This window comes from Streptomyces sp. NPDC006510 (assembly GCF_040611955.1).
Taxonomy (GTDB): domain Bacteria; phylum Actinomycetota; class Actinomycetes; order Streptomycetales; family Streptomycetaceae; genus Streptomyces.
On record NZ_JBEXPH010000047.1, the window covers coordinates 1 to 48,619 of the forward strand.

A 48,619-nucleotide genomic window follows, 5' to 3' on the forward strand; every position below is an offset into this window, starting at 1 on the left:
CGGTGGGGGTAGGGTGCCGGAGCCCTCGGGGGTCGATCTGGCGCGGGTGGCGTTGCGTGCGGCGAAGGAGCAGGCGCGGGCGCGTCGGGTGGTGGACCGGCTGGCCGGACTGCGCCCGGAGGCCGGCCTGCGGTGCGGCGTGGGTTCACCGCACCGGGGCCCGCTGGGCATCCGTACCTCCGCCCGGGAGGCCCGTGCCGCGGTGCCGCGCGGTGCGGGGTCCACGGTGGCGGCGCATGACGCGGTGGGCCTCGACCGGATGCTGCTGGAGTGGTACGCCTCCGACACGGCACGCGAGGCGGTCAGCGAACTCCTCGCCCCGGTACTGGCATTGGGCCCGGAACGCGCCGAGCCACTGCTGCGCACGCTCCAGGGATACCTGGACCACAACAACTCGCCCGCCCGCGCCGCGGACGCGCTCCATCTGCACCGGAACGCGGTGGGCGCCCGCATCCGCAAGATCGTCCAGCTGACCGGCGCCGATCTGAACCAGCCGGATGTCCGCCTCGCCCTCCAACTGGCCTGCCGCGCGGGCCTGTCCGCCACCCCGAACGAGCCGGGCACACCACGGACGGCCCAGGCCCCGCCCAACAGGACCTGAGGGGCGACCGTGCCGACAACCTCCCCCGTCCTCACCCGCGTCCGGGCCGCCCACGCCCGGATCGAAGCGGTGGACCGCCCCGAACTCTGGATCGATCTGCGCCCCCGGGACGAGGTGGAGGCGGAGGCCGAGCGGCTCGACGCCCGCCTGACCGCGGGCGAGCGCCTCCCCCTCGCGGGCCGCCTGCTGGCCGTCAAGGGCAACATCGACGTGGCCGGCCTCCCCACCACCGCGGGCTGCCCGTCGTACGCGTACGAGCCGGGCTCCGACGCCCCGGTGGTGGCCCGGCTACGGGCCGCCGGAGCCCTGGTGCTCGGCACGACCAACATGGACCAGTTCGCCACGGGCCTGACCGGCACCCGTTCCCCGTACGGCGCGGTGGCCTGCGTGTGTGATCCGGACCGGGTCGGCGGCGGCTCCAGCTCCGGTTCCGCGGTCGCCCTGGCCCTGGGCATCGTGGATCTCGCGCTGGGCACCGACACCGCGGGCTCCGGCCGTGTCCCCGCCGCGTTCAACGGCGTCTTCGGGCTGAAGCCGACCCGCGGTCTCGTCCCGACGGACGGTGTGGTCCCCGCCTGCGCGAGCCTGGACTGCGTCGCCGTCCTCGCCCGTACGCTCCCCGAGGCCGAACAGGCGATGGCCCTGATGGCCGACCCGGCCGCGCGGCCCGGTCGCTCCCGTGTCCCGGGCCCCTGGCGGATCGCGGTCCCGCCCACCGGGCAGCTGGGCGAACTCGCCCCGGGCTGGGCGGCGGCGTACGAGTCGACGGCCGCCCGGCTCCGCGCAGCGGGCGCGACGCTCGGGCCGATCGACCTGACGCCGTTCACCGAGACCGGCGCGATGCTGTACGGCGGTGCGTTCGTCGCCGAGCGCTACACCGCCGTCGGTGCGTTCATCGACCGCGCGCCCACCGCACCCGGCCTCGACCCCACGGTGGCCCGGATCATCACCGAGGCCCGCGACATCCCGGCGCACCGGCTCTTCGCCGATCAGGCCCGGCTGGTCGGCCTCCGTACCGGCGCGACGGCCGCACTCGGCGACGCGGACGCCCTCCTGCTGCCCACCGCGCCGGGGCACCCCACGCTCGCCGAGGTCGCCGCGGACCCGCTGGGCACCAATGCCCGCCTCGGCCGGTTCGCCGCCTCCACCAACCTGCTCGACCAGTGCGCGGTGGCGGTCCCCGCCGCTGAGGTGGACGGCCTGCCGTTCGGCGTGATGCTGATCGGCCCGGCGCACACCGACGCACGCCTGGCCCGGATCGCGGCCCTGCTGACACCGGATCAGGTCCCGGCCATTGATCCCGGAAACGGTTGACTGGTCACCAACACACCTGTTCCACTGGGCAGATGCGCCCTCAGCTGCGGCTGGTCACCCGCGACCACATCGACTTCGGTCGAGTGTGGTCCGCCTCGTGTTGCCGCTGACCGTTCCCGCGTCAGCACTTCACCCGACCGGTTTTCCGCAGCACGAGATGAGGCTTCGCCATGCCCGTCGAATTTCTCGGCATCGCAGCAACGAACGAAGGTTCCGAGGTGACCCCCCGCTCCGGGGCGTCCTTCGACAAGGAGTACACCCTCAAGCTGGCCCGCGCACACGAGGACCACGGCTGGGACCGGGTGCTGTTCGCCTACGGCTCCGGCTCCCCCGACCCGTCTCCGGCCGCCGCCTACGTCGCGGCCCGCACCGAGACGCTCCAGATCCTGGTGGCGCACCGCCCCAACGTCTCGTACCCGACGTTCGCGGCCAAGACCTTCGCGACCCTGGACCGGATCAGCGACGGCCGCCTCGCCGTGCACTTCATCACCGGAGGCAACGACCACGAGCAGCAGCGCGAGGGCGACTTCCTGACCAAGGACGAGCGGTACGCGCGCACCCGTGAGGCCATCCAGATCATCAAGAGGGCCTGGACCTCGCACGAGCCCTTCGACCACGAGGGCACGCACTACCGCTTCAACGACTTCGTGAGCGACACCTTCCCCGTACAACAGCCGCATCCGCGGGTCTCGTTCGGGGGTTCGTCACCGGCGGCGTACGCGGCAGGGGGCGCCGAGGCCGACATCTACTGCCTGTGGGGCGAGCCACTGGCACAGACCGCGGAGCAGATCGCCTCGGTGAAGGAGGCCGCGAAGGCGGCGGGCCGTACGGACGTGCCGAAGATACAGGTCGCCTTCCGCCCGATCATCGCACCGACCGAGGAACTGGCCTGGGAGAAGGCCCACCGCACCCTGGCCCGGATCAAGGCCCGAAAGTCGGGCAGGCCGCTGAACAACCCGGAGAACACGGGCTCCCGGCGACTCCTGGCGGTGGCCGCCGAGAGTGACCGCCACGACCGCGCCCTGTGGACACCGACCGCGGCGGAGACGGGCGGCGCCGGCAACTCGACAGCCCTGGTCGGAACGCCGGAGACAGTGGCACAGGCCCTGCTGGACTACTACGACCTCGGCGTGGAAATCCTGTCGGCCCGCGGCTACGACCTCCTGGACGACGCGATCGACTTCGGCCGGCACGTCATCCCGATAGTCCGCGAGGAAGTAGCCAAACGAGACGCGACCCGCGTAGCCGCCTGACAACACCCGACTCCCGGACGGACCGACCACAACCGGCCCCTCCGGGAGTCGGGTTCCAGCCCGCCCGGCGTTCGAGGACCGGGGTCCGGGGCAGCGCCCCAATTACGGGAAAGGGCGGGTAGGGGAACAGACCCGCCGCAGGCGCACCCGACCCACACCGCACCGCAACCCCCGCCCCGGAACTCGCACCCAGCGGACACCTCACCCCACAGAGCTGTACGCCACAACCCCCCGCAACACCGCATCCACCGCCTTATGCGCATTCCGCGCCACAGAACTCCCGTCCCGAGGCGCCGCAGCCGCAATCTGCCCCAGCACGTCGATCACCTGCTTGCACCACCGCACGAAGTCCCCGGCCGGCATCTCCGCCTCGCCCAGCACCTCGTCCAGCGTCCGCCCCGACGCCCACATGTAGACCGCCCACGCAAAGCCCAGATCGGGTTCGCGCTGCCCGACGCCCTCCGCCTGGTTGATCTTGAAGTCCTCTTCCAGGACATCGAGCCGGCCCCAGATCCGGACCATCTCGCCCATCGCGGTCTTCGCGGGGCCCGACGGCAGCTTCGGCGCCACCGCGTCATCGGCCTGCCGCGCCTCGTACACCAACGCCGAGACACACGCAGCGAGTTCGGCAGGGTTCAGCCCCTCCCACACCCCCGCCCGCAGGCACTCGCTCGCCAGCAGATCGAGCTCGCCGTAGAGCCGCGCCAGCCGGCGCCCGTGCTCGGTGACCTCGTGGCCCCGCAGATAGTCGAGCTCGGTGAGCAGCGCGACGATCCGGTCGAAGGTGCGGGCGATCGTGTTCGTCCGCCCCTCGATCCGCCGCTCCAGCTGCCTGGTGTCACGCTGCAACCGGTGATAGCGCTCGGCCCAACGCGCATGGTCCTCGCGCTCGTCGCACCCGTGGCAGGGATGCGCGCGCAGCTCCGCCCGGTAGCGGGCGATCTGCCGGTCGTCGGCCGCGACGGACCGCCCCTTGCGGTGCCGCTCGGGGGCTATGTGCCCGGCCTTGGTCCGCAGCGCGGAGGCCAGGTCGCGGCGCGACTGCGGAGAGCGCGGGTTGAACGACTTCGGCACCCGCATCCGCTCCAGCACCTCCACCGGAACCGGGAAGTCGATCGAGCCGAGCCGCTTGACCTGACGCTCGGCCGTGAGCACCAACGGCCGTGGCCCGTCGTGGTATTCGAGCCCGCGGTGGCCGTGCCCGTTGGTCCGCCCGGCGGGCAGTCCGGGGTCGAGGACCAGGGCCAGCCCGGCGAACTTGCCGGTGGGCACATGGATGACATCGCCGGGCTTGAGCCTCTCCAGGGACGCCGCGGCCTCGGCCCGCCGCTGCGTCGCCCCCTGCTTGGCGAGTTCGGTCTCCCGGTCCTTGAGGTCGCGGCGCAGCCGCGCGTACTCCTCGAAGTCGCCGAGGTGACAGGTCATGCCCTCCCGGTAGCCCTCCAGCCCCTCTTCGTTCTTCTGGACCTGCCGGGAGATACCGACCACCGACCGGTCCGCCTGGAACTGTGCGAAGGAGGTCTCCAGCAGCTCGCGCGAACGGTGCCGCCCGAACTGCTGAACCAGGTTGACGGCCATGTTGTAGGAGGGCCGGAAGCTGGATCGCAGCGGATACGTGCGGGTGCCCGCGAGTCCGGCCAGCGCCCCCGGGTCCATGCCGCGCTGCCACAGCACCACCGCGTGGCCCTCGACATCGATGCCGCGCCGCCCGGCCCGCCCGGTCAGCTGGGTGTACTCGCCGGGTGTGATGTCGGCGTGCTGCTCGCCGTTCCACTTGACGAGCTTCTCCAACACCACCGAGCGCGCGGGCATGTTGATGCCGAGGGCCAACGTCTCCGTGGCGAAGACGGCCTTGACGAGCCCGCGTACGAACAGCTCCTCGACGACTTCCTTGAACGTCGGCAGCATGCCCGCGTGGTGCGCGGCGATGCCCCGCTCCAGCCCTTCGAGCCACTCGTAGTAGCCCAGGACATGGAGGTCCTCGCCGGGAATGGACGCGGTCCGCTCCTCGACGATCTCGCGGACCAGGCGCCGCTTCTCCTCGTCGTTGAGCCGCAGTCCGGCCTGCAGACACTGCTGCACGGCGGCCTCGCAGCCGGCCCGGCTGAAGATGAACGTGATGGCGGGGAGCAGCCCTTCGGCGTCCAGCCGGTCGATGACCTCCGGCCTCGCCGGGGTCCAGATCCGGCTGCGCTGGCGCCGCTCGCGCTCACGGTCCGCCTCGCGGACCATCTTGCCGCGGCGCCGCTCACGGGGGTTGTAACCGCGCTGGTTCTCCATCCGGGCGAGCCGGATGAGATCGGGGTTGACCTCGCGGCGGCCGATGCCGCGGCCGCCGTGGTCGGTCTCCTCCTCGAAGAGGTCGTACATCCGGCGGCCCGCCAGCACATGCTGCCAGAGCGGCACGGGGCGGTGCTCGGAGACGATCACCTGAGTGTCACCGCGGACGGTGTCCAGCCAGTCGCCGAACTCCTCGGCGTTGGACACGGTCGCCGACAGTGACACGAGGGTCACGGAGTCCGGAAGGTGAATGATCACTTCCTCCCAGACGGCACCCCGGAAGCGGTCGGAGAGGTAGTGCACCTCGTCCATCACCACATAGCCGAGGCCCCGCAGCGCCTGCGAGCCCGCGTACAGCATGTTCCGCAGCACCTCGGTGGTCATGACGACCACCGGGGCATCGGCGTTGACGCTGTTGTCGCCGGTCAGCAGGCCGACCTTCTCCGGTCCGTAGCGCTTGACCAGGTCGGCGAACTTCTGGTTGGACAGGGCCTTGATGGGGGTGGTGTAGAAGCACTTGCGGCCCTGTGTCAGGGCGAGGTGCACGGCGAATTCGCCGACGATCGTCTTGCCCGAGCCGGTCGGGGCCGCGACGAGCACCCCCTTGCCGGCCTCCAGGGCCTCGCAGGCCTCGATCTGATAAGGGTCCAGATCGAATTCGTACAACTCGCGGAAGGGCGCGAGTGCGGTGGCCAGCTCGGCGGCGCGGATCCGAGAAGCCTGGTATCGCTCAGCTGGGGAGAGGTCCTCTGTCATCTTGCTTACGAGCCTACCCGCCACCTCTGACACCAGGCACGATCTTTAAATCCCGCCGGAAGAACCCGGTGCGAGCACTCGCGCGGCGCCCGGCACGCAGTGCGCGGTGAGCGGCAGCGCCCCGAGTTGCTCACCGTCCGCGTACGCGGTGACACCGGCTGCGGTCAGTTCGATGGAGGAGACCCGGTGCACGGTGACCTTGGGGTGGTCGAGGTGCGTTCCCTTGTAGACGCGGGGGAAGACCTTGAGCAGGGTGGTGCGGCTGCAGTCCCCGACGACGGTCACGTCGAACAGCCCGTCGTCCATCACCGCGTCCGCGCAGATCCGCATGCCGCCGCCGTACGTCGATCCGTTGCCTACGGCGATGAGCGTCGCCTCGATCTCCCTGACCGGTCCGCCGTCCAGCCTGACGCGGTACGGAATGGGCTTGAACGCGGCGAGTTCGGCGAGGATCGCCAGGTCGTACTTGAACCGCCCGCCGACCCATCTCATCCGGTTCCCCCGGTCGTTGACCCGGGAGTCGAAACCGGAGGCGAGCACCGACCCGAACCACCGCTCACCGACCCGGCCCAGGTCGATCTCACGGACGGCGCCGCCCTTGAGTACCTCGGCGGCCAGCCGTCCGGCGGCGGCCGGATCCCGTATCGGCAGTCCGAGCGCGCGGGCGAAGTCGTTCCCGGTGCCGACGGCCACGACCCCGAGCGGGGTCATCGTTCCCGCGACGGCCTGCAGGGCGAGCGACATCACGCCGTCCCCACCCACGGCTATCAGGGCACCGGTCCCGCCCGCGACGGCCTCACGGGCCCGCCGCAGGGCGTCGTCGGCGTCCTCGCCGAGGACCGTACGCACGGAGAATCCGGCGTCCCGCAACGCGGAAGCGGCCGGCTGCGCGGCGTGCGCGCCCCGGCCGCGTCCTGCGGTGGGATTGACAAAAAGGGTGATCTCGCTGGTCACCCGGGGACCCTACAAGGTCAGGTGATGTCGTCGTAACCGTTGCCCCGGTCACGGTCCGAGCTCGCCTGCGTGGGCAACGACCGGCTGGACGAGACCGATTCGATCTCACCGATGTCCTCGGGGGTGAGGTCCAGCTCCGAAGCCTCGTCGTCGTCAAGGCCAGCATCGGGATTGGAACGCTGCCTGCGCTTGTCGTTGAGAAGGGAGAAACCCACCGCGATGAAGTAGAGCACCGCGAGCGGACCCGAGAGCAGAAGCATCGAGATGGGATCGCCGCCCGGTGTCGCGATGGCCGCGAACGCGGTGAGTCCGACGATCATCCCGCGCCACCAGCGCAGCATGCGAGCGCCGGACAGGACCCCGGTAATATTGAGCAGGACCAGCAGCAGTGGCAGCTCGAAGGCCAGCCCGAAGACGATCACCATGCGGGTGATCAAGTCGAGAAAGTCGTCAAGCGGCAGCAGGTTCTTCACGTTGTCGGGCGTGAACCCCAGCATGATCTGGGCCGTCTGCGGCAGGATCTCGTACGCCAGGTAGGCGCCGGCCAGGAAGAGCGGCACCCCGGCCGCGACGAAGGCCACCGCGTGGCGCTTCTCGTGCTTGTGAAGGCCCGGGGCCACAAATGCCCACAGCTGGTAGAGCCAGACGGGGGTGGCCGCCAACACACCCGTCATCAGGGACACCTTCAACGCGATGGTAAACGGTGACAGCAGACCGTTGGTGGTCATCTCCGCGCACGGTCGACCATTGATCATGGTCACGGCGCCGTTCTTGCAGCCGACCGAATCCAGGATCGGCTTCATCAGGAACTCGAAGATTTCCTTCTGGAAGAACGCTGCCGCGATCACGGCAATCACGATGGCCAGGACCGACTTCAGCAGTCGATCGCGCAGCTCACGCAGGTGATCGAGGAGAGGCATCCGCCCCTCGTCGTCTTTCTCCTGCTTGCGGGCAGACTTGAGCAACCCACTTCCCTCGTCTCGTGCGGCAGCTGTCGGTGGAGCGGGTCAGCTGTCAGTTCTGGGTGGTGGGCTTGGCCTCGCTGACCGGACGGGCGCTGCTGACGTCTCCCGGAGCGGCCTGAATGGTACGGGCGGGTGCTGCCTGCGGTGCGGTGTCCGCGGCGGTCTCCGTGGTGGGCCCTGCAGGCTCCGCGTCGTCCTTCTTCATGGCCTTGGCCTCACTCTTGAGGATGCGGGCCGACTTGCCGAGCGAACGCGCCATGTCGGGAAGCTTCTTGGCACCGAAGAGCAGCAAGATGACGGCGATGATCAGAACGATCTCGAGGGGCTTCAGATTGCCGATCATGTGCGACTTCCTTCTCACTGAGGCGACTGGAGGGCGGGCTCGCTACCCATTCGGCCGGACACACGTCCAACCTGCGCGCTGACAGCGATCGTAACCCGCAGGGGTAAACGCAAGGCAATGCCCGTGCATACTCCCGCTTGCGGCCCGCGCCTCCCCCTGGGCCGATGCCCAGCAGCGTACCTCCGTGCCAGTGGATCAAGAGCCCGCTCCCCTGCTAGCGCAGTGCCTCGCCGGTCGCGGCAAGGTCCGTCGCCGCTCTTTCGAGGTCCTCCGCCGCCCGGTTGATGCGCTGGGTGGTCCGCGTCACCTGGCTCCCGAGCCGCTGGGCCTCGATGAAGACCTTGACGGCCAGCACGCCGAGTACGGCGATCCCCAGAAATCCCAGGGCGATGGCGAGCATGGGCCAGAACATGGGCAGAGCCTCGATGTGTCTAGGTGTCCGACGGTGTGGAAGAGGTCTAGATGCCGGTGTGGAGGCGCAGCGTCCGCACCCCGCCCCTGCTGAGGAGGTCGACTATCCGTTCCCCCGCGGGTTTGCGGACGGCCGCACCGCACTGCGGGCAGGTGAAGGAGTAGAAGGTCGTCCGGCGGCTCGCCCCCACGGCGAGGCGAATCGCACCCGCGGCGAGTTCGAACCGTTCACGGCAGTCCGGGCAGGCGGCCTTGAACCGTACGGACTCGGGCACCACCACGGTCGGCACACCTGACACCACAGACATATTGCTCATATCTCCCTCAGGCTTCCGCTCAGACCGGTTCGTCGTACGCGGCCAGTGCCGCACGGGCCGCCTGCTGTGCGCTCCGCGCCAGCTCCGGCGGGGAGACGATGCGGCCCTCGCCGCCCAGTCGCAGCGCGAGCCTGCGCAGCGAGGCCGGGTCGGGGGTGCGCAGGGCGATCCGCAGCCCGCCGTCGGACAACTCCTGCGCGCTGTCGTGCGGGTAGTACTCGGCGACCCAGCGTCCGCCGGGGCCCACCTCGACGACGACTTCCGGGTCCTCGGCGGCCGGCTGGACAAGCCCCTCGGACAGATCCCGCAGTTCCAGCTCGGGCGGCGCGGCGGGCTCGTCCAGCAGCCGGATCTCGGCCACCCGGTCGAGCCGGAACGTACGCCGGTCCTCGGACGACCTGCACCAGGCCTCCATGTACGTGTGCCCCACGGCGAACAGCCGGATCGGGTCCACCTCGCGCTCGGTGAGTTCGTCGCGCGCGGGCGAGTAGTAGCGCAGCCAGAGCCGGCGCCGCTCGGAGATCGCCCGGTCGACATCGGCGAAGACGCCGCCCTCCGACTCGAAGGTGACCGAGAGCCGGGAGCTCGCCGCCCCCACCTCGCCGGCCGCGGTCTCCAGCTTCGCGGTGGCCCGCAGCAGCGCCTGCCGGTCGCTCTCGCGCAGCCCCGGCAGCGTGGCCACGGCACGGGCGGCGACCAGCAGGGCCGTCGCCTCGTCGGCGGCGAGCCGCAGCGGCTCGGCGACGTCGTCCGGGTTGTGCCACCAGATGCGGTCGCCGTCGGTGTCGATGTCCAGCAGATCCCCGCCGCGGAAGCTCGTCCCGCACATGGGCAGTACGTCGAGGTCCGAGATCAGTTCGTCCTCGGTGATCCCGAAGGCACGGGCGACGTCCTGGACATGGGCGCCGGGGCGCTCGCGCAGATACGTCACCAGGGAGAGCATCCGGCGGGTCTGGTCGATCGCGTTCGTGGCCATCAGTGCCGTCCCTCTCTCAGTCCTTGGCCACGGCGCGCAGCCGGTCCACCACATCGGCCCGCAGATCGGCGGGTTCCTGCACGACGACGTCCGGACCGAACTCGACGAGCCAGGCGTCCAGCCCGTGACCGTACGGAATCTCCAACTCGTCCCAGCCGTTCCCGAGTTCCCGGACCGACACGGCGCGCGAGCGCAGCGGGTAGCCGGCCCCGGTACGCAGCCTGATCAGCGCGGTCCGGGTCGCCGTCTCCCCCGCCCAGCTCTCGACGGTCTCGCGCACGGTCACGACGTCGGGCACCTCGGCGGTGAACGCCCCGGCCCGGGAGCGGACCCGGCCGGTGATCCGGGAGAGCCGGAACACCCGCTCGGCGCCGCGGTCCCGGTCCCAGCCGGCCAGATACCAGTGTCCGCGCCAGCACTCCAGGGTCCACGGCTCGACCTGGCGCTGTTCGGGCTTGGCGGCATTGCCCTTGCGGTAGTCGAAGGTGACCGGACGGCGGTCGCGGCAGGCCAGCATCAGCGGCTCGAACGCCGCCTCATGGACGGGGATGCGCGGTTCGAGGGCGCTGTGCACCTCGTACGTGTCCTCGGCCTCCGGCATGCCGGCGGCCCGCAGCTTCTGGAGCGCACCGCTGGCCGCACCGGCCAGCCGCGCCTGCTGCCAGACCTTGGCGGCCAGTCCGAGCGCGGCGGCCTCCTCGGCGTCCAGCGTGATCGGGGGCAGCCGGTTGCTGTCGCGGCGGGCGAGATATCCCGTCTCGCCGTCCAGGTTCTCCACGGTCTCGATGATCAGTCCGAGCTCGCGCAGATCGTCCTTGTCGCGCTCGAACATCCGGTTGAAGGCGTCGTCGGAGCCCGCTTCCAGATAGGCCTCGATGGAACCGCGCAGTTCGCGCTTGCTGAGCGGTCGGCGGGTCCCCAGCAGACACAGCGCCAGGTTCATCAGCCGCTCGGCCTTGGCAATCGCCATCGACGCCCTTTCTGTTTCGCTCTACGACCGTCGACCGTACCGCTACGCGGTGTCGGGACAAAAGCGAGGGCCCGTGCCTGGCGGCACGGGCCCTCGTATCGCACGGAGGCGGATCAGACGGCGACCAGGTCGCAGACGAAGATCAGCGTCTCGCCGGGCGCGATGCGGCCGCCACCGGCGCCGCGGTCGCCGTACGCGAGGTGCGCGGGAATGGTCAGCTGACGACGGCCGCCGACCTTCATGCCCTGCACGCCCTGGTCCCAGCCGGCGATGACCTGGCCGGCACCGAGCTGGAACTGCAGCGGGGTGCCGCGGTTCCAGGAGGCGTCGAACTCCTCGCCGGTGGAGAAGGCCACGCCCACGTAATGGACGGAGACAGTGGCGCCCTTCTCGGCAACCGGTCCGTCGCCTTCCCAGATGTCCTTGATCTCCAGATCGGCCGGCGGCTCGCCACCCGGGAAGTCGATCTCGGGCTTCTCGATGCTCACTGACTTGCTCCTCTTACTGATGAACTGCTGGGCAACCGGGACAGTCTTACATCTTCGCCAGGAGGTCCACGGCGAAGACCAGCGTGGACTTGGCGGGGATGGTCTGCTGCGCCTTGTCCCCGAAGCCCTGGTCCGGCGGGATGACGAGGAGCACACGGCTGCCGATCTTCTTGCCGACCAGACCGTTCTTCAGGCCCTTCAGGGTCACCTGGGCGAGCGGGAAGGTCTGCGTCTTGCCCGCGCTGTAGGTGCTGTCGAACGTCTTGCCGTCCTTCCACGTCAGTGCGACGTAGTTCACGACGACGCTGTCGGTGTCCTTCACGACCTCGCCCTTGGACTCCAGGATGTAGTTGGAGACGAGCTTCGTGGGCGGGTCGGTCTTGGTCGGGACGGTGACCTTGGGGGCCTTGCCGTCGGTGTTGGTGCCGACCTTCGGCAGGTCGATGTTGTCCTGGGCGACCTCGGTGCCCTTGGCGGAGGCCGGGATCTGCGTCGACTTCAGGACGTCGACGACGAAGACGAGCGTGGCGTTGGGCTTGATGTCGCCCTGGCCCTGGGCGCCGTAACCGAGGTCCGGCGGAATGACCAGCTGGACCCTGCTGCCGACCTTCTGGCCGACGAGACCCTTGTCCCAGCCCTGGATGACCATGCCGGCGCCGAGGGTCAGGTCGAACGGCTGCTTGCGGTCGAAACTGTTGTCGAACGGCTTGTCGGAGTCCCAGGACTGGCCGAGGTAGTTGACCTGGATCGCGTCGCCGTTCTTGAGCGTGGCGCCGTCTCCCTGGCTGACGACTCTGGTCTTCAGCTTCTTGGGCGGGTTCCCCGTGCCCTTGGCCAGGGTCGGCTTCTCACCGAATTTCGCGCCCGCGGTGATCGCGGGGAACCCGTCCTTCGACGCGGCGGAAGCGGAAACGGAATCGGAGCCCTTTTCTTCGCCGCACGCTGTCAACAGCAACAGGGGGACGACGAGAAGGCCGGCAAGTCGGCGCACTTGTTCCTCAGATCTCAGACGGCACGGTTGGTTGAGTCCCCGACACTCTAGGGCGTACGCAGGGCCCCGTACGAGGAACGTACGGGGCCCGCGTCGCGTCGGCGGCCGGGATCGTGCTGTACCGGCTCACATACCCGCGATCAATTTCTCCACACGGTCGTCCACCGAACGGAACGGGTCCTTGCACAACACCGTGCGCTGCGCCTGGTCGTTGAGCTTGAGGTGCACCCAGTCGACGGTGAAGTCCCGCCGCTGCTCCTGCGCCCTGCGGATGAAGTCGCCGCGCAGCCGCGCCCTGGTCGTCTGCGGGGGCACGGACTTGCCCTCGAAGATCTTCAGGTCGTTGCAGACGCGGGCGGCCTGTCCCTTGCGCTCCAGCAGGTAGTACAGGCCGCGACGGCGGTGGATGTCGTGGTACGCGAGGTCTATCTGGGCGACCCGCGGATGCGACATGGTCATGTTGTGCTTGGCCCGGTACCGCTCGATGAGCTTGTACTTCATCACCCAGTCGATCTCGGTCTCGATCCGGTCGAGGTCCTCGGCCTCGATCGCGTCGAGCGTACGGCCCCAGAGCTCCAGGACCTGTGCGACGGTTCCGGTACGGATGCCACGGCGGTCGACGAAGTCGACGGCCTTCTCGTAGTACTCGCGCTGCACCTCGATGGCGGACGCCTCACGGCCACTGGCCAGGCGCACCTTGCGCTGCCCGGTGGTGTCGTGGCTGACCTCGCGGATCGCCCGGATCGGGTTCTCCAGCGTCAGATCCCGCATCACCGTGCCCGCTTCGATCATGCGGAGCACCAGATCGGTCGCGCCGACCTTGAGCAGCATGGTCGTCTCGGACATGTTGGAGTCACCGACGATGACGTGAAGGCGGCGATACCGCTCCGCGTCCGCGTGCGGTTCGTCACGTGTATTGATGATCGGGCGGGAACGCGTGGTCGCGGAACTGACGCCCTCCCAGATGTGCTCGGCACGCTGGCTGACGCAGTAGACCGCGCCCCGGGGGGTCTGCAGCACCTTGCCCGCGCCGCAGATCAGCTGCCTCGTGACGAGGAAGGGAATGAGGATGTCCGCGAGCCGGGAGAATTCTCCGTGCCGTGCCACGAGGTAGTTCTCATGACATCCGTAGGAGTTTCCCGCCGAGTCGGTGTTGTTCTTGAAGAGATAGACGTCGCCCGCGATTCCCTCCTCGTGCAGGCGGCGTTCGGCGTCGACGAGCAGGCCTTCGAGAATGCGCTCGCCGGCCTTGTCGTGGGTGACCAATTCGGTCAGGTTGTCGCATTCGGGGGTTGCATATTCCGGATGCGATCCCACGTCGAGGTAGAGGCGGGCGCCGTTCCGCAGAAAGACATTGCTGCTGCGGCCCCATGACACAACACGGCGGAAGAGGTAGCGCGCCACTTCATCAGGGGACAGTCGGCGCTGTCCCCTGAACGTGCACGTGACGCCGTACTCGTTCTCCAGCCCGAAAATGCGGCGGTCCATGACTGAACATTACGCCTGATGGCCTGTGCTGAAACCGGGTTCGACAGCACCGTTTCGATCATTTTCCGATCCCTGTGCGGCAACGGCCGTACGCCCGGGAACTGCGAGTACCCTTCCCGTCGCCAGCAGGACGAGCAGCGCCGCCACCCCACCGGCCCCCGCGACGGCGAAACTCCACGACGTGCCGCCCAGCTCGACGGCCGGGCCCGCCACGGCCGTTCCGGCCGCCGCGCCCACCCCGAACGTCGTCACCAGCCAGGAGAACGCCTCGGTCACGGTGCCCTGCGGAGCATGCCGGTCGACCACGATGAAGGAGCACGCGATCGCGGGCGCCAGAAAGACTCCGGCCACTGCCGCCAGTGCGGTCATGGCGACCACTCCGGGGGTCAGTATCAGCGGCAGATAGCCCAGTGCCAGCAGCGCGACGATGACCCGCAGCCGGCGCTCGGGCGCCCCGGCCCACTGCCGCGCCCCGTAGACGGCGCCGCCGATCAGCGCGCCCAGCCCGAGCGCGGCCATCAGCCAGCCGTACACCGACTCCCGGCCGTGGTCGTCGGCGTAGGCCACACCGGCCACCGTGATCGAGCCCAGCGCGAGTCCGACGAAGAAGAACGATCCGAGCAGCGCCAGCAGCCCCCGCGAGCGCAGCGCGCCCAGCCAGTGCGCCTCGCGGGGTGCGGAGCGCCAGGCCCGGGAGGGCTCGGAGAGGACGACGGAGAGCGCCCCCAGGACCCCTATCGCGTTGATGACGAGCAGGGCGGCGGCGGGTGACCAGAGGGAGACCAGCACCGTCACCAGCAGCGGACCCACGGTGAACATGACTTCCTGGGCGACGGCGTCCATGGCGTACGCCCGGTGCACCCGGTCCTCACTGCCCAGGACACTCGGCCACAGGGCCCGCAGGCCGCCCTCCAGCGGCGGCGTGAAGACGCCGGCCACGATCACCGCCCCGTAGGCCAGCGGTAGCGATCCCAGGCCCACCAGGGCCAGCAGGGCCATACCCAGTGCCGACACCACGGCGGCCGGGAGCTGGACGCGTGGCTGGCCGTACAGGTCCACGGCTCGGCCCAGCAGCGGCTGCCCGACCGCGGTGGACAGCCCGTACACGGCCGCGAGGGCGCCGGCGAGGGTGTAGCTGCCGCCCTCGGCCCTGGTGAAGAGCACGATGGCGATATGGGCGGTGCCGTTCGGCAGTCGCCCCACCAGGGTTCCCGCCAGCAGGCGGGCGGCATGCCGCGCCCGGAGGATGTCCAGATATCCCGCGGCCATGTCCCGTCGCCCCTCTCCCTCGGGCACTCTTCCGGCACCCAGAGGTTTTACGTATAACGTCGAGGTTCATACGTACCATGTGCCCAGTCCGCAGGTCCACCTCACGGTGCCTGCCCCGACCGGCCCGGAGGCCCGAGTGACCAGCGCACCACAGCCCGCCCCGACCCGGCCCACCAGCCGCGACGTCGCGCGGGCCGCAGGCGTCTCGCAGGCCACCGTCTCCCTCGTGCTCGGCGGCAAATGGCGGGGCAGGGTCTCCGAGGCCACCGCCGAACGCGTACGGCAGGCCGCCCACGGCCTCGGCTACCGGCCCAATCTCGCCGCTCGCAACCTGCGCCTCGGCCGCACCAGGACCGCGCTGCTGGTCGTCCCCGCGCTGACCAACGAGTTCTTCGCACGCGTCTACACCGGCGCCGCAGCGGTCGCCGCCGAACACGGCTTCGGTGTCGTCCTCTACCCGTCCCCCGACGGCACAGGTCCGGCCAGGGACCCCTTCGCCTCGGCGAGCGCCTCCCTGGACGGCGTGATCGCCTCATCCATGGCCGCCGGCGCACTCGACGAGCTGCGCGGCGCGGGCCTGCCGCTGGTCATGCTCGACAGCGACCCGGCGGACACCGGTGTCGCGGCACGCGTCAATCTGGACATCGCCGACGGAATGCGGCAGGTCGCGGAGCATCTCCTCGCCCTCGGCCACCGCCGCTTCGTCCACCTGGCCTCGGCGGTCGACTCCTGGACCTTCGCGGTGCGCGGCCGGGCGCTCCACGAGGCCCTGCGGGCGGTGCCCGGCACCTCCGTACGGACCGCCGCGGCGGCGCTCGACGTCCACGCGGGCCGCTTCGCGGCCGAGCGCGCCCTCGCCGCCCCGGGCCCCCGGCCCACCGCCCTCGTCTGCGACGACGACATCCTCGCCGCGGGAGCCTGCAAAGCCGCCCGCAGACTCGGCCTCCGGGTGCCCGACGACCTGTCCGTCACCGGGTTCGACGATCTGGCGCTGGCCACGGCCGTCGAGCCGGAACTGACCACCGTGCGGCTGCCCGCCGAGCAGGTCGGCGAGCGCGGCATGGCCGCGCTGCTGGCGGTCCTGGACGACCGTCCCACCGAGACCGGCAGCCTCCCCGTGCGCCTGGTGACTCGCGGCTCCTCGGCGCCCCCGCCCGCGGACGCTCCGCACGCATGACCGTGCCCCGGCCCGCCGGGACGGCGGACCGGGGCACGGACAGAGCGGTGGACCGTCCCTCGACGGACTACTCCACGTCACCGCCGGAGTCGGTGGACTTGGGGGCGTCCGTCCCGGCGGCGGGCTCGGTGCCCTCGCTCTCCTCGGTGTCGGACGGGGCATCCGTCGGCGCGGAGCCGCCGTCCGCCTCCAGCAGCCGCGCCAGCTGCCTGCCGACGATCCGCTTGAACTTCCGCTGCTGCGGCCGCGTACGGTCCAGTACCGCGACCTCCAGCCGCTCCGCGGGGATCTCCCGCTCACTGCCGTTGGGATCGCGCGACAGCGCCTGCACCGCCAGCTTGAGCGCCTCGGCGAGCGTCATCCCGTCGCGGTGCCGCTGGTCCAGGAAGGTGCTGATCTGCTCGGCGTTGCCACCGACCGCGACCGAGCCGTGCTCGTCGACGATCGAGCCGTCGTGCGGCAGCCGGTAGATCTGGTCGCCCTCCGGCTCGGCGCCCACCTCGGCGACCACCAGCTCCACCTCGTACGGCTTCTCGGCCGCACTGGAGAAAATGGTGCCCAGCGTCTGCGCGTAGACGTTGGCCAGCCCACGGGCCGTCACATCGTCACGGTCGTAGGTGTACCCGCGCAGATCGGCATAGCGCACGCCGCCGATGCGGAGATTCTCGTACTCGTTGTACTTTCCGGCGGCGGCGAAACCGATCCGGTCATAGATCTCGCTGAACTTGTGCAGCGCACGGGACGGGTTCTCGCCGACGAACACAATGCCGTCGGCATACTGCAGCACAACCAGGCTGCGACCACGGGCGATGCCCTTCCGGGCGTATTCCGCCCGGTCGGCCATGGCCTGCTGAGGTGAGACATAGAACGGCGTCGACACCGGTTATCCGTCCCTTTCTGTCAGTGACAAGAGCATCGAAGAAGCAGCGGAACGGAGGTCAGAGCAGCGCGGCGCGCGGGCCGTCGGGCTGCTCGAGCCGGCGCTCCAGGACCGAGCGGGCGATCTCGGAGGATTCCGCCTCGTCCAGCTTCCGGAAGCCTTCGTCGGTGATGACGGTGACGATCGGGTAGATCCGCCGGGCCACATCGGGACCGCCGGTCGCCGAATCGTCGTCCGCGGCGTCGTACAGCGCCTGCACGACCAGGGTGAGGGCCTCCTGCTCCGTCAGGTCCCCGTGGTAGAGCTTCTTCATCGAGCTCCGGGCGAAGACCGACCCGGAGCCGGTGGCCGCGTATCCATGCTCCTCGGAACGGCCGCCCGTGACGTCGTACGAGAAGATGCGGCCCTTCTCGCGGTCGACGTCGAAGCCGGCGAAGAGCGGCACGACGGCGAGGCCCTGCATGGCCATCGCCAGATTGCTGCGGATCATCGTGGAGAGCCGGTTCGCCTTGCCCTCCAGGGAGAGCTGGGCCCCCTCGACCTTCTCGAAGTGCTCCAGCTCCAGCTGGAAGAGCTTGACCATCTCCACGGCCAGTCCGGCCGTGCCGGCGATGCCCACCGCCGAGTACTCGTCGGCCGGGAAGACCTTCTCGATGTCACGCTGCGCGATCACATTGCCCATGGTCGCTCGCCGGTCGCCGGCCAGCACCACGCCGTCGGCGAACGTCGCCGCGACGATGGTCGTCCCGTGCGGCGCCTCGATGGCCCCCTGCAGGGGCGGCAGGCTCCGGTTGCCCGGGAGCATCCCGGGCGACTGGTCGGACAGGAAATCCATGAACGAAGAGGATCCCGGCGTCAGGAAGGCAGCTGGTAGACGCCCGGTGCTACGAGTGTTGGCTTCCACGCGTTTCCCTCCAGGTAAGCGACGGCCCTGCGCAAGGCGTCAGGATCGTCTCCCAACTTGCCGATGGCCGAATTGCAGTTGATGCGGTTACGCCACGGACCCTACCCGTCCCGTGGCGGTGATCCACATGAACCGCGGGGGCAGCTGCACGGCTCGCGGTGCCGTTTGCGCCCGCGCGGTACGGGCCGGGTCGGCCCGTACCGCGCGCATCGCTCTCCACTCCCCCGCGTTCACATTCGCGAACTACTGTCCGCCCTTTTGAACGAAGGAACGCACAAAGTCCTCGGCGTTCTCCTCGAGCACATCATCGATCTCGTCCAGAACCGAGTCGACGTCGTCGCTCAGCTTCTCCTGGCGGTCCTTGAGGTCCTCGGAGACCTGCGCGTCCTGCGCCTGCTCCTCGACCTCCTCGGTGGAACGCGTCGCCTTCTGCTGTCCGCCGCCGGTGTCCTTGGTCGCCATTTAGCTCACCCCGCTCGGTTCGAAGCACTTGATCAGACCCTACCCACGGGCTCCGACATCGGCCCGGTACTTTCCCTCAACGTCCGGGGGTCATCCCGATGATTCCCCGATCCCGGCCCTTTCAGCCGCCCGACAGGACCTGGACCAGCTCCTCCGCCGTGCGGCAGCGGTCCAGCAACTCCTTGACGTGATTGCGGGTGCCACGCAGCGGTTCCAGGGTGGGTACCCGTTGCAGCGAGTCATGACCCGGCAGGTCGAAGATGACCGAGTCCCAGGAGGCCGCCGCCACGTCGTCGGCGTACTGCTCCAGGCAGCGGCCGCGGAAGTAGGCCCTGGTGTCCTCCGGAGGCTTCGTACGGGCCTGCTCGACCTCGTTCTCGTCCAGCAGCCGCTTCATCTTCCCGCGGGCCGCCAGACGGTTGTACAGGCCCTTCTCGGCCCGCACGTCGGCGTACTGGAGATCCACCAGGTGCAGGCGCGCCGCGTCCCAGTCCAGGCTGTCGCGGCGGCGGTAGCCCTCCATGAGCTCCCGCTTGGCGATCCAGTCGAGCTCGCCCGACAGGCTCATCGGATCGTTCTCCAGCCGGTTGAGGGTGTCCTCCCAGCGGATCAGGACGTCCTTGGTCTGCTCGTCGGCATCCGCCCCGTACCGCTCCTCGACGTACTTGCGGCCCAGCTCGAAGTACTCCATCTGCAGTTGTACCGCGGTGAGGGTACGGCCGCTGCGCAGCGTGATGAGGTGCTTCAGGGTCGGGTCGTGGGAGACGTGGTGCAGGGTGCGCACCGGCTGGTCGACCGCGAGATCGACGTTGATGAAGCCGTCCTCGATCATGGAGAGGACCAGGGCGGTGGTGCCGAGCTTGAGATAGGTGGAGATCTCCGAGAGGTTCGCGTCCCCGATGATCACATGGAGCCTGCGGTACTTCTCGGCGTCGGAGTGGGGTTCGTCGCGGGTGTTGATGATGGGGCGCTTGAGCGTGGTCTCCAGCCCGACCTCGACCTCGAAGTAATCGGCGCGCTGGCTGATCTGGAAGCCGTGCTCGTGGCCGTCCTGGCCGATTCCCACGCGTCCCGCCCCCGTGACCACCTGGCGGGAGACGAAGAACGGGGTCAGATGGCGCACGATGTCGGAGAACGGGGTTTCCCGCTTCATCAGGTAGTTCTCGTGCGTGCCGTACGAGGCGCCCTTGTTGTCGGTGTTGTTCTTGTAGAGATGAATCGGCTGGGCGCCGGGAAGCTGGGCCGCGCGCTCGGCGGCCTCGGCCATGATGCGTTCGCCGGCCTTGTCCCAGAGGACCGCGTCCCGCGGATTGGTGACTTCCGGGGAGCTGTACTCCGGGTGCGCGTGGTCGACGTAGAGGCGGGCCCCATTGGTGAGGATGACATTGGCGAGGCCGATGTCCTCGTCGGTGAGCTGGCTGGAGTCCGCGGTCTCGCGGGCGAGGTCGAAACCTCGCGCGTCCCGCAGCGGGTTCTCCTCCTCGAAGTCCCAGCGGGCGCGGCGCGCCCGGTGCATCGCCGCTGCGTAGGCGTTGACGATCTGGGACGAGGTGAGCATGGCATTGGCGTTGGGGTGGCCGGGGACGGAGATCCCGTACTCCGTCTCGATGCCCATTACTCGCCGTACGGTCATGCGGCCCTCCTTGCCCGGCGGCGCTCCCTTGAGGGGCGGCGCTCAAGTACCGCTGCTGGTCGGTGCGCGTGCACTGCCCGTCCACGCACTGCGCGACCGGGCGGTACGCAAGAGCCTAGAGCGCCTCTGTGCTGGTGGGGAGATCAATTACGTCATTGCTGCGGTGTCGCGTGAGCCGTACCGAAAGCAACCGGCTGCGGATGCCCGGCCGGGCATCCGCAGCCTGACTGCGTTCTACAGGTACTGCCCGGTGTTCGCCACCGTGTCGATGGAGCGACCGGTGTCCGCGCCCTGCTTTCCGGTGACGAGCGTGCGGATGAAGACGATCCGCTCGCCCTTCTTGCCGGAGATCCTGGCCCAGTCGTCCGGGTTGGTGGTGTTCGGCAGGTCCTCGTTCTCCTTGAACTCGTCCACGCAGGCCTGGAGGAGATGGGAGACGCGAAGGCCCTTCTGGCCCTGTTCGAGGAAGGCCTTGATGGCCATCTTCTTGGCCCGGTCGACGATGTTCTGGATCATCGCGCCGGAGTTGAAGTCCTTGAAGTACAGGACTTCCTTGTCGCCGTTGGCGTACGTGACCTCGAGGAAGCGGTTCTCCTCGGACTCGGTGTACATCCGCTCGACGACGGACTGGATCATGGCGTGCGCGGCGGCTTCCTTGGAGCCGGTGTGCTCCGCGAGGTCGTCCGCGTGCAGGGGCAGCGAAGGCGTGAGGTACTTCGCGAAGATGTCCTTCGCGGCCTCCGCGTCCGGGCGCTCGATCTTGATCTTCACATCGAGGCGGCCGGGTCGCAGGATCGCGGGGTCGATCATGTCCTCGCGGTTGGAGGCGCCGATGACGATGACGTTCTCCAGGCCCTCGACGCCGTCGATCTCGGCGAGCAGCTGGGGGACGATGGTGTTCTCCACGTCCGAGCTGACGCCGGATCCCCGGGTACGGAAGAGGGACTCCATCTCGTCGAAGAAGACGATGACGGGGGTGCCCTCGCCCGCCTTCTCACGGGCACGCTGGAAGACCAGGCGGATGTGCCGCTCGGTCTCGCCGACGTACTTGTTGAGAAGCTCCGGACCCTTGATGTTGAGGAAGTAGCTCTTGCCCGCCGGCTGGCCGGTGACCTCGGCGACCTTCTTGGCAAGGGAGTTGGCGACGGCCTTGGCGATGAGTGTCTTGCCGCAGCCGGGCGGGCCGTAGAGCAGGATGCCCTTCGGCGGACGCAGTTCGTGTTCCTTGAAGAGGTCGGGGTGGAGGTAGGGGAGCTCGACCGCGTCCCGGATCAGTTCGATCTGGTCGCCCAGGCCGCCGATCTTGTCGTAGTCGATGTCCGGTACCTCTTCGAGGACGAGCTCTTCGACCTCGCTCTTGGGGACCACTTCGTAGACGTAGCCGGACCTGGGTTCGAGCAGGAGGGCGTCGCCGGGGCGGATGGTGATGTCCAGCAGCGGCTCGGCGAGCCTTACCACCCGTTCCTCGTCGGTGTGCCCGATGACCAGGGCCCGCTCGCCGTCCTCAAGGATTTCCTTGAGGGTGACGATGTCCCCGGCCCGCTCGAATTCCATGGCGTCGACCACGTTGAGCGCTTCGTTGAGCATGACTTCCTGGCCGCGCCGGAGGTCGTCGAGCTCAACACTGGGGCTGACGTTCACCCGGAGCTTTCGGCCCCCGGTGAAGATGTCGCAGGTACCGTCCTCATTGCCCTGCAAAAACACACCGAATCCGGCCGGCGGCTGTGCGAGCCGGTCGACTTCTTCCTTGAGGGCCACGATCTGGTCGCGGGCCTCGCGCAGCGTGTTGGCGAGCCGCTCGTTCTGTGCGGAAACGCCTGCCAGGTTGGTCTGCAACTCGACGATCCGCTCTTCGAGAATCCTCGTATGGCGCGGAGAGTCGGCGAGCTTACGTCGCAGGACGGCGATTTCCTGCTCAAGATAGGCGACCTGGCCGGCTGGGTCTTCGGACCCCCGCCCGGGCCGGATGCCGCGGTTGATGTCGTCGTCGTGGGCTGCCACGGTCCTCACCTCCTCCAAGGGGAGCTGGACGCTTCCTGACCCTACCTGGGTGGGTGATGATTGAAACCCCTAGATCACAAAGACTGCGGGGCGTGTCCGATCTTCACCCTTGCGTTCCCCCTCGTGTCAGGGGAATACCCACCCTTCAACATCGGAAAGCGGCCGGTTGTATCGTCGAACCGTTCAACACCCGTCAGGGCTGGCTTCTTTTGGTTCGGATACGCAGGGAACGGCAGGAGAAATGACCGTGCAGCAGGACGCTCCCAACGGTGGCGACGCGCAGGACCTGGAGGTCTGGATCGACCAGGACCTCTGCACGGGAGACGGCATCTGCGTCCAGTACGCGCCCGAGGTGTTCGAGCTGGACATCGACGGTCTGGCCTATGTCAAGAGCGCCGACGACGAGCTGTTGCAGGACAAGGGGGCGACGACGCCCGTTCCGCTGCCGCTCCTCCAGGACGTCGTCGACTCGGCCAGGGAGTGCCCGGGCGACTGCATCCACGTCCGTCGCGTTTCGGACAGCGTCGAGGTGTACGGTCCCGAGGCCGCCTGAGCCGACGGCCGGGGTCCTCGGCCACTCGCGGTGACCGCTCAGGCGTTGGCCGGGGCGGCCCGGGTGGCGCGGACGAACGCGCCGCCCTGCCACTGCCAGGTGACCCGCTCCTGCTGGTCGGGGCAGCAGCGCGCCACCGCGTCCGAGGAATAGCCGAGCAGAGTGGCCGAAATGATTCCGTCACTCACCGCGAAATCGCCGATGCTCATCTCCTGAGCGGGGTCCACCAGGGTCGCCACGACCCGCGGTGCGGCCCCGCTTCCGCGCGTGAGGACATAGACGCCGCTGGGCGGGGTGCCGGAGCCGGCCGCGCAGTGCACCACCGCGACGGTCTCGGGGCGGCTGTCGCCGTCGAGGTCGCCGGTGGCCTGCTTGGCCACGGTGCTCTCCTGTCCGCCGCAGTCCAAAGGGAAGGCTGCCCGTGCCGGGTCGGGTGCGGTGACGGCCGTGGTGCCGGGCTGCGCCGTGGTGCGGTGCGGGGTGGAGGCTGAGGCCGTGGGGTCCGGCTGTAGCAGGCCGGCGGCCGCGACGACGGCGGCCATGGCCGCCGCGGTGGCGAGCCAGTGCAGCGGCTTGGTGTCGGTGTGCGCGAGGTCCGGGAGCTCGGAGGTCTGCACGCGGGATGTCTCCTGTGGTTCCTGTGGTTCGAGGATGCCTGGGCGGGCGGCGGCGCTGTTGGCGGGACTGCCGCGGCGGCGCACGGTGGCCAGCATCGTGCCACACCTCACAGAACAGCGGAACGGTGGGGTCGGTACGGATTGCGGGGCCGGTGAGGACGGTGTCCTCGTTCCGGCAACGAAAGGGCGCCGCCGTCGAGTTCCCGGGTCGGTCCGGGAACTCGGCGACGACGCCGGTGCGTTGCGCGGGTCAGCCGCGGGAGGAGCCGCTCTGGCCGCCGGGACCGTCGTAGTCCTCGCCGTAGGCGCCCTTGGCGGGGCGGCGGCGGCGCAGCGGTGCCTCCACACCGTCGGCCAGGCGGCGGGCGGTGACGAGGAAGCCGGTGTGGCCGATCATGCGGTGGTCCGGGCGGACGGCCAGGCCCTCGACGTGCCAGTTGCGGATCATCGATTCCCAGGGCTGCGGCTCGGCGAAGCAGCCGATCTCACGGATGGACTCGACGGTCCGCGCGAGCTGGGTGGTGGTGGCGACGTACGCGCAGAGGATGCCGCCGGGCACCAGCGCCTTGGAGACGGCCTCCAGGCACTCCCACGGGGCGAGCATGTCGAGGACGACTCGGTCGACGTCGGTGTCCGAGAGGTTGTCCTGGAGGTCGCCGACGGTGAGCTGCCAGGCCGGGTGCGGTTCGCCGAAATAGCGTTCCACGTTCTGCTGGGCGATCTCGGCGAAGTCCTCGCGGCGCTCGTAGGAGTGCAGCATGCCCTGGTCGCCGATGGCGCGCAGCAGGAAGGTGGAGAGCGAGCCGGAGCCGACGCCGGCTTCCACGACGCGGGCGCCGGGGAAGATGTCGGCGAAGGCCAGGATCTGCCCCGCGTCCTTGGGGTAGACCACGGCGGCGCCGCGGGGCATGGACAGGACGTAGTCGGGGAGCAGGGGGCGCAGCGCGAGATAGGCGACGTTTCCCGTGGTTCGGACAACACTGCCCTCGGGGGCACCGATCAGCTCGTCGTGCGGGAAAGAACCCTTGTGGGTGTGGAAGTTCTTTCCGGCCTCGAGCGTGAAGGTGTAGTGGCGTCCCTTGGGATCGGTGAGCTGGACCTGGTCCCCGACCTTGAAGGGCCCGCGTCGGCGGGCGGCACCGGTCGGTTCAGACATGTGACCAGCGTACCGGTGATTCCCCGGGCTCCGACCGCGAGCCCGGGGCGGGGCCGGGCGGTCAGGAGGCCGGCCTGGCCAGGGCGGCGACAAACGCGCGTTCGACGTCGGCGGTGGAGAGGACGCCGTAGATCTCGCCGGTCTCCTCCATGACCAGGTACTCGGTGGCCGGGCTGGCCTTGAGCCGGTCCAGGAGTGCTTCGCCGGACAGCTCGGCGGAGACCTTCATGCCTTCGGTGAGGTCCTGGGCGAGGCCGCTGACGGCGACCCAGGGGCGGCGGTGTTCCGGCACGGCGACGATGGCGGTTTCCCGGACGATGGCCTTCGGTTCGCCGTGTCCGTCGACGACGACGAGGGCGCGGGCGCCCGCCTCGTTGGCCCGGCGCAGCGCCTCGGAGAGCGGGGTGGCGGACTCCACCGGGACGGCGCGCCGGGTGAGGGTGCGGGCGCGCAGCTCGGGAAGGTGTTCGCGCAGCCGGGCCATGCGCAGGCTGTTGCCCGCTCCGGTCCAGATGATCGCGGCGAGGATGGCGGCGAGCAGCGCGTCGGTGATGGTGTCCATGCCGCTGAGATCGCGGGGGTCGTTGCCGAAGGTCCCGGTGTGGGTGAGCAGCGGCAGGCCGATCAGGGTGACGACGGCGAGGGCGCGGCCGACCCAGGCGGCGGCGACGGTTCCGCTCATCGGCCGTCCGGTGATCTTCCAGACGACGGCGCGAAGCATGCGTCCGCCGTCGAGCGGGAGGCCGGGGAGGAGGTTGAAGGCGGCGACCAGAAGGTTGGAGATCATCAGTCCGGCGAGCAGGACTCCGGGCACGGTGCCGGGCTCGACGAACATCATCCCGACGTAGAACACTCCCGCGAGCACCAGGGAGAGCAGCGGTCCGACGAAGGCGAGCACGAATTCGCGGCCCGGGGTCTCGGACTCCTTCTCGATCTCGGAGACGCCGCCGAAGAACTGGAGCTGGATGCGGCGCACCGGCAGCTTGAAGCGCAGCGCCACGACGGTGTGGGCCAGTTCGTGGACGAGTACGGAGGCGTAGAAGGCGATCGCGAAGAAGAGGGAGACCAGGTAGCGGGCCGTGCCGAGCTCGGGCAGCACCCGGTCGAGCTGGCCGCCGAAGACCCAGGTGATCAGTGCGGCCACGAGGAACCAGCTGGGCGCGACGTACACCGGCACGCCGAAGGGGCGGCCCATGAGAAGGCCGCCTCCGGGCTCTTCGGGGCGCTGCGGTCCGCCCTTGTCGGGTTCGGTGCCAGGGGGCGTTCCCCCTGCACCGGGCTGCGGCCGCCCGCTGTCGCCGCTCTCGTCCACGGGGTCCCTTCGGTCGGTGCCCTACGGCACGGTCATGCGGTGTTCGAGGCTGTGTGGTCGATGGTATGCCGCCCGCTGTCAGTGGCGGGCCGTAGGGTCTTCGACATGACCTCCCTGCCGCGGCCCGCTCAGCCGCCTTCGTCCCTGTCGCCGTCGCGGGCGAGCGATTTCATGCAGTGTCCGCTGCTGTACCGCTTCCGGGTCATCGACAAACTGCCGGAGAAGCCCAGCGAGGCGGCTACCCGGGGCACGCTGGTCCATGCGGTGCTGGAGCGGCTCTTCGACAACCCCGCGGTCGAGCGCACCGCGGGCCGGGCCACGGCGCTGATCCCCGCCCAGTGGGACCGGCTGCTGGAGTCGAAGCCGGAGCTGTCGGAGCTGTTCGCCGAGGATGCCGGTGGCGAGCGGCTCTCGCGCTGGCTCTCGGAGGCGGAGGGCCTGGTGGAGCGGTGGTTCTCGCTGGAGGACCCGACGCGTCTTGAGCCCGCCGAGCGGGAGCTGTTCGTGGAGACGGAGCTGGAGTCGGGGCTGCGGCTGCGCGGGGTGATCGACCGGATCGACGTGGCGCCGACGGGCGAGGTCCGGATCGTCGACTACAAGACGGGGAAAGCGCCGCGCCCGGAGTACGCGGAGGGCGCGCTCTTCCAGATGAAGTTCTACGCGCTGGTGATCTGGCGGCTGAAGGGTGTGGTGCCGCGCCGGCTCCAGCTCGTCTATCTCGGCAGCGGGGACATCCTGACGTACGACCCGGTGGTGGCGGATCTGGAGCGGGTGGAGCGCAAGTTGCTGGCGCTGTGGGACGCGATCCGGCTGGCCACCGAGACGGGTGAGTGGCGGCCCCGGCCGACGAAGCTCTGCGGCTGGTGCGACCACCGATCGGTCTGTCCCGAATTCGGCGGTACTCCCCCGGTCTATCCATTGACGGTCCGCCCGGCTGAGTCGGAGCAGGATGTGCAGGGCAGAATGGATCCGGTCCGGGCTGAGGCCGACCGGCCCGTGGCCCTCGAAGGACCTTGAAGGAGACCCTGTGGCTATCCGCGTCCTACTGGTCGACGACCAACCGCTGCTGCGTACCGGCTTCCGGATGATTCTGGAGGCGGAAGGCGATCTCGCGGTGGTGGGTGAGGCCGGTGACGGTCTCCAGGCTCTCGACCAGGTGCGGGCGCTTCAGCCCGATGTGGTGCTGATGGACATCCGCATGCCGCGGATGGACGGCGTCGAGGCGACGCGCCAGATCACCGGGCCGGGCCGCGACGGCCCGGCGAAGGTGCTGGTGCTGACCACGTTCGATCTCGACGAGTACGTGGTGGAGGCGCTGCGCGCCGGCGCCAGCGGCTTCCTGCTGAAGGACGCTCCGGCCAATGAGCTGGTGCAGGCCATCCGGGTGGTCGCGGCGGGCGAGGCGATGCTCGCACCGAGCATCACCCGCAGGCTCCTCGACAAGTACGCGGACCATCTGCCGTCCGGCGAGGAGCCGGTGCCCGACACCCTGCACACGCTGACCGACCGCGAGGTCGAGGTGCTGAAGCTGGTGGCGCGCGGTCTGTCGAATGCGGAGATCGCCGCGGATCTGTTCGTCAGTGAGACGACGGTCAAGACGCATGTCGGCCATGTACTGACCAAGCTCGGACTGCGCGACCGGGTCCAGGCCGCCGTCTACGCGTACGAGAGCGGTCTGGTGCGCCCCGGCGCCCAGTGACCCTGCCGGGAGGCGACGCGCCCCGGCCGGGCGGGGCCCGGGCGTCTTCCGGGCTCAGCGGGGATCTTTCGCCAGCTCCCACAGCTGGAGGTCGGCGGAGGAGTTGACCGCCCATTCGACGCCGGTGAGACCTTCGCGCGAGGCGACGTACTGCTTGCCCTGCCAGATCGGCAGTACGGGGACGTCCGTGGCCACGACGTCCTGGAGCCGCTGGAAGGTCTTGGTCGCGGCGCTGCGGTCGGTCTCACGGCGGGACTGCGGGATGAGCGTCTTCTGTGCCAGGGCCGACGTGTAGGGCGAGTTGAGGAAGTTGTTCCGGTCGAGGAACGGCGCCGTGAAGTTGTCGGGGTCCGGGAAGTCGGGGAACCAGCCCATGCCGTAGACGGCGTAGTCGCCGCGCAGCTGTGCCGGGCGGTACTTCGCCCAGGGGGTTCCCTGGACGGTGACGTCGAACAGCCCGGTGTCGTTGAACTGCTTCTTCAGGGTTCCGAACTCGGCGGCCGTGCCGGCGCCGACACGGTCGGTCGGGTAGTGGAGCGTGAGCTTCACCGGGGTATCGACTCCTGCGGCGTTCAGGATCGCCGCGGCCTTCTTGGTGCTGGGTTCGCTGTACTTGTTGTAGAACGAGTTGGCGTGCGCGGTGATTCCTGGCGGGATCAGCGAGTACAGCGGCTCGGCCGTGGTGCCGTACACCTTGCTCGCGATTTCGCCGCGGTCGATGACCTGGGCCATGGCCTGGCGGACGGCCTTGTTCTTCACTGCCGGATCGTTGGTGTTGAAGCCCAGGAAATGGATGGCGAGGCCGGGCATCTCGGTGAGCTTGATGCCGTCCCTGGGCTGTTCGAGCATCTGCTGGGACTGCTCGGGCGACATGGTGCGGGTCATCATGTCGATCTTCCGGTTGTCGAGGGCCTTGCCCATGGCCGTCGGGTCGGGGAAGACGTCCAGCTCGACCCTGTCGTTCCGCACCTTCAGATCCCCCTTGTAGTGGGGGTTCCTGGTGAAGAGGATCCTGACGGCCTTGTTGTGCTCGGTCTCCGCCTTCATGGTGTACGGGCCGGAGCCGTCCACCCGGAATCCGGTCCGCGCGGAATTCGCCGCGTACTTGCTCCGCGGCACGATCCCGGCGACGGGAGTGGCGAGCTTGTACGGGAACGTGGCGTCCGACGTGCGGAGGTGGAAGACGACCTCCCGTTCGCCCTGCGTCTCGACCGTGTCGATGTTGTCGAGCAGGGCGACGGGCCCGTTGGCGGCATCGATGCGGATGACGCGGTCGATGGAGTACTTCACGTCGTCGGCGGTCATGGCCTTGCCGTCGGCGAACTTCAGACCCCTGCGCAGCTTGCAGCGGTAGCTCTCGTTCTGCGTGTCCGTGAAGGTGCAGCTCTCCGCGGCTTCGGGCACCGGCTCGCCGCCCCCGCGCGGCACATGCACCAGGGTCTGCACGGTCTGCCGGAGCACGTTCCACACGCCGGCTTCGTAGCCGATGGCGGGGTCGAGCGGCGCGGGATTGCCCTTCGAGGCGACGAACTGGTCCGTGGTGCCGACAACGATGGCGGCCTTGCCATCGCTCCCGTCACCCGACGCGCCGCAGGCGGCGAGTGCGGGTGCGAGCAGGCCGACAACGGCCGGCAGCACCAGAGTCTTGCGGTTCATCTTGGACGCTCTCCCTCATCCGGGCATGGAGAAAGCGACATTAGTAGGCGTCGTCGGCAATGCCGGACCGGAGAAGTGCCCGCACGTAATCGAATGGTGATGAGAATTGACGGCGAGCCGCTTTCACGCACCGGAAAGGTATCGCAGATATCAGAATGAACCTGGACATTTCATTGCCCTGAAACGGACACACCGGGTGATCCCGGGAGCCCTCCGAAGTGCATTCGGGTGAGAAAGCTCACGCCCTGGCCGTTCAAATCCTTTATCGCACGCCCGGCTTTTCCACACCTACACACGACAGAAAATGCACCATCCGCCACCGAGAGATTTTCCATTCATTCACAGAAATACTCTCGGTATGCGGATCAACGCACTCCCGTGACCAGGCCCCGGAGGAAAGCGAGATCGACTTCTTCGAGCGAACGTACGACCACCCGTCCGGACGCGGGGGCGATGGGCGCGACCGACGGTACGGCGACCACCCGGCAGCCCGCCGCCTCCGCGGCCGCGACTCCGGTCGCCGTGTCCTCGATGACCGCACAGCGCTCGGGTTCCGCGCCGAAGCCGGAAGCGGCGGTGAGATAGGGCTCCGGGTGCGGCTTCGTACGGGAGACCTCGTCGCCCGCGACGGTGAGGGCGAAGTGGTGCCGGCCAACCGATTCCAGTACCCGGTCGATGATCCGCCGGTGCGAGGCGGAGACCAGGGCCGTGGGAATCTCGTGCCTGGCCAGTTCGGCGAGCAGCCGTGCCGCGCCCGGCATCAGCGGCACACCGCGGCCGATGCGCTTCTCGAAGCGGTCGTTGAGCAGCACGGTGAGTTCGTCGAGGGTGATGTCCGCGCCGGTGACGTCCATGAGATAGCCGGCGCTGCGGGTCATCGGCCCGCCGACAACCACGTCCCGCCATGCCTCGTCGAGCCGGTGACCGAGCTCGGCGAAGACCTCCACCTCCGCGTCCCACCAGAAACCCTCGGTGTCGACGAGGGTGCCGTCCATGTCGAGGAGGACGGCCTGGAGCGCGGCGCCTTCGGCCGTGCGGGTCAAGGACGCAGGGACCGTGCTGGTCATCCGGCACACCTTCCGTAAGGGACGAGAAGGCCGGCCGCCATTTCCCGTGGGAAGGGCGACCGGCCTGCACTGGACCGACCAGTGTACGACTTGTCCTGCTACCGCGCGTTGAACGTCGTCCTACCGCGCGTTGAAGTACTTCGCCTCCGGGTGATGGATGACGATCGCGTCGGTGGACTGCTCCGGATGCAGCTGGAATTCCTCCGAGAGATGCACCCCGATCCGCTCCGGCTGGAGCAGCTCGGCGATCTTCGCCCGGTCCTCCAGTTCGGGGCAGGCACCGTAGCCGAGGGAGAAGCGCGCGCCCCGGTACTTCAGCGCGAACATGTCCTCCACATCGGACGGGTCCTCGCCGCCGAAGCCCAGCTCGGCGCGGACCCGGGCGTGCCAGTACTCGGCGAGGGCCTCGGCCAGCTGCACGGACAGTCCGTGCAGCTCCAGGTAGTCGCGGTAGGAGTTGGCCTCGAAGAGCTTCGCGGTCTCGCCGCCGATCTTCGAGCCGACGGTGACGACCTGGAGGCCGATCACATCGGTCTCGCCGGACTCCTCGGGGCGGAAGAAGTCCGCGAGGCAGAGACGGCGGCCGCGGCGCTGGCGCGGGAAGGTGAAGCGGGTCCGCTCGGAGCCGTCCTCGTGGAGCAGGATCAGGTCGTCGCCCTTGGACACGCACGGGAAGTAGCCGTAGACGACGGCGGCTTCCAGGAGGTTCTCGGTGTGGAGCTTGTCGAGCCAGCCGCGCAGGTGCGGGCGGCCCTCGGTCTCCACCAGCTCCTCGTACGTGGGTCCGTCACCGGCGCGGGCCTGCTTGAGTCCCCACTGGCCCTTGAAGAGGGCGCCCTCGTCGAGCCAGGACGCGTACTCCTTGAGCTGGATGCCCTTGATGACCCGGGTGCCCCAGAAGGGCGGCTCGGGGACCGGGTTGTCGACGGCGACGTCGGAGCGCACGCCCTCCTCCGGCTCGTGGACCTCCAGGACCGCGGCGTCGCGCTTGGGCACCCGGCGCTGCTTGAGCTCCGGCAGGACCGCGCCCGGGACACCGCGCTTGACCGCGACCAGCGCGTCCATCAGGCGCAGCCCCTCGAAGGCGTCTCGGGCGTAGCGGACCTCGCCCTCGTAGATCTCGTGGAGGTCCTGCTCGACGTAGGCCCGGGTGAGGGCCGCGCCGCCGAGGATGACGGGGAAGTCGGCGGCCAGCTTGCGCTGGTTCAGCTCCTCCAGGTTCTCCTTCATGATCACGGTCGACTTCACCAGGAGACCGGACATGCCGATGACGTCGGCCCGGTGTTCCTCGGCGGCTTCCAGGATCGCGGAGACGGGCTGCTTGATGCCGAGGTTGACGACGTTGTAGCCGTTGTTGGACAGGATGATGTCGACGAGGTTCTTGCCGATGTCATGGACGTCGCCGCGGACGGTGGCCAGGACGATGGTGCCCTTGCCCTCGGCGTCGGACTTCTCCATGTGCGGTTCGAGGTACGCCACCGCGGTCTTCATGACCTCGGCGGACTGGAGGACGAAGGGCAGCTGCATCTGGCCGGAGCCGAAGAGCTCGCCGACGACCTTCATGCCCTCCAGGAGGGTGTCGTTGACGATGTCGAGGGCCGGGCGGGTCAGCAGCGCCTCGTCGAGGTCGCTCTCCAGGCCGTTCTTCTCGCCGTCGATGATGCGGCGCTGGAGCCGCTCGTCGAGCGGCAGGGCCAGCAACTCCTCGGCCTTGCCCGCCTTCATCGACTTCGTGCTGACGCCCTCGAACAGCTCCATGAGCCGCTGCAGCGGGTCGTAGCCCTCGGCGCGCCGGTCGTGGATGAGGTCGAGGGCGACCTTGACCTGCTCCTCCTCCAGGCGCGCGATCGGCAGGATCTTGGAGGCGTGCACGATCGCGGAGTCGAGTCCGGCCTTGACGCACTCGTCGAGGAAGACGGAGTTCAGCACGACGCGGGCGGCCGGGTTGAGGCCGAAGGAGATGTTGGACAGGCCCAGCGTGGTCTGCACATCGGGGTGGCGCTTCTTCAGCTCACGGATTGCCTCGATCGTGGCGATGCCGTCCCCCCGGGACTCCTCCTGACCGGTGCAGATGGTGAAGGTCAGGGTGTCGATGAGGATGTCCGACTCCTGGATGCCCCAGTTGCCGGTCAGGTCCGCGATCAGCCGCTCGGCGACGGCGACCTTGTGCTCGACGGTCCGGGCCTGGCCCTCCTCGTCGATGGTCAGCGCGATCAGCGCGGCGCCGTGCTCCACGGCCAGCGCGGTGACCTTGGCGAAGCGGGACTCGGGCCCGTCGCCGTCCTCGTAGTTGACCGAGTTCAGGACGGCACGCCCGCCCAGCTTCTCCAGGCCGGCCCGCAGCACGGGCAGCTCCGTCGAGTCCAGCACGATCGGGAGGGTGGACGCGGTGGCGAAACGGCCGGCCAGCTCCTCCATGTCCGCCACACCGTCACGGCCCACGTAGTCGACGCAGAGGTCGAGCATGTGCGCGCCCTCGCGGATCTGGTCACGGGCCATCTCCACGCAGTCGTCCCAGCGGGCTTCGAGCATGGCCTCGCGGAACTTCTTCGACCCGTTGGCGTTCGTACGCTCGCCGATCGCCAGGTACGAGGTGTCCTGGCGGAACGGGACGGTCTGGTAGAGAGAGGCGGCACCCGGCTCGGGATGCGGGGTGCGGGAGGTGACGGCCACGCCCCGGACCCGCTCGACGACCTGGCGCAGGTGTTCCGGAGTCGTACCGCAGCAGCCGCCGACCAGCGAGAGGCCGTACTCCTGGGCGAAGGTCTCCTGCGCGTCGGCCAGCTCGGCCGGGGACAGCGGGTAGTGCGCGCCGTCCTTGCCGAGCACAGGGAGGCCGGCGTTGGGCATGCAGGAGAGCGGGATGCGGGAGTGACGGGCGAGGTAGCGCAGGTGCTCGCTCATCTCGGCGGGGCCGGTGGCGCAGTTCAGGCCGATGAGGTCGATGCCGAGCGGTTCCAGGGCGGTGAGCGCCGCGCCGATCTCGGAGCCGAGCAGCATCGTGCCGGTCGTCTCGACGGTGACGGAACAGATCACCGGGAGGTTGGCCCCGGTGGCCTCCAGGGCGCGGCGGGCGCCGATGACGGACGCCTTGGTCTGGAGCAGGTCCTGGGTGGTCTCCACCAGGAGGGCGTCGGCGCCACCGGCGATCAGGCCCTCGGCGTTCTGCTGGTAGGCGTCGCGGAGCTTGGTGTACGGGGCGTGGCCCAGCGTCGGCAGCTTCGTACCCGGGCCCATCGAGCCGAGCACCCAGCGCTGCTGCCCGGTTGTGGCGGTGAACTCGTCGGCGACCTCGCGGGCGATGCGCGCACCGGACTCGGAGAGTTCGAAGACCCGCTCCGGAATGTCGTACTCGCCCAGGGCCGCCAGGTTGGCGCCGAACGTGTTCGTCTCGACGCAGTCCACGCCGACGGCGAAGTACTCCTCGTGCACCGAACGCACGATGTCGGGGCGGGTGACGTTGAGGATCTCGTTGCAGCCTTCGAGGTCCTGGAAGTCCTCAAGGGTCGGGTCCTGTGCCTGGAGCATGGTGCCCATGGCACCGTCGGCCACCACCACCCTGGTGGCGAGCGCCTCACGGAGGGCTTCGGCTCGGTTCCGGCTGTCGGCGGAAGGGGTCGGCGACGAGGCCATGGATGTACTCCCTGGGATGCGACGGCTGTCGGCTTTGCGTCTTCGGTGGAAGGCGCACCACGCCAGCCTAGCCGGGCGGCGCCCGGGGCCGTCACTCCGTCCCACGGAACGGACTGCATGCTGTGCGGGGGGGATGTCCTGATCGGAGCGGTGTCGCGGTTTTACCGCACGGTCGAGCATGGGTCGGCATCGACCGATAGTGTTCAGCATTGTCGAACCGAGGTGGAGGAGTACGGCGCGATGGCCAAGAACATCCAGTCGCTGGAGCGGGCGGCGGCGATGCTGCGTCTGCTGGCAGGCGGCGAGCGTCGGCTGGGGCTGTCCGACATCGCCTCTTCACTGGGCCTGGCCAAGGGCACCGCACACGGCATCCTGCGCACGCTCCAGCACGAGGGCTTCGTCGAGCAGGACCCGGCGTCCGGCCGCTACCAGCTGGGCGCCGAGCTGCTGCGCCTGGGCAACAGCTATCTGGACGTCCACGAACTGCGGGCCCGCGCGCTCGTATGGACGGACGACCTGGCCCGCTCCAGCGGCGAGAGCGCCCATCTGGGCGTGCTGCACCAGCAGGGCGTCCTCATCGTCCACCACGTGTTCCGCCCCGACGACAGCCGGCAGGTCCTGGAGGTCGGGGCCATGCAGCCGCTGCACTCCACGGCCCTGGGCAAGGTGCTCTCGGCGTACGACCCGGTGGCGCACACCGAGGCCCTGGAGGCCGAGCGGCAGGCCTTCACGCCGCGCACCGTCACCGACCAGGAGGAGTTCGAGGCGATGCTCGACCTGATCCGGGCGCGCGGCTGGGCGGCCGACGTGGAGGAGACCTGGGAGGGCGTGGCCGCGGTGGCCGCCCCGATCCACGACCGGCGCCGGATGCCGGTCGGCGCGGTGGCCGTGACCGGTGCCGTGGAGCGGGTCTGCGCGGAGGGGGAGCTGCGCCCCGAGCTGATCGCCGCGGTGCGCGACTGCGCCCGGGCGGTCTCCAGAGATCTGGGCGCCGGGCGCTTCTGACCACTGCGGCCGGGCGCTTCCGGCCACTGCGGTGGACCGCCGCCGGTAACGATCGAGTTATAGGCCACACAACCCTTGACGCCTGATTCACCTGGGGGAAGCATTGCCGTTCATCGGTCGGCATTGTCGAACAGCTAACGGAAACAAGCGTTAGGGTGTGACAGCGCCAAGGGCCGGAAAACGCCCTCCCACGAGGGCGCGGACCACCGGAGGGACCCGGGGTTCGGCTTCCCTGGACGAAGGACAAAGGAGTCGCGGGTGTCCAGCTCCGACATCTTCATCGGCGAGACCATAGGTACCGCCGTGCTCATCCTGCTCGGCGGCGGTGTCTGTGCCGCTGTCACGCTCAAGCGCTCCAAGGCGCGGAACGCCGGCTGGACGGCCATCACCTTCGGGTGGGGCTTCGCCGTGCTGACCGGCGCGTATCTGGCCGGCGGCGTTTCCGGCGCGCACCTCAATCCGGCGGTCACGATCGGCCTCGCGATCAAGGGCGGCACCGAGTGGAGCGACGTACCGCTGTACCTCGGCTCCCAGCTGTTCGGCGCGATGATCGGCGCGGTGCTGGTCTGGCTGACGTACTACGGGCAGTTCCGGGCGCATCTGACCGATCCGGAGATCCTGAGCGCCCACACGGGTGAAGAGGGCATGGTCGACAAGGCCTCCGCCCCCGAGGCGGGCCCGGTCCTGGGCATCTTCTCCACCGGCCCCGAGATCCGGCACGCCGTGCAGAACCTGGTCACCGAGATCATCGCCACCGTCGTGCTCGTCCTGGCGATCCTCACCCAGGGCCTCAACAACGACGGCAACGGTCTGGGCACGCTCGGCGCGCTGGTCACCGCACTGGTGGTCGTCGGTATCGGTCTCTCGCTCGGTGGCCCGACGGGTTACGCGATCAACCCGGTTCGCGATCTCGGTCCGCGTATCGTGCACGCGCTGCTGCCGTTGCCGAACAAGGGCGGTTCCGACTGGGGCTACGCGTGGATCCCGGTCGCCGGACCGCTGATCGGCGGCGCGATCGCGGGCGGGCTCTACAACGTCGCCTTCGCCTGAGCCGTGACGCCCAGAGCCCTAACCCTCACGACCACACAGACTTCCGGGAGCACACCGTGACCGACGCACACACCACCGGCCCGTTCATCGCGGCCATCGACCAGGGCACCACCTCCAGCCGCTGCATCGTCTTCGACAAGGACGGCCGGATCGTCTCCGTCGACCAGAAGGAGCACGAGCAGATCTTCCCGAAGCCGGGCTGGGTCGAGCACAACGCGACCGAGATCTGGGAGAACGTCCAGGAGGTGGTGGCCGGCGCCATCGTCAAGGCGGGCATCACGGCCGCCGATGTGAAGGCGATCGGCATCACCAACCAGCGCGAGACCACGCTGCTCTGGGACAAGAACACCGGTGAGCCGGTCCACAACGCCCTGGTCTGGCAGGACACCCGGACGGACGCGCTCTGCAAGGAGCTCGGCCGCAACGTCGGCCAGGACCGCTTCCGCCGCGAGACCGGGCTGCCGCTCGCCTCGTACTTCGCCGGCCCCAAGGTCCGCTGGCTGCTCGACAACGTCGAGGGACTGCGCGAGCGCGCCGAGCGCGGCGACATCCTCTTCGGCACCATGGACTCCTGGGTCATCTGGAACCTGACCGGCGGCACCGACGGCGGCGTCCATGTCACCGACGTCACCAACGCCTCGCGCACGCTCCTGATGAACCTGCACGAGATGCAGTGGGACGAGCGGATCCTCCACTCGATGGAGATCCCGGCCGCGGTGCTCCCCGAGATCCGCTCCTCCGCCGAGGTGTACGGCAACGCCAAGGGCGGCGTGCTCGACGGGGTCCCCGTGGCGTCCGCGCTCGGCGACCAGCAGGCGGCCCTCTTCGGCCAGACCTGCTTCTCCGAGGGCGAGGCCAAGTCCACGTACGGCACCGGCACGTTCATGCTGATGAACACCGGAGAGAAGCCCGTCAACTCGTACAACGGGCTGCTGACGACCGTCGGTTACCGGATCGGCGACCAGAAGCCGGTCTACGCCCTGGAGGGCTCCATCGCCGTCACCGGTTCGCTGGTGCAGTGGATGCGCGACCAGATGGGCCTGATCAAGTCCGCGGCCGAGATCGAGACCCTTGCCTCGTCGGTCCAGGACAACGGCGGCGCGTACTTCGTGCCCGCGTTCTCGGGCCTGTTCGCCCCGTACTGGCGCTCCGACGCCCGCGGCGTCATCGCCGGTCTGACCAGGTACGTCACCAAGGCTCACATCGCCCGCGCGGTCCTGGAGGCCACCGCCTGGCAGACCCGCGAGATCACCGACGCCATGACCAAGGACTCGGGGGTCGAGCTGACCGCCCTCAAGGTCGACGGCGGCATGACCTCCAACAACCTGCTGATGCAGACGCTCGCCGACTTCCTGGACGCACCCGTGGTGCGGCCCATGGTCGCCGAGACGACCTGCCTCGGCGCCGCCTACGCCGCCGGTCTCGCCGTCGGCTTCTGGCCGGACACCGACGCGCTGCGCGCCAACTGGCGCCGGGCCGCCGAGTGGACCCCCCGCATGGACGCGGACGCCCGCGACCGCGAGTACAAGAGCTGGCTCAAGGCCGTGGAACGTTCCATGGGCTGGCTCGACGAAGACACTGCCGAGGAGTAATCACGATGACCACCCTGCAGAGCGTCCCGGCCCTCGGGACCCACCCGGCCTCCGGCTCCCTCCCGAGCCGTGCCGAAACCCGGGAGCAGCTGTCCAAGGCGGCGTACGACCTCCTGGTGATCGGTGGCGGCATCCTGGGCATCTCCACCGCCTGGCACGCCGCGCAGTCCGGGCTGCGGGTGGCCCTGGTGGACGCCGGCGACTTCGCCGGCGCCACCTCCTCCGCCTCGTCCAAGCTGCTCCACGGCGGTCTGCGCTACCTGCAGACCGGCGCGGTGAAGCTGGTCGCGGAGAACCACTTCGAGCGCCGTGCGGTGTCCCGTCAGGTGGCGCCGCACCTCGCCAATCCGCTCACCTTCTACCTGCCCGTCTACAAGGGCGGACCGCACGGCGCGGCCAAGCTCGGCGCGGGTGTGTTCGCCTACTCGGCGCTCTCCGCGTTCGGTGACGGGGTCGGGCATGTGATCAGCCCGGCGAAGGCGCGGCGCGATGTGCCCGAACTGCGCACGGACAACCTGAAGGCCGTCGCGGTCTACGGCGACGACCAGATGAACGACGCCCGGATGGCGCTGATGACGGTCCGCGCGGCCGTCGACGCGGGTGCGGTCGTCCTCAACCACGCGGCGGTGACCGGGCTGCGGTTCACCAAGGGCCGGGTGACCGGCGCCGACCTGGAGGACCGCACGGACGGCACGGAGTTCGGCGTCGACGCCCGTCTCGTGCTGAACGCCACCGGACCGTGGGTCGACCACCTGCGCAGGATGGAGAACCCGGACGCGGCGCCCTCCATCCGTCTGTCCAAGGGCGCGCACCTCGTGCTGAAGCGCACCCGCCCGTGGAAGGCCGCGCTGGCCACCCCGATCGACAAGTACCGCATCACGTTCGCCCTGCCGTGGGAGGACATGCTGCTGCTCGGCACGACGGACGAGGCGTACGAGGGCGATCCCGCGGACGTCGCGGTCAACGAGAAGGACACCGCGCAGATCCTCGACGAGGCGGCGTTCTCCATCAGGGACCAGCAGCTGTCGCGCGATCTGATCACCTACTCCTTCGCCGGTCTGCGGGTGCTGCCGGGCGGCCCCGGCGACACGTCGAAGGCCAAGCGCGAGACGGTCGTGACGGAGGGCCGCGGCGGGATGCTGTCGGTCGCGGGCGGCAAGTGGACGACGTTCCGCCACATCGGCCGTACGGTGATGAACAAGCTGGCCGCACTCCCCGGGCACCCGCTGGCGGAGGACATGGAGCCGATCTCGCACCTGCCGAAGAAGCTCCCGCTGCCCGGTATCGCCAACCCGAACGCGGTGGCGCACCGGCTGCTGGTCGACGGCGGCACGCCCGGCCCCCGGATGGCGGCCGACACCGCCCGGCACCTCGCCACGCACTACGGCTCGCTCTCCTTCGACATCGCCCGGATGGCGAACGAGAACCCGGCGCTGGCCGAGCGCATCCACCCGGACGCGCCGGAGATCTGGGCGCAGGTCGCCTACGCCCGTGACCAGGAGTGGGCCGAGACGGCGGACGACGTGCTGCGCCGCCGGACGACGCTGACGATCCGGGGTCTGGCGACGGACGAGATCCGGGCCGGCGTCGAGTCCATGCTCGGCGACCGGGGCTGACTGGTCCGGACGTACGGCAGGGGGCGGCTCCCATCGGGGAGGCCGCCCCCTGCCGTACGCCGGGGACATCGCGGTCCGGTGAACGCGCCATACGGCCGCCATACGAACGCAATACGGCGCGGGGACAGTTGAGCCATGAAGTTCTCCGTGCTCTCCCTCATCGGCCACGCCCCGCACCCGCTCACCCACCGACTCCCCTCCCCCGCCGAGCGGTTCGAGGAGGTGATCGAGACCGGAGTCGTCGCGGAACGGCTGGGCTTCGACGCGTACTCGATCGGCGAACGGCACGCCGGTCCCTTCCTCTCGTCCAGCCCGAGCGTGGTGCTCGGAGCACTGGCGGCCCGTACCTCCACGATCCGGCTGCTGACCGGTGTCACGGTCGTCGCGATCCTCGATCCGGTGCGGGTGGCCGAGGACTTCGCGACGCTCGACCAGATCTCCAGGGGCCGGATCGAGCTGGTCGTCGGGAAGGGCGCGGAGGCCGGTCACTTCGACCTCTTCGGGCTCGACGAGGAGCGGCAGTGGGATCTCCAGCGGGAGAAGTACGAACTGCTGCGGCGGCTCTGGAGCGAGGAGGGCGTCGACTGGGAGGGCGAGTTCCGGCCCGCGCTGAAGAACACGACGACCCTGCCGCGCCCGTACGCGGGACCGCCGCGCATCTGGCACGGCTCGGCGACCAGCCTCAATTCCCCCGAACTGGCGGCGCGCCACGGGGACCCGCTGTTCACCGCCAACGCCGTCCAGCCCCGTGCCGCGTACGCCCGGCTGATCGGCCACTACCGGGAGCGCTTCGAGGCGTACGGCCACGATCCGGCCCGCGCGCAGGTGGCCGCGGGCTCGGGCGGGCTGCTGATCGCCGACAGTTCGCAGCAGGCCGTGGAGCGCTACAAGGAGCTGTACGAGGCGAAGGCGGCTCAGTCCTTCCGGCCGCATCTGGAGGGAAGGGCCGGCTACAACACACCGTTCCGGACGATCGAGGAGGCCGTCGCGGACGGGCCCCAGCTGATCGGCAGCCCGCAGCAGATCATCGACAAGATCCTCGGCTGGCACGAGGTGTACGGGCACGACCTCCAGTCGGTGAGTGTGGACGGCTTCGGTCTGAGCCCGGACGAGCAGACCGAGACGCTGCAGCGGTTCGCCGAGGAGATCGCTCCGGTGGTGCGGCGCGAGGCACCGTCCGCGCTCTGGGACTGACCCCGGCAGGCGTCCGGCCGCCCGCACCCGCGACGACCTGCGGCAGACCTGGTCCATCCGCCTCTTACGACCCGCATAATGAAGAGATACATCGGATGTCTGATTCCAGTCCGGATCCAGGAGGACCGTCATGGCTGTCACCGACGAGGCGATCGAGAAGATCAAGGGAATGATCGTCTCGGGTGCGCTGCGCCCCGGCGACCGGCTCCCCAAGGAGAGCGAACTCGCCGCGGAGCTCGGGCTCTCCCGCAACTCGCTCCGGGAGGCGGTGCGGGCCCTTTCACTGATCCGCATTCTCGATGTGCGCCAGGGCGACGGCACGTATGTGACCAGCCTCGATCCGCAGTTGCTCCTGGAGGCGCTGAGCTTCGTGGTGGACTTCCACCGCGACGACACGGTGCTGGAGTTCCTCGCGGTCCGCAGGATCCTGGAACCCGCCGCGACGGCGATGGCGGCCACCCGGATCAGCGAGACCCAACTGGACATACTCAGCTCGCAGTTGGACGCGCTGGGGGCACAGCCCTCGGTGGAGGAGCTGGTCGCCTGCGATCTGGAGTTCCACCGCGGCATCGTGCAGTCGTCCGGGAACTCGGTGCTCTGCTCGCTGCTCGACGGGCTGTCGGGGCCGACGACCCGGGCGCGGGTCTGGCGCGGTCTGACGCAGGAGGACGCGGTCAGCCGCACGCTCCACGAGCACCGGGCGATCGTGTCGGCCCTGCGGGACCGCGACGCGGAGGCCGCGCGGGCCTGGGCGACGGTGCATGTGGCGAGCGTGGAGCAGTGGTTGCGGTCGTCGCTGTGACAAAGGTGGGGCGGGTGGGGTGTTCCCCGACCCGCCCCTTCCCGTAACCGGGGCTCCGCCCCGGACCCCGCGCCTCGAACGCCGGCGGGGCCGAAAACGCTCAGTCCTGCTTCTCGCCGCTGGCGAAACGGGAGATGACCAGCGCGACGATGATGATCGCGCCGTTGAGGAACTGGTTCCACAGCGCCGGGACACCGCCGAGGGTCATCACATTGACCACCAGCTGGAGCGTCAGCACACCGGTCAGCGCACCGAACAGGGTGCCGCGGCCGCCCTTGAGACTGATGCCGCCGATGACCGCGGCGGCGAACACCTGGAAGATCCAGCCGTTGCCCTGGGTCGCCGCGACCGATCCGTAGTGGCCGGTGTAGAGGATGCCCGCGAAGGCCGCCAGCAGGCCGCCGACGGCCAGCACGATCCAGGTGACCCGGTCCACCCGGATGCCCGCGGCGCGCGCCGCCTCCGGGTTGCCGCCGATGGCGTACAGCGAACGCCCGTGGCGCAGCCAGGCCAGCGCGGCGCCGCCGACGGCGAACAGCGCGAGGCAGATCCAGACGGCGGCCGGTGCGCCGAGCCACTCGCTCTTGCCGAGGTAGCGGAAGGACTCCGGGACATCGGTGATGGACTTGCCCTCGGTGATCCCGATGTGGAGGCCGCGCAGCATGGTGAGCATGCCGAGCGTGGCGATGAAGCCATTGACCCTCAGCTTCAGCATCAGGAAGCCGTTGACCGCGCCGACGGCCAGACCCACCAGCAGGCACAGCGGGATCGCCGACCAGGTGGGCAGCAGCCCCAGGCCCGCGAAGCGGCCGCCCTCGGCGGGCAGCACCAGCCACATCGCGACGACCGGCGCGATGCCGATCGTCGACTCCAGCGACAGGTCCATCCGCCCGCAGATCAGGATCAGTGCCTGGCCCAGCACCAGCAGGCTGAGCTCGGAGGACTGCTGGACGACGCTGATCAGGTTCTCGGAGGTCAGGAACACCGGCGAGACGATGAACCCGATCACCATCAGCACCAGGATCACCGGTACCAGGGAGAAATCGCTCCACCTGATCAGCTTCAGCCGGTCCAGCGGCCGTTCGCCGGTCGGGGAGCCCTTCGGCCCGCTGTCGATGCCGTCGGCCGCCAGGGGCCGTACCGTGCCGGTCATTCCCTTTCCCCCACACCTTCCATGGCGGCGACGAGTTCCCCGTCGTTCCACCCGCTTGCGAATGTCGCGACCACGCGTCCGTGGAACAGGGCGAGCACCCGGTCGCAGACCCGCAGATCGTCCAGCTCGTCCGAGATGATCACTGCGGCGTTCCCCTCGTCGGCGACCCGTCGCACGACCCCGAGCAGCGAGTCCTTGGACTTGATGTCCACACCCGCGGTGGGCCGGACCGCCACCAGCACGCTCGGTTCGCGGGCCAGCGCGCGGGCGACCACCACCTTCTGCTGGTTGCCGCCGGAGAGCCCGGAGACGGGCTGCTCGGGCCCCTGTGTCTTGATGTCCAGCGAGGCGATCACCGAGCGCGCGAACTCCCGCGTACGGGAGGGCAGTACGGTCCCCCACGGGCCTAGCTGGTCGGTGACCGTGAGCGTGGCGTTCTCGGCGACGCTGCGTTCCAGGACGAGGCCCTGGTCGTGCCGGTCCTCGGGGATGTAGCCGATCCCGGCGTCCAGCGCGTGCGGCACGCTGCCGGAGCGCACGGCCCTGCCGTGTACGCGGACCGTGCCGCCGCCCGCCTTCCGCATGCCGGCCAGGGTCTCGCCCAGCGCCGTGTTGCCGCTGGCCGCGGAGCCGGCGAGGCCGAGCACCTCGCCGGGGCGGACCTCCAGGTCCAGTGGCTCGAACTGGCCCCGGACGGTGAGTCCTTCGGTACGCAGCACGGGGGCGGCCGACTCGTCCCGTGCCGCGCCGGCGTCACCGCCCGCGTGCCAGGCGGTGACGCCGGCGGACTGCTCGCCGGTCATCGCCGCCACCAGCTCCGCCTTGGCGATGTCGGCGACCGGGGCGGTCAGCACATGGCGGGCGTCGCGGTAGACGGTGACCGCCGTGCACAGTTCGTACACCTCCTGCAGATGGTGGGAGATGAAGAGGAACGCCACTCCCTGGCTCTGCAGTTCGCGCAGCTTGTCGAAGAGCCGCCCGATGCCCCGGGCGTCGAGCTGGGCGGTCGGCTCGTCCAGGACGATCAGCCGGGCACCGAAGGACAGCGCCCTGGCGATCTCCACGAACTGCCGCTGTTCGACGGCGAGATCGCGCGCCCGGGTGCTGGGGTCGACCTGGACCCCGTATTCGGCCAGCAGCCGCTGCGCGCGACTGCGGAGCCTGCCCCAGCTGATCCAGCGGGCGTTGTCGTCGAAGCGGTTGAGGAAGAGGTTCTCCGCGACGGTCAGATCCGGGACGACCATGGACTTCTGGTAGACACACGCGATCTTCGACTGCCAGGCCGTGGTGTCCCCGAAGGCGGGCGCGGGCTCCCCGCCGAACGTGACCGTGCCCGCGTCCGCCTTGTGGAGTCCGGTCAGGACGCCGACCAGCGTCGACTTGCCCGCGCCGTTGCGGCCGACCAGGGCGTGGGACTCACCCGGCCGCACGGTGAGCCGGACCCCGTCGAGCGCCACGGTGGGCCCGAAGCGTTTGACAACGCCTTCCGCCTGTACGGCAGGTGGTGCCTGGTCCATGGCTAGCTCTTCTTCTCCAGCTGATTGGCCCACAGCTTCGGGTCATCCACGTTGTCCTTGGTCACCAGCGGCGCGGGGAGCTGGTCCTCGAAGCCGTTGGGGATCTTGATGATGTTGGAGTCGTGGTCGGTGGGGCCTTCCTTGAAGGTCTTGCCCTCCAGGGCCGCCTTGGCGTAGTACAGCGCGTACTTCGCGTACAGATCGGCGGGCTGGGAGATCGTCGCGTCGATCTTCCCGGCCTTGATGGCGTCGAACTCCTCCGGGATGCCGTCGTTGGAGATGATCGTGATGTGCCCCGGCTCACCGGCCGGCTTCAGCAGCTTCTTCTGCTCCAGGAGGGCGAGGGTGGGCTGCAGGAAGACGCCGCCGGCCTGCATGTAGATGCCGTTGATGTCGGGGTTGGCGGCCAGGGTGGCCTGGAGCTTGGCGGAGGCGACGTCGCCCTTCCAGTCGGTGGCCAGCTCGAACACCTTGATGCCGGGGAAGTCCTTGTCCATGCAGGACTTGAACGCCTCGGACCTGTCACGGCCGTTGATCGAGGAGAGGTCGCCCTGGAATTCGACGACCTTGCCCTTGCCCTTGAGCTGCTCGCCGAGGTACTTGCAGGCGTTGGCCCCGTACGCCTTGTTGTCGGCGCGCACCACCATGTAGATGTCGCCCTTGTCGGGGCGGGTGTCGACGCTGACGACCGGGATCTTCTTCTCGTTCAGCGTGTTGAGCGACTCGGCGATCGCGCCGGTGTCCTGCGGCGCCATCACCACGGCCTTGGCGCCTTGGTCGGTGAAGGTCTGGACGTTGGCGACCAGCTTGCCGATGTCGTTCTGCGAGTTGGTCAGCGGCAGCGCCTTGACCTCGCCCGCCTTGACGCCCTTCTCCACGTAGTTCTGGTACGAGTTCCAGAAGTCGCTGTCGCTGCGCGGCAGGTCGATCCCGACCTTCCCGCCGCCCGCGCCGTCGTCTGCGGACTCGCGGTTGCAGCCCGCGAGGGCAGTGACGGCCAGCAGTACGGCGCAGGCCGCCGCACTCGTCGTACGCACTCTCATTGGTGTCCCGTCCTTATGTGAGTACCTGCTCGGAGCTCTGTCGGCAGAGCGGAGGTGCATGGTGCGCGGGGGTGCGGCCGGGTGACGCGGCTCGGGCCGCTCCCCCGGTCAGCTCTCGGCGGGGCGCAGCCGCAGCCCCTGCATGCCGCCGTCGACGGCCAGTGCCGTGCCGGTGACCGAGGCGGCGGCGGGGCTCGCGAGGTAGACGATCGCGGCGGCCACCTCGTCGGCCGACACCAGCCGTCCCAGCGGCTGGCGGGCGTTGAGCGCGGCCCGCTCGGCGGCCGGGTCGTCGGCCCGGCCGAGGAGCCGGCCGATCCACGGGGTGTCCGCGGTGCCGGGGTTGACGCAGTTGACCCGGATGCCCTCGCGGACGTGGTCGGCGGCCATCGCCAGGGTCAGCGAGAGCACCGCGCCCTTGCTCGCGCTGTACAGGGCGCGCTGCGGCAGCCCGGCGGTCGCCGCGATGGAGCAGGTCTGGGTGATCGAGACGGCGCCGGGGCGGGCGGCCGCCGCGCGCCGCAGATGGGGCAGGGCGTGCCGGGCGGTGCGGACCATGCCGAGGACGTTGATGTCCAGGACCCGGGTCCACTCCTCGTCGGCGTTGTCCTCGACCGTGCCGATGGAGCCGATGCCCGCGTTGGACACGACGGTGTGCAGTGCGCCCAGTTCGGCGGCGGCCCGGTCGACCGCCTCGCGCACGGCGTCGTCGTCGGTGACGTCCGCCTTGACGGCCAGGACGCCGGCGGGGGCGCCCGCGGTCTCCCGGTCCAGTACGGCCACCTGCGCGCCGCGGGCCAGCAGCATGGTCGCGACGGCGGCCCCGATGCCGGAGGCGCCGCCCGTGACCAGGGCGCTCATTCCCTCGAAGTCGCTTGTGCCGGTCATCGGTCGGCCTCCTCGGTAGTGCGGCGGGCCTGCCATACGGCGCCCTCCGGGTAGCGGTGTGCGGCGATCGACTCGGGGAGCATCCGGGCGGAGAAGCCCGGGGATCTCGGCGCGGTGTAGCGGCCGGACTCGATCACGGTGGGGTCGGCGAAGTGTTCGTGGAGATGGTCGACGTACTCGATCACGCGGTTGTCCCAACTGCCGGAGACCGCCACATAGTCGAACATCGAGAGGTGCTGCACCAGCTCGCAGAGACCGACCCCGCCCGCGTGCGGGCAGACCGGTACGCCGTACTTGGCGGCGAGCAGCAGGATCGCCAGGTTCTCGTTGACGCCCGCGACCCGTGCCGCGTCGATCTGGACGAAGTCGACGGCTCCGGCCTGGAGCAGCTGCTTGAACACGACCCGGTTGGCGACGTGTTCGCCGGTGGCGACCTTGACCGGCTGTCCGGCCCGGACGGCGGCGTGGCCGAGGATGTCGTCGGGGCTGGTCGGCTCCTCGATCCAGTGCGGGTCGTACGGTGCGAGCGCGGTCATCCACTCGACCGCGTCCGGGACGTCCCAGCGCTGGTTGGCGTCGACGGCGATCCTGATGCCGGGCCCGACGGCCTCGCGGGCCAGGGCGAGTCTGCGGACGTCGTCGTGGAGGCTGCCGCCCACCTTCAGCTTGATCTGGGTGAAGCCGTCGGCGACGGCCTCCTTCGCGAGCCTGACCAGCTTGTCGTCGGCGTAGCCCAGCCAGCCGGGCGAGGTGGTGTACGCCGGGTACCCCTCGGCGCGCAGCCGTTCGGCGCGCTCGGCCCGGCCCGGTTCGGCGGCCCGCAGGATCTCCAGGGCCTCGTCGGGGGTGAGGGCGTCGGTGAGGTAGCGGAAGTCGACGAGGGAGACGAGCTCCTCGGGTGTCATCCCGGCGAGGAACTCCCAGACGGGTCTGCCCGCCAGCTTGGCCGCCAGGTCCCAGGCGGCGTTGACGACCGCGCCGGCCGCCATGTGCATCACGCCCTTCTCCGGGCCGAGCCAGCGCAGTTGCGAGTCATGGGTGAGCTCACGGTGCAGTGCGGCGAGATCGGCCGCGGTACGGGGCGCCGGGCGCCCCACCAGGTAGGGGCGCAGCGCGTCGATGGCGGCGGCCATCACCTCGTTGCCGCGCCCGATGGTGAAACAGAAGCCATGTCCCTCGATGCCGCCGCTGCCGCTGTCCGGGCCGTCCGTGCGGTCGCGGACATCGGTACGCAGTACGACGTAGGCAGCCGAGTAGTCGGGATCGGGGTTCATGGCGTCCGAGCCGTCCAGTTGTTCCGAGGTCGGGAAACGGATGTCGTGGACCTCGAAATCCGTGACGGTCTGACTCATGTGCGCCCCCAGGGGAATAACATCGGACCTCTGTTCTGGTCATCCGATGTATAGCGCCACCTGGGCGCCAACGTCCAGGCCTTGATCGAAATTTGCCCCACACAGCTCGGATGTATTCGGAGTTTGATGCCCTGATTCGACCGGTGATGCGCGCTCGTGGGCCGGGTTCACCCGGCTGTGTACGGAGGCTGCGGCGGGAGTGGCCGGAAGCCGTAAGGTTGATGGGTACACAAGGGAACTTCGGAAGGAGGCCTGGGTGATCGAGCTCGAGGGGGTTCCCGAGCTGATCGACCCGGTCATGGTGGCCGCGTTCGAGGGATGGAACGACGCAGGGGACGCCGCCTCCACGGCGGTGGCGCACCTGGACCGGGAGTGGAAGGGCGAGGTGTTCGCGGCGCTGGACGCCGAGGACTACTACGACTTCCAGGTCAACCGGCCGACGCTCTGGCTGGACGGCGGGGTGCGCAAGATCACCTGGCCGACCACCCGGCTCTCCGTGGTCCGCGTCGGCGGGGACAAGCCCCGCGATCTCGTCCTGGTCCGCGGTATCGAACCATCCATGCGCTGGCGCTCGTTCTGCAACGAGATCCTGGGTTTCGCCCATGAGCTGGGGGTGGAGATGGTGGTCGTCCTGGGCGCCCTGCTCGGCGACACCCCGCACACCCGGCCGGTGCCGGTCAGCGGAGTCACCTCCGATCCGGACCTGGCGCGGACCATGGATCTGGAGGAGACCAGGTACGAGGGACCGACGGGCATCGTCGGCATCCTCCAGGAAGCCTGCACGCACGCGGGCGTGCCCGCGGTGAGCCTGTGGGCGGCGGTGCCGCACTACGTGTCGCAGCCGCCCAACCCGAAGGCCACGCTCGCGCTGCTGAACCGCCTGGAGGACCTCATCGGTCTGCGCATCCCGCTGGGCGAACTGCCCGAGGACGCGCGCGCCTGGCAGCTCGGCGTCGACCAACTGGCCGCCGAGGACAGCGAGGTGGCCGAGTACGTGCAGACGCTGGAGGAGGCCCGGGACACCGCCGAGCTGCCCGAGGCGAGCGGCGAGGCCATCGCCCGGGAGTTCGAGCGCTATCTGCGCCGCAGGGACGGCGGTCCGGGCCAGACGCCGGGCGGGCACGCGACGGAGAGCGGCGACACCTCGTACCTGCGCGACACCTCCAGCGGCCGCACCCGTCCGCCTGTCATCGACAACGTGGCGGACCTGCCGGTGCTGCTGCTGGGGACGTTGCGTCCGGAGCCCGGTGCCGCACTCGACCTGGTGCGCTCGGCGGAACA

Annotated in this window: 41 protein-coding genes and 2 pseudogenes; 14 read left to right on the forward strand and 29 right to left on the reverse strand. The window is 69.6% G+C overall.

The features are described from left to right. The 3 genes and pseudogenes from ABZY11_RS16800 to ABZY11_RS16810 all read left to right on the forward strand — a co-directional run. The coding region (locus ABZY11_RS16800; protein ID WP_356479844.1) for a helix-turn-helix domain-containing protein at positions 1-601 on the forward strand (601 nt) is incomplete at its 5' end. Positions 602-610: 9 nt separating this feature from the next. Continuing rightward, positions 611-1,882: pseudogene (locus tag ABZY11_RS16805) on the forward strand (allophanate hydrolase); the annotation flags it as partial. Between the two features lie 203 nt (positions 1,883-2,085). Then, a complete protein-coding gene (locus ABZY11_RS16810) occupies positions 2,086-3,168 on the forward strand; it encodes an LLM class flavin-dependent oxidoreductase (RefSeq protein ID WP_356479845.1) in 1,083 nt (360 codons plus the stop codon). Positions 3,169-3,369: 201 nt separating this feature from the next. Here ABZY11_RS16810 and ABZY11_RS16815 read toward each other — a convergent pair whose 3' ends face one another. From ABZY11_RS16815 to ABZY11_RS16870, 12 genes are all read right to left on the reverse strand, one after another. After that, positions 3,370-6,204 carry a DEAD/DEAH box helicase gene (locus tag ABZY11_RS16815; protein ID WP_356479846.1) on the reverse strand — a complete coding sequence of 945 codons (2,835 nt, stop codon included), beginning with the start codon at positions 6,202-6,204 and terminating at the stop codon, positions 3,370-3,372. A gap of 45 nt (positions 6,205-6,249) precedes the next feature. Further along, a complete protein-coding gene (locus ABZY11_RS16820) occupies positions 6,250-7,158 on the reverse strand; it encodes a diacylglycerol kinase (RefSeq protein ID WP_356479847.1) in 909 nt (302 codons plus the stop codon). Between the two features lie 17 nt (positions 7,159-7,175). Next, positions 7,176-8,123 carry a twin-arginine translocase subunit TatC gene (gene tatC, locus ABZY11_RS16825; RefSeq protein ID WP_356479848.1) on the reverse strand — a complete coding sequence of 316 codons (948 nt, stop codon included), beginning with the start codon at positions 8,121-8,123 and terminating at the stop codon, positions 7,176-7,178. A gap of 49 nt (positions 8,124-8,172) precedes the next feature. Then, complete coding sequence (tatA, locus tag ABZY11_RS16830) at positions 8,173-8,466, reverse strand: Sec-independent protein translocase subunit TatA (RefSeq protein ID WP_072484415.1); 294 nt, start codon at positions 8,464-8,466, stop codon at positions 8,173-8,175. A 214-nt stretch (positions 8,467-8,680) separates the two neighbouring features. Continuing rightward, complete coding sequence (locus ABZY11_RS16835) at positions 8,681-8,878, reverse strand: hypothetical protein (protein ID WP_356479849.1); 198 nt, start codon at positions 8,876-8,878, stop codon at positions 8,681-8,683. Between the two features lie 46 nt (positions 8,879-8,924). Further along, positions 8,925-9,194, reverse strand: a complete 270-nt coding sequence (locus ABZY11_RS16840) for a hypothetical protein (RefSeq protein WP_356479850.1) — start codon at positions 9,192-9,194, stop codon at positions 8,925-8,927. Between the two features lie 19 nt (positions 9,195-9,213). Further along, the gene (locus ABZY11_RS16845) at positions 9,214-10,170 is read right to left on the reverse strand and encodes a WYL domain-containing protein (RefSeq protein WP_356479851.1); all 957 of its coding nucleotides are present in this window, start codon (positions 10,168-10,170) and stop codon (positions 9,214-9,216) included. 16 nt (positions 10,171-10,186) lie between these two features. Beyond that, positions 10,187-11,140 carry a WYL domain-containing protein gene (locus tag ABZY11_RS16850; RefSeq protein WP_356479852.1) on the reverse strand — a complete coding sequence of 318 codons (954 nt, stop codon included), beginning with the start codon at positions 11,138-11,140 and terminating at the stop codon, positions 10,187-10,189. 113 nt (positions 11,141-11,253) lie between these two features. After that, positions 11,254-11,628 carry an FKBP-type peptidyl-prolyl cis-trans isomerase gene (locus ABZY11_RS16855; protein WP_124718714.1) on the reverse strand — a complete coding sequence of 125 codons (375 nt, stop codon included), beginning with the start codon at positions 11,626-11,628 and terminating at the stop codon, positions 11,254-11,256. Positions 11,629-11,674: 46 nt separating this feature from the next. Beyond that, positions 11,675-12,619, reverse strand: coding sequence for an FKBP-type peptidyl-prolyl cis-trans isomerase (locus tag ABZY11_RS16860; protein ID WP_356479853.1), 945 nt, complete (start codon positions 12,617-12,619; stop codon positions 11,675-11,677). Between the two features lie 126 nt (positions 12,620-12,745). Beyond that, positions 12,746-14,107, reverse strand: a complete 1,362-nt coding sequence (gene pafA, locus ABZY11_RS16865) for a Pup--protein ligase (RefSeq protein WP_093541264.1) — start codon at positions 14,105-14,107, stop codon at positions 12,746-12,748. 9 nt (positions 14,108-14,116) lie between these two features. After that, the gene (locus ABZY11_RS16870) at positions 14,117-15,376 is read right to left on the reverse strand and encodes an MFS transporter (protein WP_356479854.1); all 1,260 of its coding nucleotides are present in this window, start codon (positions 15,374-15,376) and stop codon (positions 14,117-14,119) included. A gap of 136 nt (positions 15,377-15,512) precedes the next feature. On the opposite strand from ABZY11_RS16870, the gene ABZY11_RS16875 reads away from it, so the two are divergent. After that, positions 15,513-16,553, forward strand: a complete 1,041-nt coding sequence (locus ABZY11_RS16875; RefSeq protein WP_356479855.1) for a LacI family DNA-binding transcriptional regulator — start codon at positions 15,513-15,515, stop codon at positions 16,551-16,553. 67 nt (positions 16,554-16,620) lie between these two features. Here ABZY11_RS16875 and prcA read toward each other — a convergent pair whose 3' ends face one another. From prcA to arc, 6 genes and pseudogenes are all read right to left on the reverse strand, one after another. After that, positions 16,621-17,433: a proteasome subunit alpha gene (gene prcA, locus ABZY11_RS16880; RefSeq protein WP_356479856.1), complete on the reverse strand. Its 813-nt coding sequence runs from the start codon at positions 17,431-17,433 to the stop codon at positions 16,621-16,623. Positions 17,434-17,491: 58 nt separating this feature from the next. Continuing rightward, positions 17,492-18,337, reverse strand: a complete 846-nt coding sequence (gene prcB / locus ABZY11_RS16885) for a proteasome subunit beta (RefSeq protein WP_356479857.1) — start codon at positions 18,335-18,337, stop codon at positions 17,492-17,494. Next, a pseudogene (locus ABZY11_RS16890) lies at positions 18,289-18,479 on the reverse strand (endonuclease domain-containing protein); the annotation flags it as partial. The pseudogene ABZY11_RS16890 and the gene prcB, both read right to left, overlap by 49 nt. 101 nt (positions 18,480-18,580) lie before the next feature. Further along, a complete protein-coding gene (locus ABZY11_RS16895) occupies positions 18,581-18,799 on the reverse strand; it encodes a ubiquitin-like protein Pup (RefSeq protein WP_124718707.1) in 219 nt (72 codons plus the stop codon). A 121-nt stretch (positions 18,800-18,920) separates the two neighbouring features. After that, on the reverse strand, positions 18,921-20,432 hold the full coding sequence (dop, locus tag ABZY11_RS16900; protein ID WP_351252492.1) for a depupylase/deamidase Dop: 1,512 nt from the start codon (positions 20,430-20,432) through the stop codon (positions 18,921-18,923). Between the two features lie 234 nt (positions 20,433-20,666). Then, positions 20,667-22,433, reverse strand: a complete 1,767-nt coding sequence (gene arc / locus ABZY11_RS16905; RefSeq protein WP_356479858.1) for a proteasome ATPase — start codon at positions 22,431-22,433, stop codon at positions 20,667-20,669. A gap of 241 nt (positions 22,434-22,674) precedes the next feature. On the opposite strand from arc, the gene ABZY11_RS16910 reads away from it, so the two are divergent. Beyond that, entirely contained in the window at positions 22,675-22,986 is a 312-nt protein-coding gene (locus ABZY11_RS16910) for a ferredoxin (RefSeq protein ID WP_356479859.1), read from the forward strand. Positions 22,987-23,024: 38 nt separating this feature from the next. Here the strand turns inward: ABZY11_RS16910 and ABZY11_RS16915 are convergent, their stop codons facing one another. The 3 genes from ABZY11_RS16915 to ABZY11_RS16925 all read right to left on the reverse strand — a co-directional run bounded on the left by ABZY11_RS16915 (position 23,025) and on the right by ABZY11_RS16925 (position 26,071). Next, positions 23,025-23,603: a hypothetical protein gene (locus ABZY11_RS16915; protein WP_356479877.1), complete on the reverse strand. Its 579-nt coding sequence runs from the start codon at positions 23,601-23,603 to the stop codon at positions 23,025-23,027. A gap of 250 nt (positions 23,604-23,853) precedes the next feature. Beyond that, positions 23,854-24,759 carry a tRNA (adenine-N1)-methyltransferase gene (locus ABZY11_RS16920; protein WP_356479860.1) on the reverse strand — a complete coding sequence of 302 codons (906 nt, stop codon included), beginning with the start codon at positions 24,757-24,759 and terminating at the stop codon, positions 23,854-23,856. Positions 24,760-24,820: 61 nt separating this feature from the next. Then, positions 24,821-26,071 carry a site-2 protease family protein gene (locus tag ABZY11_RS16925; protein ID WP_356479861.1) on the reverse strand — a complete coding sequence of 417 codons (1,251 nt, stop codon included), beginning with the start codon at positions 26,069-26,071 and terminating at the stop codon, positions 24,821-24,823. A 171-nt stretch (positions 26,072-26,242) separates the two neighbouring features. On the opposite strand from ABZY11_RS16925, the gene ABZY11_RS16930 reads away from it, so the two are divergent. Both ABZY11_RS16930 and ABZY11_RS16935 read left to right on the forward strand, forming a co-directional pair. Beyond that, entirely contained in the window at positions 26,243-27,088 is an 846-nt protein-coding gene (locus ABZY11_RS16930) for a PD-(D/E)XK nuclease family protein (RefSeq protein WP_356479878.1), read from the forward strand. 10 nt (positions 27,089-27,098) lie between these two features. Next, entirely contained in the window at positions 27,099-27,770 is a 672-nt protein-coding gene (locus ABZY11_RS16935; RefSeq protein WP_093541287.1) for a response regulator transcription factor, read from the forward strand. Positions 27,771-27,824: 54 nt separating this feature from the next. Here ABZY11_RS16935 and ABZY11_RS16940 read toward each other — a convergent pair whose 3' ends face one another. The 3 genes from ABZY11_RS16940 to metH all read right to left on the reverse strand — a co-directional run bounded on the left by ABZY11_RS16940 (position 27,825) and on the right by metH (position 34,126). Next, positions 27,825-29,426, reverse strand: coding sequence for an ABC transporter substrate-binding protein (locus ABZY11_RS16940; protein ID WP_356479862.1), 1,602 nt, complete (start codon positions 29,424-29,426; stop codon positions 27,825-27,827). 365 nt (positions 29,427-29,791) lie between these two features. Continuing rightward, a complete protein-coding gene (locus ABZY11_RS16945) occupies positions 29,792-30,493 on the reverse strand; it encodes an HAD family phosphatase (RefSeq protein WP_356479863.1) in 702 nt (233 codons plus the stop codon). 120 nt (positions 30,494-30,613) lie between these two features. Then, a complete protein-coding gene (gene metH, locus ABZY11_RS16950) occupies positions 30,614-34,126 on the reverse strand; it encodes a methionine synthase (protein WP_356479864.1) in 3,513 nt (1,170 codons plus the stop codon). A 240-nt stretch (positions 34,127-34,366) separates the two neighbouring features. Between metH and ABZY11_RS16955 the strand changes: the two genes are divergently transcribed. The 6 genes from ABZY11_RS16955 to ABZY11_RS16980 all read left to right on the forward strand — a co-directional run bounded on the left by ABZY11_RS16955 (position 34,367) and on the right by ABZY11_RS16980 (position 41,385). Further along, the gene (locus ABZY11_RS16955) at positions 34,367-35,131 is read left to right on the forward strand and encodes an IclR family transcriptional regulator (RefSeq protein WP_356479865.1); all 765 of its coding nucleotides are present in this window, start codon (positions 34,367-34,369) and stop codon (positions 35,129-35,131) included. A gap of 258 nt (positions 35,132-35,389) precedes the next feature. After that, positions 35,390-36,181 (forward strand): MIP/aquaporin family protein, encoded by a 792-nt coding sequence (locus tag ABZY11_RS16960; RefSeq protein WP_356479866.1) that lies wholly within the window; start codon positions 35,390-35,392, stop codon positions 36,179-36,181. A 56-nt stretch (positions 36,182-36,237) separates the two neighbouring features. Next, the gene (gene glpK, locus ABZY11_RS16965; RefSeq protein ID WP_356479867.1) at positions 36,238-37,773 is read left to right on the forward strand and encodes a glycerol kinase GlpK; all 1,536 of its coding nucleotides are present in this window, start codon (positions 36,238-36,240) and stop codon (positions 37,771-37,773) included. A gap of 5 nt (positions 37,774-37,778) precedes the next feature. Further along, entirely contained in the window at positions 37,779-39,389 is a 1,611-nt protein-coding gene (locus ABZY11_RS16970; RefSeq protein ID WP_356479868.1) for a glycerol-3-phosphate dehydrogenase/oxidase, read from the forward strand. 135 nt (positions 39,390-39,524) lie between these two features. Continuing rightward, positions 39,525-40,583, forward strand: coding sequence for an LLM class flavin-dependent oxidoreductase (locus tag ABZY11_RS16975; RefSeq protein ID WP_356479869.1), 1,059 nt, complete (start codon positions 39,525-39,527; stop codon positions 40,581-40,583). 130 nt (positions 40,584-40,713) lie between these two features. After that, on the forward strand, positions 40,714-41,385 hold the full coding sequence (locus tag ABZY11_RS16980; RefSeq protein ID WP_356479870.1) for a FadR/GntR family transcriptional regulator: 672 nt from the start codon (positions 40,714-40,716) through the stop codon (positions 41,383-41,385). 100 nt (positions 41,386-41,485) lie between these two features. On the opposite strand, the gene ABZY11_RS16985 is transcribed toward ABZY11_RS16980, so the two are convergent. The 5 genes from ABZY11_RS16985 to ABZY11_RS17005 form a co-directional block, all read right to left on the reverse strand. Beyond that, positions 41,486-42,538 carry an ABC transporter permease gene (locus tag ABZY11_RS16985; RefSeq protein WP_356479871.1) on the reverse strand — a complete coding sequence of 351 codons (1,053 nt, stop codon included), beginning with the start codon at positions 42,536-42,538 and terminating at the stop codon, positions 41,486-41,488. Next, a complete protein-coding gene (locus ABZY11_RS16990; protein WP_356479872.1) occupies positions 42,535-44,055 on the reverse strand; it encodes a sugar ABC transporter ATP-binding protein in 1,521 nt (506 codons plus the stop codon). Before ABZY11_RS16990 ends, ABZY11_RS16985 begins: the two co-directional genes overlap by 4 nt. A gap of 2 nt (positions 44,056-44,057) precedes the next feature. After that, positions 44,058-45,098, reverse strand: a complete 1,041-nt coding sequence (locus ABZY11_RS16995) for a sugar ABC transporter substrate-binding protein (protein WP_356479873.1) — start codon at positions 45,096-45,098, stop codon at positions 44,058-44,060. A 108-nt stretch (positions 45,099-45,206) separates the two neighbouring features. After that, entirely contained in the window at positions 45,207-45,986 is a 780-nt protein-coding gene (locus ABZY11_RS17000) for an SDR family oxidoreductase (RefSeq protein WP_356479874.1), read from the reverse strand. Further along, complete coding sequence (locus ABZY11_RS17005) at positions 45,983-47,338, reverse strand: L-fuconate dehydratase (protein WP_356479875.1); 1,356 nt, start codon at positions 47,336-47,338, stop codon at positions 45,983-45,985. The genes ABZY11_RS17000 and ABZY11_RS17005 overlap by 4 nt, the downstream gene beginning before the upstream one ends. A gap of 256 nt (positions 47,339-47,594) precedes the next feature. On the opposite strand from ABZY11_RS17005, the gene ABZY11_RS17010 reads away from it, so the two are divergent. Further along, the coding region (locus ABZY11_RS17010) for a PAC2 family protein (RefSeq protein ID WP_356479876.1) at positions 47,595-48,619 on the forward strand (1,025 nt) is incomplete at its 3' end.

Excerpts from the sequence above, each read along its gene's own strand:
- ABZY11_RS16810 (WP_356479845.1), top strand. The coding sequence starts at position 2,086 with ATGCCCGTCGAATTTCTCGGCATCGCAGCAACGAACGAAGGTTCCGAG.
- ABZY11_RS16815 (WP_356479846.1), bottom strand. The coding sequence starts at position 6,204 with ATGACAGAGGACCTCTCCCCAGCTGAGCGATACCAGGCTTCTCGGATC.
- tatA (WP_072484415.1), bottom strand. The coding sequence starts at position 8,466 with ATGATCGGCAATCTGAAGCCCCTCGAGATCGTTCTGATCATCGCCGTC.
- ABZY11_RS16835 (WP_356479849.1), bottom strand. The coding sequence starts at position 8,878 with ATGTTCTGGCCCATGCTCGCCATCGCCCTGGGATTTCTGGGGATCGCC.
- ABZY11_RS16840 (WP_356479850.1), bottom strand. The coding sequence starts at position 9,194 with ATGAGCAATATGTCTGTGGTGTCAGGTGTGCCGACCGTGGTGGTGCCC.
- ABZY11_RS16845 (WP_356479851.1), bottom strand. The coding sequence starts at position 10,170 with ATGGCCACGAACGCGATCGACCAGACCCGCCGGATGCTCTCCCTGGTG.
- ABZY11_RS16850 (WP_356479852.1), bottom strand. The coding sequence starts at position 11,140 with ATGGCGATTGCCAAGGCCGAGCGGCTGATGAACCTGGCGCTGTGTCTG.
- pafA (WP_093541264.1), bottom strand. The coding sequence starts at position 14,107 with ATGGACCGCCGCATTTTCGGGCTGGAGAACGAGTACGGCGTCACGTGC.
- ABZY11_RS16870 (WP_356479854.1), bottom strand. The coding sequence starts at position 15,376 with ATGGCCGCGGGATATCTGGACATCCTCCGGGCGCGGCATGCCGCCCGC.
- ABZY11_RS16895 (WP_124718707.1), bottom strand. The coding sequence starts at position 18,799 with ATGGCGACCAAGGACACCGGCGGCGGACAGCAGAAGGCGACGCGTTCC.
- dop (WP_351252492.1), bottom strand. The coding sequence starts at position 20,432 with ATGACCGTACGGCGAGTAATGGGCATCGAGACGGAGTACGGGATCTCC.
- ABZY11_RS16910 (WP_356479859.1), top strand. The coding sequence starts at position 22,675 with ATGACCGTGCAGCAGGACGCTCCCAACGGTGGCGACGCGCAGGACCTG.
- ABZY11_RS16920 (WP_356479860.1), bottom strand. The coding sequence starts at position 24,759 with ATGTCTGAACCGACCGGTGCCGCCCGCCGACGCGGGCCCTTCAAGGTC.
- ABZY11_RS16930 (WP_356479878.1), top strand. The coding sequence starts at position 26,243 with ATGCAGTGTCCGCTGCTGTACCGCTTCCGGGTCATCGACAAACTGCCG.
- ABZY11_RS16940 (WP_356479862.1), bottom strand. The coding sequence starts at position 29,426 with ATGAACCGCAAGACTCTGGTGCTGCCGGCCGTTGTCGGCCTGCTCGCA.
- ABZY11_RS16945 (WP_356479863.1), bottom strand. The coding sequence starts at position 30,493 with ATGACCAGCACGGTCCCTGCGTCCTTGACCCGCACGGCCGAAGGCGCC.
- metH (WP_356479864.1), bottom strand. The coding sequence starts at position 34,126 with ATGGCCTCGTCGCCGACCCCTTCCGCCGACAGCCGGAACCGAGCCGAA.
- ABZY11_RS16955 (WP_356479865.1), top strand. The coding sequence starts at position 34,367 with ATGGCCAAGAACATCCAGTCGCTGGAGCGGGCGGCGGCGATGCTGCGT.
- ABZY11_RS16970 (WP_356479868.1), top strand. The coding sequence starts at position 37,779 with ATGACCACCCTGCAGAGCGTCCCGGCCCTCGGGACCCACCCGGCCTCC.
- ABZY11_RS16975 (WP_356479869.1), top strand. The coding sequence starts at position 39,525 with ATGAAGTTCTCCGTGCTCTCCCTCATCGGCCACGCCCCGCACCCGCTC.
- ABZY11_RS16980 (WP_356479870.1), top strand. The coding sequence starts at position 40,714 with ATGGCTGTCACCGACGAGGCGATCGAGAAGATCAAGGGAATGATCGTC.
- ABZY11_RS16985 (WP_356479871.1), bottom strand. The coding sequence starts at position 42,538 with ATGACCGGCACGGTACGGCCCCTGGCGGCCGACGGCATCGACAGCGGG.
- ABZY11_RS16990 (WP_356479872.1), bottom strand. The coding sequence starts at position 44,055 with ATGGACCAGGCACCACCTGCCGTACAGGCGGAAGGCGTTGTCAAACGC.
- ABZY11_RS16995 (WP_356479873.1), bottom strand. The coding sequence starts at position 45,098 with ATGAGAGTGCGTACGACGAGTGCGGCGGCCTGCGCCGTACTGCTGGCC.
- ABZY11_RS17000 (WP_356479874.1), bottom strand. The coding sequence starts at position 45,986 with ATGACCGGCACAAGCGACTTCGAGGGAATGAGCGCCCTGGTCACGGGC.
- ABZY11_RS17005 (WP_356479875.1), bottom strand. The coding sequence starts at position 47,338 with ATGAGTCAGACCGTCACGGATTTCGAGGTCCACGACATCCGTTTCCCG.